The organism is Sphingomonas sp. CARO-RG-8B-R24-01 (assembly GCF_022662295.1).
GTDB lineage: Bacteria > Pseudomonadota > Alphaproteobacteria > Sphingomonadales > Sphingomonadaceae > Sphingomonas.
Window position 1 is genome coordinate 452,959 of sequence record NZ_JAKNQI010000001.1, and the last position, 57,671, is coordinate 510,629.

General features: G+C 66.3%; 52 protein-coding genes and 1 tRNA gene (2 of these 53 only partly in view). 21 read left to right on the top strand and 32 right to left on the bottom strand.

Translation table 11 applies throughout. The features are described 5' to 3' along the window. The 3 genes in view from L8G49_RS02115 to L8G49_RS02125 are tightly spaced (at most 7 nt apart) and all read right to left on the bottom strand, a layout consistent with a single transcriptional unit that may run on beyond the window. Nucleotides 1-1,044, bottom strand: partial view of an SPOR domain-containing protein gene (locus tag L8G49_RS02115; RefSeq protein ID WP_242182161.1) — the 5' portion only. Its footprint begins 276 nt before the window's first position; the window shows 1,044 of its 1,320 coding nt (coding positions 1-1,044); the start codon lies at nt 1,042-1,044; its stop codon lies beyond the left edge, outside the window. A 7-nt stretch (nt 1,045-1,051) separates the two neighbouring features. After that, nucleotides 1,052-1,642, bottom strand: a complete 591-nt coding sequence (locus L8G49_RS02120) for a hypothetical protein (protein WP_242137312.1) — start codon at nt 1,640-1,642, stop codon at nt 1,052-1,054. A gap of 1 nt (nt 1,643) precedes the next feature. After that, nucleotides 1,644-2,360: a ParA family protein gene (locus L8G49_RS02125; RefSeq protein WP_242137313.1), complete on the bottom strand. Its 717-nt coding sequence runs from the start codon at nt 2,358-2,360 to the stop codon at nt 1,644-1,646. A gap of 214 nt (nt 2,361-2,574) precedes the next feature. On the opposite strand from L8G49_RS02125, the gene L8G49_RS02130 reads away from it, so the two are divergent. Continuing rightward, on the top strand, nt 2,575-3,468 hold the full coding sequence (locus L8G49_RS02130) for an SPOR domain-containing protein (RefSeq protein ID WP_347272033.1): 894 nt from the start codon (nt 2,575-2,577) through the stop codon (nt 3,466-3,468). Here the strand turns inward: L8G49_RS02130 and serB are convergent, their stop codons facing one another. Beyond that, entirely contained in the window at nt 3,469-4,350 is an 882-nt protein-coding gene (gene serB, locus L8G49_RS02135) for a phosphoserine phosphatase SerB (RefSeq protein ID WP_242182163.1), read from the bottom strand. Here serB and miaA point away from each other — a divergent pair. The 5 genes from miaA (at nt 4,343) to L8G49_RS02160 (ending at nt 9,841) form a co-directional block, all read left to right on the top strand. Continuing rightward, entirely contained in the window at nt 4,343-5,272 is a 930-nt protein-coding gene (gene miaA / locus L8G49_RS02140) for a tRNA (adenosine(37)-N6)-dimethylallyltransferase MiaA (RefSeq protein WP_242182165.1), read from the top strand. The two genes, serB and miaA, sit on opposite strands and share 8 nt — an antisense overlap. Nucleotides 5,273-5,346: 74 nt before the next feature. Next, entirely contained in the window at nt 5,347-7,098 is a 1,752-nt protein-coding gene (locus L8G49_RS02145; RefSeq protein ID WP_242182167.1) for an acetolactate synthase 3 large subunit, read from the top strand. Nucleotides 7,099-7,315: 217 nt separating this feature from the next. After that, a complete protein-coding gene (gene ilvN / locus L8G49_RS02150; RefSeq protein WP_242182169.1) occupies nt 7,316-7,831 on the top strand; it encodes an acetolactate synthase small subunit in 516 nt (171 codons plus the stop codon). A 127-nt stretch (nt 7,832-7,958) separates the two neighbouring features. Then, nucleotides 7,959-8,978 (top strand): ketol-acid reductoisomerase, encoded by a 1,020-nt coding sequence (gene ilvC, locus L8G49_RS02155; RefSeq protein ID WP_242182171.1) that lies wholly within the window; start codon nt 7,959-7,961, stop codon nt 8,976-8,978. Nucleotides 8,979-9,220: 242 nt separating this feature from the next. Further along, on the top strand, nt 9,221-9,841 hold the full coding sequence (locus L8G49_RS02160; RefSeq protein ID WP_242182173.1) for a YceI family protein: 621 nt from the start codon (nt 9,221-9,223) through the stop codon (nt 9,839-9,841). Nucleotides 9,842-9,883: 42 nt separating this feature from the next. On the opposite strand, the gene L8G49_RS02165 is transcribed toward L8G49_RS02160, so the two are convergent. Continuing rightward, nucleotides 9,884-10,276, bottom strand: a complete 393-nt coding sequence (locus L8G49_RS02165) for a BLUF domain-containing protein (protein WP_242182175.1) — start codon at nt 10,274-10,276, stop codon at nt 9,884-9,886. A gap of 232 nt (nt 10,277-10,508) precedes the next feature. Here L8G49_RS02165 and leuA point away from each other — a divergent pair, with 232 nt between their 5' ends. Next, nucleotides 10,509-12,167: a 2-isopropylmalate synthase gene (leuA, locus tag L8G49_RS02170; RefSeq protein ID WP_242182177.1), complete on the top strand. Its 1,659-nt coding sequence runs from the start codon at nt 10,509-10,511 to the stop codon at nt 12,165-12,167. Nucleotides 12,168-12,299: 132 nt separating this feature from the next. On the opposite strand, the gene L8G49_RS02175 is transcribed toward leuA, so the two are convergent. From L8G49_RS02175 to folE, 3 genes are read right to left on the bottom strand one after another with little or no spacing between them, the layout of a single operon-like run. Then, nucleotides 12,300-12,677, bottom strand: coding sequence for a dihydroneopterin aldolase (locus L8G49_RS02175; protein WP_242182179.1), 378 nt, complete (start codon nt 12,675-12,677; stop codon nt 12,300-12,302). Further along, nucleotides 12,665-13,417 (bottom strand): SDR family oxidoreductase, encoded by a 753-nt coding sequence (locus L8G49_RS02180; protein WP_242137323.1) that lies wholly within the window; start codon nt 13,415-13,417, stop codon nt 12,665-12,667. The genes L8G49_RS02175 and L8G49_RS02180 overlap by 13 nt, the downstream gene beginning before the upstream one ends. Next, a complete protein-coding gene (folE, locus tag L8G49_RS02185; protein ID WP_242182181.1) occupies nt 13,417-14,037 on the bottom strand; it encodes a GTP cyclohydrolase I FolE in 621 nt (206 codons plus the stop codon). The genes L8G49_RS02180 and folE overlap by 1 nt, the downstream gene beginning before the upstream one ends. Before the next feature lie 249 nt (nt 14,038-14,286). Between folE and L8G49_RS02190 the strand changes: the two genes are divergently transcribed. From L8G49_RS02190 to L8G49_RS02205, 4 genes are all read left to right on the top strand, one after another. Then, the gene (locus tag L8G49_RS02190) at nt 14,287-16,869 is read left to right on the top strand and encodes a TonB-dependent receptor (RefSeq protein WP_242182182.1); all 2,583 of its coding nucleotides are present in this window, start codon (nt 14,287-14,289) and stop codon (nt 16,867-16,869) included. 123 nt (nt 16,870-16,992) lie between these two features. After that, nucleotides 16,993-17,196: a DUF2945 domain-containing protein gene (locus L8G49_RS02195; RefSeq protein ID WP_242137326.1), complete on the top strand. Its 204-nt coding sequence runs from the start codon at nt 16,993-16,995 to the stop codon at nt 17,194-17,196. 42 nt (nt 17,197-17,238) lie between these two features. After that, a complete protein-coding gene (locus tag L8G49_RS02200; protein ID WP_242137327.1) occupies nt 17,239-17,520 on the top strand; it encodes an SWIB/MDM2 domain-containing protein in 282 nt (93 codons plus the stop codon). Nucleotides 17,521-17,758: 238 nt separating this feature from the next. Next, a complete protein-coding gene (locus tag L8G49_RS02205) occupies nt 17,759-18,742 on the top strand; it encodes an aldo/keto reductase (protein ID WP_242182185.1) in 984 nt (327 codons plus the stop codon). A 75-nt stretch (nt 18,743-18,817) separates the two neighbouring features. Here the strand turns inward: L8G49_RS02205 and L8G49_RS02210 are convergent. From L8G49_RS02210 to L8G49_RS02230, 5 genes are all read right to left on the bottom strand, one after another. After that, a tRNA-Arg gene (locus tag L8G49_RS02210) sits at nt 18,818-18,894 on the bottom strand. Between the two features lie 113 nt (nt 18,895-19,007). Next, nucleotides 19,008-19,466, bottom strand: coding sequence for a DUF1178 family protein (locus L8G49_RS02215; RefSeq protein WP_242182187.1), 459 nt, complete (start codon nt 19,464-19,466; stop codon nt 19,008-19,010). Next, nucleotides 19,463-20,284: a carbon-nitrogen hydrolase family protein gene (locus L8G49_RS02220; protein WP_242137415.1), complete on the bottom strand. Its 822-nt coding sequence runs from the start codon at nt 20,282-20,284 to the stop codon at nt 19,463-19,465. Before L8G49_RS02220 ends, L8G49_RS02215 begins: the two co-directional genes overlap by 4 nt. Continuing rightward, the gene (grxC, locus tag L8G49_RS02225; protein ID WP_242137416.1) at nt 20,281-20,538 is read right to left on the bottom strand and encodes a glutaredoxin 3; all 258 of its coding nucleotides are present in this window, start codon (nt 20,536-20,538) and stop codon (nt 20,281-20,283) included. The genes L8G49_RS02220 and grxC overlap by 4 nt, the downstream gene beginning before the upstream one ends. Nucleotides 20,539-20,583: 45 nt before the next feature. Then, nucleotides 20,584-21,309 carry a ComF family protein gene (locus L8G49_RS02230; RefSeq protein ID WP_242182189.1) on the bottom strand — a complete coding sequence of 242 codons (726 nt, stop codon included), beginning with the start codon at nt 21,307-21,309 and terminating at the stop codon, nt 20,584-20,586. 44 nt (nt 21,310-21,353) lie between these two features. Between L8G49_RS02230 and L8G49_RS02235 the strand changes: the two genes are divergently transcribed. Beyond that, on the top strand, nt 21,354-22,205 hold the full coding sequence (locus L8G49_RS02235) for a methyltransferase domain-containing protein (RefSeq protein ID WP_242137417.1): 852 nt from the start codon (nt 21,354-21,356) through the stop codon (nt 22,203-22,205). Nucleotides 22,206-22,272: 67 nt separating this feature from the next. On the opposite strand, the gene L8G49_RS02240 is transcribed toward L8G49_RS02235, so the two are convergent. The 13 genes from L8G49_RS02240 to L8G49_RS02300 all read right to left on the bottom strand — a co-directional run bounded on the left by L8G49_RS02240 (nt 22,273) and on the right by L8G49_RS02300 (nt 44,070). Beyond that, the gene (locus L8G49_RS02240) at nt 22,273-22,662 is read right to left on the bottom strand and encodes a response regulator (RefSeq protein ID WP_242137418.1); all 390 of its coding nucleotides are present in this window, start codon (nt 22,660-22,662) and stop codon (nt 22,273-22,275) included. A 62-nt stretch (nt 22,663-22,724) separates the two neighbouring features. Next, nucleotides 22,725-25,172, bottom strand: a complete 2,448-nt coding sequence (locus L8G49_RS02245; protein ID WP_242137419.1) for an ATP-binding protein — start codon at nt 25,170-25,172, stop codon at nt 22,725-22,727. A 60-nt stretch (nt 25,173-25,232) separates the two neighbouring features. Further along, nucleotides 25,233-26,573, bottom strand: coding sequence for an EAL domain-containing protein (locus tag L8G49_RS02250; RefSeq protein WP_242182191.1), 1,341 nt, complete (start codon nt 26,571-26,573; stop codon nt 25,233-25,235). Nucleotides 26,574-27,007: 434 nt separating this feature from the next. Continuing rightward, nucleotides 27,008-28,177 (bottom strand): acetylornithine deacetylase, encoded by a 1,170-nt coding sequence (gene argE, locus L8G49_RS02255; RefSeq protein WP_242182193.1) that lies wholly within the window; start codon nt 28,175-28,177, stop codon nt 27,008-27,010. A 37-nt stretch (nt 28,178-28,214) separates the two neighbouring features. Beyond that, complete coding sequence (locus L8G49_RS02260) at nt 28,215-29,711, bottom strand: efflux transporter outer membrane subunit (protein WP_242182195.1); 1,497 nt, start codon at nt 29,709-29,711, stop codon at nt 28,215-28,217. Then, nucleotides 29,708-31,309, bottom strand: a complete 1,602-nt coding sequence (locus L8G49_RS02265) for a DHA2 family efflux MFS transporter permease subunit (RefSeq protein ID WP_242182197.1) — start codon at nt 31,307-31,309, stop codon at nt 29,708-29,710. Before L8G49_RS02265 ends, L8G49_RS02260 begins: the two co-directional genes overlap by 4 nt. Nucleotide 31,310: 1 nt before the next feature. Then, complete coding sequence (locus L8G49_RS02270; RefSeq protein WP_242182199.1) at nt 31,311-32,567, bottom strand: HlyD family secretion protein; 1,257 nt, start codon at nt 32,565-32,567, stop codon at nt 31,311-31,313. Next, entirely contained in the window at nt 32,564-33,202 is a 639-nt protein-coding gene (locus tag L8G49_RS02275; RefSeq protein WP_242182201.1) for a CerR family C-terminal domain-containing protein, read from the bottom strand. The genes L8G49_RS02270 and L8G49_RS02275 overlap by 4 nt, the downstream gene beginning before the upstream one ends. 240 nt (nt 33,203-33,442) lie before the next feature. Then, entirely contained in the window at nt 33,443-34,945 is a 1,503-nt protein-coding gene (locus tag L8G49_RS02280) for an NAD(P)/FAD-dependent oxidoreductase (RefSeq protein ID WP_242182202.1), read from the bottom strand. Between the two features lie 62 nt (nt 34,946-35,007). Continuing rightward, nucleotides 35,008-39,255: a translocation/assembly module TamB domain-containing protein gene (locus L8G49_RS02285; RefSeq protein ID WP_242182204.1), complete on the bottom strand. Its 4,248-nt coding sequence runs from the start codon at nt 39,253-39,255 to the stop codon at nt 35,008-35,010. Further along, on the bottom strand, nt 39,255-41,369 hold the full coding sequence (locus L8G49_RS02290) for a BamA/TamA family outer membrane protein (RefSeq protein WP_242182821.1): 2,115 nt from the start codon (nt 41,367-41,369) through the stop codon (nt 39,255-39,257). The genes L8G49_RS02285 and L8G49_RS02290 overlap by 1 nt, the downstream gene beginning before the upstream one ends. Before the next feature lie 104 nt (nt 41,370-41,473). Further along, a complete protein-coding gene (locus L8G49_RS02295) occupies nt 41,474-43,543 on the bottom strand; it encodes a malate synthase G (protein WP_242182206.1) in 2,070 nt (689 codons plus the stop codon). 74 nt (nt 43,544-43,617) lie between these two features. Next, nucleotides 43,618-44,070: a MarR family transcriptional regulator gene (locus tag L8G49_RS02300; protein WP_242182208.1), complete on the bottom strand. Its 453-nt coding sequence runs from the start codon at nt 44,068-44,070 to the stop codon at nt 43,618-43,620. Nucleotides 44,071-44,151: 81 nt separating this feature from the next. On the opposite strand from L8G49_RS02300, the gene hppD reads away from it, so the two are divergent. The 4 genes from hppD to L8G49_RS02320 all read left to right on the top strand — a co-directional run bounded on the left by hppD (nt 44,152) and on the right by L8G49_RS02320 (nt 48,267). Continuing rightward, nucleotides 44,152-45,216 (top strand): 4-hydroxyphenylpyruvate dioxygenase, encoded by a 1,065-nt coding sequence (hppD, locus tag L8G49_RS02305; RefSeq protein WP_242182210.1) that lies wholly within the window; start codon nt 44,152-44,154, stop codon nt 45,214-45,216. A gap of 416 nt (nt 45,217-45,632) precedes the next feature. Next, the gene (gene hmgA / locus L8G49_RS02310; protein ID WP_242182211.1) at nt 45,633-46,919 is read left to right on the top strand and encodes a homogentisate 1,2-dioxygenase; all 1,287 of its coding nucleotides are present in this window, start codon (nt 45,633-45,635) and stop codon (nt 46,917-46,919) included. 56 nt (nt 46,920-46,975) lie between these two features. After that, nucleotides 46,976-47,683, top strand: coding sequence for a guanitoxin biosynthesis heme-dependent pre-guanitoxin N-hydroxylase GntA (gene gntA, locus L8G49_RS02315; RefSeq protein WP_242137431.1), 708 nt, complete (start codon nt 46,976-46,978; stop codon nt 47,681-47,683). Continuing rightward, on the top strand, nt 47,680-48,267 hold the full coding sequence (locus L8G49_RS02320; protein ID WP_242182214.1) for an urea carboxylase-associated family protein: 588 nt from the start codon (nt 47,680-47,682) through the stop codon (nt 48,265-48,267). Before gntA ends, L8G49_RS02320 begins: the two co-directional genes overlap by 4 nt. Before the next feature lie 202 nt (nt 48,268-48,469). Here L8G49_RS02320 and L8G49_RS02325 read toward each other — a convergent pair whose 3' ends face one another. From L8G49_RS02325 to L8G49_RS02340, 4 genes are read right to left on the bottom strand one after another with little or no spacing between them, the layout of a single operon-like run. After that, on the bottom strand, nt 48,470-49,342 hold the full coding sequence (locus L8G49_RS02325; RefSeq protein WP_242182823.1) for an ATP-grasp fold amidoligase family protein: 873 nt from the start codon (nt 49,340-49,342) through the stop codon (nt 48,470-48,472). A gap of 34 nt (nt 49,343-49,376) precedes the next feature. Then, on the bottom strand, nt 49,377-50,792 hold the full coding sequence (locus L8G49_RS02330; protein ID WP_242182215.1) for a coniferyl aldehyde dehydrogenase: 1,416 nt from the start codon (nt 50,790-50,792) through the stop codon (nt 49,377-49,379). A gap of 10 nt (nt 50,793-50,802) precedes the next feature. Further along, nucleotides 50,803-51,252, bottom strand: coding sequence for a hypothetical protein (locus L8G49_RS02335; RefSeq protein WP_242137435.1), 450 nt, complete (start codon nt 51,250-51,252; stop codon nt 50,803-50,805). Beyond that, nucleotides 51,249-52,001: an A24 family peptidase gene (locus L8G49_RS02340; protein WP_242182217.1), complete on the bottom strand. Its 753-nt coding sequence runs from the start codon at nt 51,999-52,001 to the stop codon at nt 51,249-51,251. Before L8G49_RS02340 ends, L8G49_RS02335 begins: the two co-directional genes overlap by 4 nt. 120 nt (nt 52,002-52,121) lie before the next feature. Here L8G49_RS02340 and L8G49_RS02345 point away from each other — a divergent pair, with 120 nt between their 5' ends. From L8G49_RS02345 to L8G49_RS02360, 4 genes are all read left to right on the top strand, one after another. Then, nucleotides 52,122-53,309, top strand: coding sequence for an acetyl-CoA C-acyltransferase (locus tag L8G49_RS02345; RefSeq protein WP_242182219.1), 1,188 nt, complete (start codon nt 52,122-52,124; stop codon nt 53,307-53,309). 41 nt (nt 53,310-53,350) lie between these two features. Further along, nucleotides 53,351-54,319: an alpha/beta hydrolase gene (locus L8G49_RS02350; RefSeq protein WP_242182221.1), complete on the top strand. Its 969-nt coding sequence runs from the start codon at nt 53,351-53,353 to the stop codon at nt 54,317-54,319. 309 nt (nt 54,320-54,628) lie between these two features. After that, complete coding sequence (locus L8G49_RS02355; protein ID WP_242182223.1) at nt 54,629-55,570, top strand: hypothetical protein; 942 nt, start codon at nt 54,629-54,631, stop codon at nt 55,568-55,570. Continuing rightward, a complete protein-coding gene (locus L8G49_RS02360) occupies nt 55,570-55,854 on the top strand; it encodes a hypothetical protein (RefSeq protein WP_242182225.1) in 285 nt (94 codons plus the stop codon). The genes L8G49_RS02355 and L8G49_RS02360 overlap by 1 nt, the downstream gene beginning before the upstream one ends. Before the next feature lie 364 nt (nt 55,855-56,218). On the opposite strand, the gene L8G49_RS02365 is transcribed toward L8G49_RS02360, so the two are convergent. Together L8G49_RS02365 and L8G49_RS02370 are read right to left on the bottom strand one after the other, a co-directional pair. Beyond that, nucleotides 56,219-56,686: a GNAT family N-acetyltransferase gene (locus L8G49_RS02365; protein WP_242182227.1), complete on the bottom strand. Its 468-nt coding sequence runs from the start codon at nt 56,684-56,686 to the stop codon at nt 56,219-56,221. Further along, nucleotides 56,683-57,207 carry an SH3 domain-containing protein gene (locus tag L8G49_RS02370; protein WP_242182229.1) on the bottom strand — a complete coding sequence of 175 codons (525 nt, stop codon included), beginning with the start codon at nt 57,205-57,207 and terminating at the stop codon, nt 56,683-56,685. The genes L8G49_RS02365 and L8G49_RS02370 overlap by 4 nt, the downstream gene beginning before the upstream one ends. 76 nt (nt 57,208-57,283) lie before the next feature. On the opposite strand from L8G49_RS02370, the gene L8G49_RS02375 reads away from it, so the two are divergent. Beyond that, nucleotides 57,284-57,671, top strand: partial view of a D-glycerate dehydrogenase gene (locus L8G49_RS02375; RefSeq protein WP_242182230.1) — the 5' portion only. Its footprint extends 611 nt past the window's final position; the window shows 388 of its 999 coding nt (coding positions 1-388); its start codon is at nt 57,284-57,286; its stop codon lies off the right edge, out of view.

Here is a 57,671-nt window from a genome sequence, read left to right on the forward strand (position 1 = left end):
CACATAGAAATTCCCCCGCGCAGCGGCGCGCGCCGGCATTGCGGGCGGCATCTGCCGGCTGGCCTCCATGCGCGCCATGTCGCGCCGCGGCTTCGCGGCGGCGAGCAGAGGCGCGGGCAAGGCCTGCACCACTTCACGACGCGGCGCAAAGACCACGCCTGCGATCGCGGGACCGACTGCGGCATCGTTCGTCGCCACGGACGGGACAACCGCGGTCGGAGCCGCCACGCGCGCGTCGACCGCCGTCGCGTCGACCGCCGTGGCCGCCATGGTCGGCGCAATCCCGCTGCGATTGAGGGCCAGGCGCTGCGGTTGACCCGAGTCCACGACCGGAATGACCCCGAGCAGGCTGGAAATCTGGTCCGATGCAGACGTCGGACGCGAAAACGTCGACCATTCGAGCAATCGGCGCGCGACGTCGGTGGGAGCGAGATCGATCGCAACGACACTCTGCGCCTCGCGCCAGCGTCCCGCGAGGGCGAGGCTCAACGCAAGGTTCTGGCGGACCTTGGCATCGGCGTCGGGGGACCGTGCCGCCGGGCCGAGCAGCTCGACCGCCGCCACCGGATCCCCCGCCAGTGCCATGGCGAGCCCCCGGTCGCTGATCGGAATCACGCTGGCATGGGCGTCCAGCGTGGTTCGCGCGCCTGCCCAGTCCCCCGTCCCGATCTGCATCAGGGCCAGGTGCAGCGCCGCCTTCCCGTTCGTCGGTTCCAGTGCGAGCGCGTCCGCAAAGGCATCCCGCGCCGAAACGAAACGCCCTGCCTTGAGATAGCTCTGCCCCAACGTCAGCCGATACTCGACCGCGTCCGGCTGATCGGCCACCGCCATCTCCGCGTGCGCGATCGCCGCGATGACGTTCTTCCGCGACAGCGCCGTGCGAGCCTTGGCGATTTCCCGGCGAGCGTGCCGTTCGGCCTTCGATTGATCGCGAGCACTCGCCCCGGCAATCGAAGACGTCACGGTCGCGGCTACGCCGCTCAGCAACAGCACGGACAGACCCAGCGTGACAGGGCCGACGGATAAGGCGGACCGAACGGTCATAACGTCTCTAGCGCTTGGCCGAGGTCGGCAGCTGGCTGACCAGCGCATCGACTTCGGGCAGGGTTTGCAGGAATTGGTCGAGCGCGGCCGTTACCAGCAATTGCGCCGAGGCATTCTGGAGCGCACTGGCAAGCCGCAGGCGCAAATGGCGATCCTGGTCCAGCCGGAGCGTAAACGCGGTGCGGGCCTGCCCGGCCGCCCCGGTTTTCGGGCCGGAGCGCTTTGCCCCCTCGGCCTTCGCGCTGTGTTTCTGATGCGTCTCCCGACCGATTCGCGTGGCGGTGGCAACCGAGACGGGCTTCATCGTGATCGTGCGCGGCGCGGCTGGCGACGGGATTATCGCCGCCGCGACGTCTTCGCGGAGGACCTCGCGCTGCGCGAGCACCGGCGGTATGGATGGCGCAGGTGCTGGCGGATTTGGCGCGGGCGGCGCTTCGGTGCCCCCCATGTCATTCCAGCCGAGATCGTCCTGCCCCCCCGCCATCGCGCCGAAGCCGCCAAAACCCTGCGGGCGCATCGCCGGCTTTGCCTGACCCTTGCGCGCCAACAGCGTCGACGACAGCGAGGCGAGCGGTTTGGATTGGCCAAACGCATTCATGTCAGCTCACCACCCGTCTACCGAACCCGCCCGCTGCGGGGCGCTGGGCGGCATAGGCGTTCACGCCCGTCGGCACTGCGAACACCGTCCGACGGAAGTTCTTTTCGAGCCGATCAGAGATATAGGTCCAGAGATCACGGACCTCCTGCGCGGACCGGCTTTTCGCATCCACTTCCATCACCGTGCGCCCGTCAATCATCGAGGCGGCGAAATCGGTGCGATGGTGGATCGTGATCGGCGCGACCGTTCCGTGTTGCGACAAGGCGACCGCGGCTTCGGCCGTGATCCGCGCCTTGGGGGTCGCACCATTCACGACAAACAGCAGCGGCTTGCCGGCGCGTTCGCACAGATCGACCGTTGCCCCGACCGCACGCAGATCGTGCGGGCTGGGGCGGGTCGGAATGACGATCAGCTCGGCCACCGCGATCACACTCTGGATCGCCATCGTAATGGCAGGCGGCGTATCGATCATTGCGAGCCGGAACCCCTGCTGACGCAGCGTTTCCAGGTCTGCGGCAAGCCGCGCGACCGTGGTCTGCGCAAAAGCTGGGTACTCGCTGGTCCGCTCGTTCCACCAATCCGACAGCGATCCCTGCGGATCGATGTCGATCAGGACGACCGGGCCTGCGCCTGCAAGCTGGGCCTGAACGGCGAGATGCCCGGACAAGGTGGTCTTGCCGGATCCGCCTTTTTGAGATGCCATCGCTAGGACGCGCATGAGCCCCTTTCACTCCTGCCTGTTCGAGCAAGTGAAGTGGCACCCGAGGCTTCAACAATCGGTTAATTCCGAAGGTCGGCGTCGTACTTTTAGCCGAGGGTGGATAACGATTTGTTTGCCATGCCGCGCGTAGGGGAGTTGCATGAGCTTGCGAAGCAGAACCAGGACGCCGCGATCGGCATGCAGGAAGGCGTTACGCGCCGCGGTCGCGCTCGTGCTGCTGTTTCCGATGTTCTGCCCGGCGGGTGCGGACGTCCGGGACGGGGTCGATGCGTGGGGTCGCGGCGATTATGGTCGCGCGGTCGAATCCTGGCGGCCTGCGGCCGCTGCCGGCGATGCCGACGCGCAGTTCAATCTGGCGCAGGCGTATGTGCTCGGGCGCGGCGTGAAGCCGGACCGGGCAGCCGCTACGGAATGGTTTCGCAAGGCGGCGATGCAGGACCACGCAGCGGCAGAGGCGAAATACGGTCTGCTGCTGTTCGACCAGGGGAAACGGACCGAAGCCACGCCGTGGCTCGAAAAGGCGGTTGCCCAGCATGAGCCGCATGCGCAGCTCGTCCTCGGCACGATGCTGTTCAACGGGGACGGGGTCGCGAAGGACTGGCGACGCGCCTATGCGTTGCTCGTGCGCGCGGCGGCGGCGGACGTGCCCCACGCCTCGCAAGTGCAGGCGCAGATGGACAAGGTCATTCCGGTCGATCTCCGCCAGCAGGGGTTGGCGCTAGCGCAGGTCGATGAAGCCGCAGCGCAACGTCCGCAACTGCTCCCTGCACTCGCCCCCGCCCCTACCTCTGCCGCGCCCCCGCGAGTCGCCAGCGTATCGGTCCCGAAGATCGAACCCGGCAAATCTGCCCGGATCGCGGCGTCCAACGCGAACGCGCCGGCGATGATCGATCGCGGGGGGTGGCACGTCCAGCTGGGGGCCTTCGGCGATCCTGCCAATGCGCACCGGTTGTGGACCCAGATCGGTCCGAAATTCCCCGGCGCTCGCGTTCGCTTCGTCAAGGCCGGGGCCATGACCCGAGTCCTGGTCGGCCCCTATGGCTCGAGCGCTACCGCCGCGCGAGCCTGCGCCGCCGTCAAACCATGCGTACCGGTCGGGTCGTGATCACCCCGTGACCCATTCGCGCCGGGCAATCCCCTGCGCGTACAATAGCGCGGTCAGGTCGCCATGGTCGATCCGCGCGCTCGCTGCCGCGGCGACGATCGGCTTGGCCTTGAACGCCACGCCCAGTCCCGCCGCATCGATCATCTTGAGGTCATTCGCACCGTCGCCGATCGCGAGCGTCGCCTCGGGCGGCAGCCCGAGATCCGCCGCCGCCGCGCGCAACGTCTCGAGCTTGGTGTGCGCGCCGACGATCGGCCGCTCGACTCGCCCGGTGAGCGCGCCGTCGGCGATCTCGAGCCGGTTGGCGATCGCGTAATGGAAGCCGATCCGCTCCGCCACCGGCTCGGCGAAGCGCGTGAAGCCGCCGGACACCAGGATCGCGGTCGCCCCCCGCGCGCGCATCGTCCGGACCAGCGTCGCGGCCCCCGGCGTATCGACCACCCGGTCGGCAAGGCATTGCGCGATCACGCGCTCGTCCAGCCCGGCGAGCAACGCGACCCGCGCATCGAGCGCCGCCTCGAAATCGAGTTCGCCGCGCATCGCCGCTTCGGTGATCTCCGCAATCTGCGGCTTGATGCCCGCGTAATCGGCGAGTTCGTCGATGCACTCGACCGTGATCATCGTCGAATCCATGTCCGCGATCAGCAGCCGCTTCTCGCGGCCCTCGCTCTGCTGGACGACGACGTCGACCCCGCGGAACGCCCCCTCGAGCGCCAGCCGCGCCGCATCGGGCGCGGAGGCGAACATCACGTCCGCCGCCTCCCCCGGCTCGATCCAGCCATCCGCGACCGCGGAACAGCCCGCCGCGTCGAGCCGGTCGCGCGCGGTCGAAATATCGGCAGCGCTGAGCTGTCCGGATGCTATCAGCGTGGCAATGAACACAGTCGATCTCCCGAAGCTCGCGCTCATCGCAGGGCCGACCGCTAGCGGCAAGTCCGCGCTCGCGATCGCGGTCGCCGAACGCCACGACGGGATCGTCATCAACGCCGATTCGGCACAAGTCTATCGCGACTTGCGGATCCTGACCGCGCGTCCCTCCCCCGCCGACGAGGCGCGGGTGCCGCATCGGCTGTTCGGCTATATCGACGGGGCGGAGGCCTGTTCCGCCGCGCGCTGGGCGGACGCGGCGCGTGCGGAGGTGGCCGCGGCGCAGGCGGCGGGAAAGCTGCCGGTGCTGGTCGGCGGGACCGGGCTGTATCTCCGGACGCTGCTCGACGGGATCGCGCCGGTGCCCGAGATCGACCCCGCGATCCGCGCCGCGGTGCGCGCGATGCCGGTGGCCAAAGCCCATGCCGCGCTCACGCAGGCCGACCCGGCGGCGGCGGCGCGGCTGGCGGCGGCGGACACCACGCGAGTGGCACGCGCGCTCGAGGTGGTGCGCTCGACCGGGCGGCCGCTCGCGGCGTGGCAGGCGGAGCGAAGCGGCGGGATCGCAGCGAAGGTTGCACAGAGCGCGGTCGTGTTGCTGCCCGAGCGGGACTGGCTGTTCGAACGTTGCGATGCGCGCGCCGCCGCGATGTTTGACGACGGCGCGGCCGAGGAGGTCCGTATCCTTCTGCAAAGAAACGATATTCCTGACGACGCCCCGATCCGCCGGGCGATCGGCGTGCCCGCGCTGGCCGCTTTCGTGGCGGGCGCCCAGTCTCGCGAACAGACGCTGGAAGCGTTGCGGCTGGCCACGCGGCAATATGCCAAGCGGCAATATACCTGGTTCCGCAACCAGCCTCCGCCAAGCTGGGCCAAGATAACCGAGTCACAAAGTTCCGACAGAATGCTTATATTCGACAGATTGTTTCAGCTATAAAGGTTGACACGCATGTTTCATACCTATAGCCGCGCTTTTCCCGTTGCTGCCGTGCAGCAACGCCGACGAGGAGAATGACCGTGACCGAGAAGAGTGGAGCCGACATCCTGATCGAGGCGCTGTGCGATCTCGGCGTGGAAGTCGTGTTCGGCTACCCCGGTGGTGCGGTGTTGCCGATCTACGACGCGCTGTTCCGCTCGGGCCGGATCAAGCACATTCTCGTGCGGCACGAACAGGCTGCGACGCACGCCGCCGAGGGCTATGCGCGCTCGACCGGCAAGCCCGGCGTGGTGCTCGTGACCTCGGGCCCCGGCGCGACCAATGCCGTGACCGGCATCACCGATGCGCTGATGGATTCGATCCCGATGGTGGTCATCACCGGGCAGGTGCCGACCGCGCTGATCGGCACGGATGCGTTCCAGGAAGCCGACACGGTGGGCATCACGCGCCACTGTTCGAAGCATAACTATCTGGTGAAGGACCCCGCCAAGCTCGGCGCGACCGTGCACGAGGCGTTCTATATCGCGACCTCGGGTCGTCCCGGTCCCGTCGTGATCGACATCCCCAAGGACGTGCAGGTCGCGACCGCGCGCTACGCCAAGCCCGGCCCGATCCGGCACAAGACCTATCGCCCGCAGGTCAAGGCCGACCAGCCTAGCATCGAAGCGGCAATGGACATGCTCGCCGCGGCGGAACGCCCGGTGCTGTATACCGGCGGCGGGATCATCAACGCGGGGCCCGCGGCCAGCCAGTTGCTGTGCGAACTCGCGCGGATCAGCGGTGCGCCGGTTACCTCGACGCTGATGGGTCTGGGTGCTTATCCGGCGACCGGCTCGCAGTGGCTCGGGATGCTCGGGATGCACGGCACCTATGAAGCCAATATGGCGATGAACAAGGCGGACCTCGTCGTCTGCCTCGGCGCGCGGTTCGATGACCGCGTGACCGGGCGGCTCGATGCGTTCAGTCCCCATTCGCGCAAGATTCACGTCGATATCGACCGGTCCTCGATCAACAAGAACGTGCGTGTCGACTTGCCGATCGTCGCCGACGTCGGCCATGCGCTCGAGGACATGGTCCGCGTGTTCAAGGCGCGCCGTCATCCCAAGCCCGATCTGACCGAATGGTGGCAGATGATCGAGGAATGGCGCGACAGGCAGAGTCTCGCCTTCACCGATCTGGAAAGCGACATCATGCCGCAGCGCGCGATCCGCGCGCTCTGGCAGGCGACGCACAAGCGCAATCCGATCATCACGACCGAGGTCGGCCAGCATCAGATGTGGGCGGCGCAGCATTTCGGGTTCGAAGCGCCGAACAAATGGTTGACCTCGGGCGGTCTCGGCACGATGGGCTATGGTCTGCCCGCCGCGATCGGCGCGCAGATCGGCAACCCCAAGGCGCTGGTGATCGACATCGCGGGCGAAGCGTCGATCCAGATGAACATCCAAGAGCTGGGGACTGCCTCGCAATATCGCCTGCCGGTCAAGATCTTCATCCTCAACAACGAATATATGGGGATGGTCCGCCAGTGGCAGGAGCTGACCTATTCGAGCCGCTATTCGGAAAGCTACAGCGACGCGCTGCCGGACTTCGTGAAGCTCGGCGAAGCCTATGGCTGGAAGGGTATTCGCATCCAGACGATGGGCGAACTCGATGACGGGATCGCGGCGATGCTCGATCATGACGGGCCGGTGATCGTCGATTGCCGGGTCGCGAAGCTGGCGAACTGCTTCCCGATGATTCCGAGCGGAGCGGCGCATACCGAGATGCTGTTGCAGGCGAGCGAAGTCTCGGGCGAGATGGACGACGAAGCGAAGGCGCTGGTGTGATGGACAGTCTTCTGCCTCCCCTCAGTGGAAGGGCGGGGAGAAGGACGCGCGTTCTTCTTCCTCCCCTCCCTGGAAGGGAGGGGACCGAGGGGTGGGTCCGCCCGCAATCGCGCCGTTCGGCCCGCCCCATAGCGACCCACCCCCAACCCCTCCCTTCCAGGGAGGGGAGGAAGCTACCGTTTGCCACTGCCCCCTCAGGGAGGGGAGGAAAGTAATCATGCACATCACCCAGCAAAAAGAGTCCCGCCACACGCTCGCCGTAATGGTCGACAACGAGCCCGGCATCCTCGCGCGGATCGCGGGGCTGTTCACCGCGCGCGGCTATAATATCGAGAGCCTGACCGTGTCCGACGTTACCGCCGACAAGGCGGTCAGCCGGATCACGATCGTCACCTCGGCGAGCGATGCGACGATGGAGCAGATCCTCGCGCAGCTCGACCGGCTGATCCCGGTGCATTCGGTGACCGACCTCACCGCGCTCGGGCCGCACGTCGAGCGCGAGCTGGCGTTGCTCAAGGTGTCGGGGGTCGGCGATCACCGGATCGAGGCGCTTCGCCTTGCCGACGTCTACCGCGCGCGCGTGGTCGATGCGACCACCACCAGCTTCGTGTTCGAAGTGACCGGCGGGCGCGAGAAGATCGACACGTTCGTCACGCTGATGCGCGAAGTCGGGCTGTGCGAAGTCGCGCGGACCGGGATCGTCGCGATGGCCCGCGGGCCGAAGGCGGTTTAAGCCAATATCCGTCACCCCGGCGGAGGCCGGGGCCGCAGGATCGGGCGCGCAACGCCTGCCGCCTGCGACAACCATGCCGCCCCGGCCTGCGCCGGGGTGACGGGCAGTTTTCTGGAAGGGACTATTTATGCGCGTTTATTATGATGCCGATGCCGATCTGAACCTGATCGCCGACAAGAAGATCGCGATCGTCGGCTATGGCAGCCAGGGCCATGCCCACGCGCAGAACCTGCGCGATTCCGGCGTCAAGGAGGTCGCGATTGCGCTCCGTCCCGGCTCCGCCACCGCCAAGAAGGCGACCGACGCTGGCTTCAAGGTGATGACCAACGCCGAAGCCGCCGCCTGGGCCGACATCACGATGATCCTCGCCCCCGACGAGCATCAGGCGGCGATCTATGCCGACGATCTTCACGCCAACCTGAAGCAGGGCGCCGCGATCGCGTTCGCGCACGGCCTCAACATCCACTTCGGCCTCATCGAGCCGCGCGCCGATCTCGACGTGATCATGATCGCGCCCAAGGGCCCCGGCCACACCGTGCGTAGCGAATATGTCAAGGGCGGCGGCGTGCCGTGCCTGATCGCGATCCACCAGGACAAGAGTGGCAACGCGCATGACATCGGGCTCGCCTATGCGTCGGGCGTCGGTGGTGGCCGTTCGGGGATCATCGAGACCAACTTCAAGGAAGAGTGCGAGACCGACCTGTTCGGCGAGCAGGCGGTGCTGTGCGGCGGGATCACGCATCTGATCCAGGCCGGGTTCGAGACGTTGGTCGAGGCGGGCTATGCGCCCGAGATGGCGTATTTCGAATGCCTGCATGAGACTAAGCTGATCGTCGATCTGCTGTATGAGGGCGGGATCGCCAACATGCGCTATTCGATCAGCAACACCGCGGAATATGGCGACATCACCACGGGGCCGCGGATCATCACGGACGAGACCAAGGCGGAGATGAAGCGCGTTCTCGCGGACATCCAGGGCGGGCGGTTCGTCAAGAACTTCGTGCTCGATAATCGCGCGGGGCAGCCCGAGCTGAAGGCGGCGCGCAAGGCGGCGGCGGCGCATCCGATCGAGAAGGTTGGCGCGGAGCTGCGTGCGATGATGCCGTGGATCGGGGCGAACAAGCTGGTGGACAAGGACAAGAACTGAGGGATTTGGCGGGGGGGTGGTGTTCTCTGCGAGGCACTGCCCCACCCCAACCCCTCCCCTGAAGGGGAGGGGCTTTTAGGGTACGCTTCTTCTTAGCCCCTCCCCCTCAGGGGAGGGGTTGGGGTGGGGCCGTCCAGCAACGCAACGCCCCCCGTATCCCCAAGAAACCGTCCGTTGCCAAAACGTTGCTTGTTCCACCTCCGCCCAGTGCGCCAAGGCGATCCTCCAACAGGAGTATTCCCATGCAGCGCACCCCCCTCGTCCTCGCCGCCATCGCGGCCCTCGCGGCCGCCCCGCTCGTCGCGCAGATGCCGACCACCCCGCCAGGCACGCGCACCCTCTCCAAGGTCGCCGCCGGGACGTACAAGGTCGATCCCGCGCACACGCAGGTCGTGTTCACGCTCAACCACCTCGGCTTCAGCGAATATAGCGGTCAGTTCACGCAGCCAACCGGTACGCTGACGGTCGATCCGCGCAACGCCGCCAAGGACCGCGTCGAGATCGTCTTCCCGATCGACAAGGTCTCGACCACGGTCGCCGCGCTCGACGCGCATCTCAAGACCGCGGACTTCTTCGATGCCGCGAAGTTCCCCGAGGGGCGTTTCGTCTCGACCAAGGTCACCGTCACCGGCATGACCGCGACGATCGCGGGTAATCTCACGATCCACGGCGTGACCAAGCCGGTCGTGCTCAACGCCAAGTTCGTCGGCGCGGGCCCGTCGCTGTTCGGCGCGCACAAGACCGTCGTCGGCTTCTCTGCGACGACGTCGATCAAGCGCAGCGACTTCGGCGTGAACGGCTATCTGCCGCTCGTGTCCGACAAGGTCGATCTGACGATCAACGCCGCGTTTGAAGCCCAATAAAGCGTCGCCGGCGTCCCGCGGTCAGCGCGGGGCGCCGTTCGATCAGGCGTCGACCAACGCCCTGAAATACTCGGCCGTCTCCGGCGATACGCCCATCAGCAGGCGCCGCAGACGTCGGTCGAAATCGTCCACCGTCTCGCGGCGTTCGCGATGGACCATCATCCAGTCGCCGAACTCGCGCTCCTCGACCGTACGATCGAGCAGGATCTTGATGTCGCGGTGGCGCGGATCGGCGCGCAGGCTCGCCAACAGGTCCGCCACGCTTTCCTCCGGCCCCTCGATCGTCTGCAGGTAGCCATCCTGTTCGGTATACAGCAGGCCGGTGATGCCATCGAGGCCATTGCGCGCCGACGCGATCCGCAGGATTGCCGGCAAGTCATCCGATGCACGACCGCTCTCGGCGGTCGTGATACTCGTATAGATAATCTGACGCATTGCGGTCACCCTAACATGCGATCGACAAAGCGGCGTTGATATGGATCAGTGCCGGTTCGCGCTGGACACGAGGCTGAGCGGCGCGCTATCGTTTCCGCGACATGGCGATCGTGCGCGACCTCCCCCTGCTTCGACTTACGCGCCCTTAGGCGCGGACTTCTCCGTGCGCGCTGCGCACGACGCGCCTGAGGGCCTGATCCAATCCCGTCCCCCTTCGTTGACGAGACCCATCATGCTGCGCGACCCATCGACCAAATACCGACCTTTCGCCCCGATCCCCCTGCCCGACCGGCAATGGCCGTCGCGGATCATCGACACCGCGCCGCGCTGGCTGTCGACCGACCTGCGCGACGGCAACCAGGCGCTGATCGACCCGATGGATGCCGAGAAGAAGACCCGGATGTTCGACCTGATCGTCAAGGTCGGGATCAAGGAGATCGAGGTCGGCTTCCCCGCCGCGGGGGCGACCGAGTTCGACTTCATCTCCGGACTGGTGCAATCGGGCCGGATCCCCGACGACACGCTGATCCAGGTGCTGACGCAATCGCGGCGCGATCTGATCGAGCGGAGTTTCGAATCGCTGCGCGGCGCACCGCGCGCGATCGTCCATCTGTACAATGCGGTGAGCCCGGCGTGGCGCAAGATCGTGTTCGGCATGACCCGCGACGAGGTCAAGACAATCGCGATCGACGGCGCGATGATTCTGCGCGATCAGGCCGCCGCGCAGCCCGACACCGACTGGTATTTCGAATATAGCCCCGAGACCTTCTCGACCGCCGAACTCGATTTCTCGCTCGAGGTGTGCGAGGCGGTGATGGACGTGCTGCGGCCGACGCCCGACCACAAGCTGATCCTCAACCTGCCCGCAACGGTCGAATGCGCGACGCCCAACGTCTATGCCGACCAGATCGAATGGTTCGGCCGCCACATCCGCAACCGGGATAGTGTCGCGCTGAGCCTCCACCCGCACAACGACCGCGGCACCGGCGTCGCCGCCGCCGAGCTCGGCCTGATGGCGGGCGCGGACCGGGTCGAGGGCTGCCTGCTGGGGAATGGCGAGCGCACCGGCAATTGCGATCTCGTGACGGTCGCGCTCAACATGTACACGCAAGGCGTCGATCCGGGGCTCGACTTCTCGAACATCGATGCGATCGTCAACACCGTCACCTATTGCACACAGCTGCCCGTGCATCCGCGCACGCCTTATGCTGGCGACCTGGTCTTCACCGCCTTCTCGGGAAGCCATCAGGACGCGATCAAGAAGGGCTTCGCGGCACAGGACACGAAGAACGATCCGCTGTGGGAAGTCCCCTATCTGCCGATCGACCCGGCCGACCTGGGGCGCAGCTATGAGGCGGTGATCCGCGTCAATTCGCAGAGCGGCAAGGGCGGGGTCGCCTGGGTGATCGAGCAGGACAAGGGGCTCAAGCTGCCGAAGCGGCTCCAGGCGGACTTCAGCCGCCACGTCCAGCGGCTGGCCGACGAGACCAGCCGCGAATTGAACGCCGCCGATATCTGGGGGCAGTTCGCCGCCACCTATCTGGCGCGGGATGCGGACCGCTTCCGCCTGGTCGATTATCAGGAGAGCGGGAGCGTCGGGGACCGGTTGTTCGTCGGGCATGTCGCGGTGGACGGGACCGAGCAGTCGATCTCGGGCCGGGGCAACGGGTTGATTTCGGGCGTGATCGCGGCACTGGAGGGCTCGACCGGGCCGACGCTCGACGTGGTGGACTATAACGAGCACGCGATCGGCCACGGCGCGAATGCGCAAGCGGCAGCCTATGTCGAATGCCGTACGCCGGACGGGCGGACGGTGTTCGGCGTCGGGATCGACGCCGACGTTGCCACCGCGAGCGTCCGCGCGGTGTTGAGCGCGGCGAACCGGGCTTAGCCAGCACTTCTTCCCCGGCGAAGGCCGGGGCCCAGTAGCGATGGCAGTGGTAACTGGCGACGAGGCGCGGTTACGATCTGTCTCGCTACTGGGCCCCGGCCTGCGCCGGGGAAGCGGAAGCGCTGGGGAGTGCTACGCCGGCCGTTCCCGCTCGATCTCGCACCCGACCGCGGCGTCGGGATAGATATCCGGCTTGCTCGTCCGTACCGTCACCCGTTCGACGCGCGCGTCGGCAAGGCACAGCGCCGCGATCGCCTCGCACAGCGTCTCCTGCAAGTCGAAGTGCCGACCCGCGACCAGCGCCTGGATCCCGCTGCGCACGAAATCATAGTCGAGCACCTGGTCGATCCGGTCGTCGGCGGGCGGCGCGGGATAGACGACCTGCATCCGCACCGAGACGATCACACGCTGCGGTGCGGCACGTTCGACCGGGTGGATGCCCAGCCCCATCACCAGCTCCAGCCCCTCCAGGATCGTCGTGAAACGCACCGGCTCGATCATACCCGACATTCGAACATTACATCCCGCTGGCTTGGAAGGAAATGCTGCCCGCAGTCGACGAAAAGATTCTGGCCTTCGATCCCGCGCGCCGCGAGCAGGAAGGCCACCGCCCGGGCAATGTCCTGCGGATCGACCGGCCGGCGCAACGCATTGCGCGACGCGACCGCAGCAAATTCCGCGTCCGTCTGGTCCGCACTGGGCAAGGTCAGCCCCGGCGAGACCGCGTTGATCCGGACCCGCGGACCCAGCGCCTGCGCCAGCATCGTCGTCGCCCCCGCCAGCGCGATCTTGGCGCAGCTATAGGCGAAGAAATCCGGGTTGAGATTGGCGACCTTCTGGTCGAGCACATCGACCACCGCGCCCGACGCGAGATCGTCCTGCCGGGCCAGCGCGCAGGCAAGCAGGACCGGCGCCTGCAGGTTGACGCGCGCATGAAGTGCCAGCGCGCCGGCCGATACGTCGGGCGGGGTATCGTAATCGAACAACGACGCGCTGTTGACGACCGCCATCAACGGCCGCCCGAAGGCCGCCCGTGCCGCCGCGATCAGCGCGTCCGGCGTATCCGGCTCGGCCAGATCCCCGGTGACGACGGTCGAGCCGGGCAGATCCCGGGACAATGCCTCGGCCGCCCCGGCCGAATGCAGGTGGTGGATCGCGACCCGCCACCCTTCCGCAGCGAGATGCCGCGCGATCGTCGCGCCCAGCCGCCGCGCGGCGCCGGTCACGAGCACCGTCCGCTCGTCGCGCATCAGCAGCCCATCAGCGCCAGGATTTCCTTCCGGCTGCGCTCGTCGTCGCGGAACACGCCCATCATCCGGCTGGTGACCATGGTGACGCCCGGCGTACGCACGCCGCGCGCGGTCATGCAGGCGTGGCTCGCCTCGATCACCACGGCGACCCCGAGCGGCTTCAGATTGTCCCAGATGCAATTGGCGACCTCCGCCGTCAGCCGCTCCTGCACCTGCAACCGCCGCGCATAGGCGTGGAGGACACGCGCCAGCTTGGAAATGCCGACCACCCAGTTGGACGGGAGATAGGCGATATGCGCCTTGCCGATGATCTGTGCCATGTGATGCTCGCAATGCGACTGGAACGGAATGTCCTTGAGCAGGACGATCTCGTCATACCCGCCGACCTCCTCGAACACGCGCGCCAAATGCACCGCCGGATCGTCCTGATACCCCGCGCAATATTCCTTCCACGCGCGTGCGACTCGCTGGGGCGTCTCGATCAGGCCCTCGCGCTCGGGGTTGTCGCCGGCCCAGCGGATCAGCGTGCGCACCGCCTCGGCCACGTCCTCGGGCACGGCGAGCTTGGCCGGTGCGGCCATCAGATCGGCGTTACTGCGCACGTGGGTATCGTCGTCCATGTTTCGTCTTCCAGTTCTTGGTCCCGTATGACGCTACGGCAACCGTCATGTCCTGCAGCAGGATTCCAAGGACCCGAATTGGTCCTGCTTTGCAACTGTCTCCTTTCGGCAACGATCCGGAGACCCTGCGCAATACGTACGATTATGCCATTGACGGCAGATTCAACGACACGCTATTTCACAAACCCTAAGTTCGAAAAATGCAGATCCGGCGTCAGATCGGGGACTGCGGCAGCGAGAGGATGACCTATGAGAAAGTCGGACCTGCTTGGCGCGTCGGCAATTGCCTTGCTGTACGCCGTTCCCGCCGTTGCACAGGATACGCCGCCGACGACCCAGGCGCAGGGGGCGCCCGCGGCAACCTCCTCCGCCCCGCGGGTCGATCGCAGCGCGACCGATACCGACGACATCATCGTGACCGCGACCAAGCGCGAACAGACGTTGCAGGACGTTCCCGTGTCGGTCGCGGTGACCAGCGACGACACGATCAAGAAGGCGAAGATCCACGATCTCATCGACTTGCAGGCGACCGTTCCCTCGCTCAAGGTCACGCAGTTCCAGAGTGCGGGCCAGACCAACTTTACGATCCGCGGGTTCGGCAACGGCAACGGCAACATCGGCATCGAGAGCTCGGTCGGCGTGTTCATCGACGGCGTCTACCGTTCGCGCTCGGCATCCTCGATTTCCGACCTTCCCGAACTCGAGCGCATCGAGGTCCTGCGCGGACCGCAATCGACGTTGTTCGGCAAGAACGTGTCGGCAGGCGCGATCTCGATCATCACCAAGCGACCACAATTCACCTGGGGCGGGACCGCGGAGGCGACCACCGGCAACTTCGGCAACATCGAGGCGCGCGCCTCGATCACCGGGCCGATCACCGATACGCTGGCCTTCCGCCTGTACGGCAGCGTCAACCAGCGCGACGGTTATTATTCCAATGCGGTCAACGGCGTGAAAGTGAACGGCCGGGATCGCCAGTCGCTGCGCGCCGACGTGCTGTTCGAACCGTCTTCGAATTTTTCGGTGCGGATCATCGGCGACCTGAACAATATCAACGAAGTCTGTTGTGGCGCGGTGACCGTCACCAACGGTCCGTTGACCCAGCTGATCGGCCTGCCACGGGCGTTCGGCGGCGTGGGCGGCGTAATCGGCAATCCGGCGACCCCGTTCAACCGCCAGGTCGTCTACAACACCGCGCCCAACAACAAGCTCAACGGCAAGGGCATTTCCGGGCAGGTCGACTGGAACCTGGGGTTCGCCAAGCTGACCTCGATCACCGCCTACCGCCGCCAGACCAACGACACCACGCTCGACGTCGATTTCACCGGGGCGGACGTGTCGAACCAGACCACCGCCGATACGATCAAGACGTTCAGCCAGGAGCTGCGGCTGGCATCGGACTCGACCGGCCCGTTCAACTGGCTCGTCGGTGGCTTCTATTCGGATGAACGGATCAAGACCGGCCGCAACATCCTGTACGGTACCGACGCCCGGCGCTTCGTCGACGCGGCCGCGCTTGCCGCTACCGGTGCGTCGCTGCTCGGCACGTCGCCGATCACGACCCTCGAGGCGCTCCAGCGCGCCGCCGGCAACACGACGGTCGTACCGGGCCAGACGTACTTCGCCTCCGGCACGGGGATCTTCGACAATTACCGGCTGACCGACCTGTCCTATTCGATCTTCGGGCAGGCTGACTACAAACTGTTCGAGAAGCTGACGCTGACGGTCGGCGGGGCGTATCTGCACGATCGCAAGGCGGCCGTCTCGAACGTGGTGCTGACCGATCGCTTCTCGCAGCTGAACCTGCAGAACGTCCCCGAACTCGGCTTCCTGCCGGCGCGGATCATCAATCCGGCCGCCCCGGCCGCGGCGCGCATTCCGACCAACCTGTTTGCCGGCCTGAACGCCCTGCAGTTCTTCTACCCCGATACCGCCAACCACGGTCCGGTCAATTTCCCCAACGCCAGCGAAGACGGCATCCTGAAAGGCAGCAAGTTCACCTATCTCGGCCGTGTAAAATATGATTTCTCCCGCAACATCAACGTCTATGCGAGCTATTCGACGGGCTGGAAGGCTGGCGCGTACAATCTCTCGTCGGACAGCCGCCCCCCCAACAACGGCGTTGGCCGCACGGCCGACCCCGAAGACGTCCGCGTCTTCGAGATCGGTGCCAAGTCGCGCTTTGCCGGGGGGTATCTGAACATCGCGCTGTTCGACGAGAAGATCAAAGGCTTCCAGTCGAACGGCTTCACCGGCACCGGCTTCGCGCTGGTGAACGCCGGCAGCCAGTCGGTCCGCGGGGTCGAGGTCGAGGCGTCGTACAAGCCGTTCCGGGCGCTGTTGCTCAACGCATCGGGTACATATCTTGACGCGAAATACGACAGCTTCACCAAGGCGCCCTGCTTCGCCTTCGATCCGCGCTGCCAGGTCGCCCCGGGCTCGGCGGCAGGCACGCTCGCGCCGCAGTTCCGCGACCTGACCGGCGCGCGGCCCGGCGGCGTCCCGGAATTCTCCGCCAACGTCAATGCCACCTACACCCAGCAGATTACCGACCGGGTGAGCGGGTTCGTGCGCGGGGAGTTCGTCTATCAGAGCAACACGGCGCTGACCGACACCGTGCCGGCCTCGGTGGCCAGTTCCAAGGTCCAGACCGTCAACGCCAGCATCGGGCTCGACCTCCCGGACCAGTTCCAGATCCAGGGCTGGGTCCGCAATCTCGGCAACGACAATTACTATCTCGGTGCCTTCAACACGGTCATCCAGTCGGGCAGCTACAGTGCCTATATCAACGAACCCCGCACCTACGGCGTGACGTTACGCAAGAGCTTCTGACCATTACTGCCTGAAAATCGATGAACGGCTCGCTTTTCCTGTCGGAATGGCGGGCCGTTTGTCGTCGGATGCAACCGAAAGCATGGTTCGCGCGCTGATGCGCGCAACCGACGGAGACGAGCGATGGACGACTTGCACAAGGGCGACGCTGTTACGTGGAAATCGCATGGCGGGACCGCGCATGGCGTCGTCGAGAAGAAACAGACCAGCGCGACCCATATCAAAGGCCACAAGGTCGCGGCCACGCCGGACGACCCCCAGTACATCGTAAAGAGTGACAATGGCGGCAAGGCAGCGCACAAGAGCGCAGCGCTGCACAAGGCGTGAAACCGATGTCGGTTGTAACGGCACACCAGGAAGGACCAAAAAATGGCCAAGACCCCAACCGCGAAGAGCGACGCCCCCAAGACCGGCGGTATTTTCGCGCCTATCCAGCCATCGGCCGAACTCGGCGCGATCGTCGGCAACGACAAGCTGCCGCGCAGCGAAGTGATCAGCAAGGTGTGGGAATACATCAAGGCAAACAACCTGCAGAACCCTGAGAACAAGCGCGAAATCGTCGCGGACGAAAAGCTCAAGAAGGTATTTGGCAAGGACCGCGTGACCATGTTCGAGATGAACAAGCATCTCGCTGGTCACATGAAGGCCTAAGCTGATCGAACATGGCTGCGGCCGCGATACCCCCCGGTGTCGCGGCCGTAATGGTGTCCGCGGTACGGCGCGCTGGTAGACCGGCCGATGAAGGCATCGCGGTCGATCCGGTCGTCTCGCCGCACTGATCTACCCCGTTCCTGAGAGGTTGCCGACATCCCGTGGTTATCCCGGGGGAAGCGACGCCCTATCTCGAGAACGGGTCCGCTGCTCGGCGGGCGAACCAAGGACATTCTCGATGCAAGACCGTACTCTCGGGCAAGGATTGAACGTTTCGGCGATCGGCTTCGGCTGCATGGGGCTCAATTTCGGCTATGCGACGACGATGACCCGGCCGGAAGGGGTCGCGCTGATCCGCCAGGCGGTCGAGCGCGGCGTGACCTTCTTCGATACGGCGGAAGTCTACGGCCCCTATACCAATGAGGAGATGGTCGGCGAGGCGCTCGGCGCGGTGCGCGACCAGGTCGTGATCGCGACCAAGTTCGGGTTCGACATCGGCAAGGGCATGGGGGCGCTCGACAGCCGACCCGCACAGATCCGGCGCGTTGCCGACGCTGCGCTGAGCCGTCTCGGCGTCGAGCAGATCGACCTGTTCTACCAGCATCGCGTCGACCCTGCCGTACCGATCGAGGACGTCGCGGGTACGGTCAGGGATCTGATCGCGTCTGGCAAGGTCAAGCACTTCGGTCTCTCCGAACCCGGGATCGAAACCGTTCGCCGAGCCCATGCCGTCCAACCGGTGACGGCTATCCAAAGCGAATATTCGCTCTGGACGCGGGGGCCGGAAAGCAACGGGACCCTGGCGCTATGCGCGGAGCTCGGGATCGGCTTCGTGCCCTACAGCCCGCTCGGCCGGGGTTTCCTGACCGGCGCGATCACGGCGGACACGAAGATCGCCGCCGGCGATTTCCGGGCCTCGCTGCCGCGCTTCACGCCGGAGGCCATTGCGACGAACGAAGCGCTGGTCGATCTGCTCAAGCGCATCGCTACCAGCAAGGGGGCGACGCCTGCGCAGATCGCCATTGCCTGGCTGCTGGCGCAGCGGCCGTGGATCGTCCCGATCCCCGGCACGACGAAGCTCCACCGGCTGGAGGAGAATCTTGGCGGTGCGGCAATCGTTCTGACCGGCGAAGACCTCGCGACGATCGACACGGCATCGCGCGGCATCGCGATCGCGGGCGAGCGCTACCCCGACCATTTGCTCGCGGTCACCGGCGGCTGACCATGCGACCCGGTCGCGCGCCGCGTGCGCGGCCAGGCGTGGCGCGATCGACTGGCTTTGCGCGCTGCTGCGGAATGGTGCCCCCGAGTGGATTCGAACCACCGGCCTGCGGTTTAGGAAACCGTCGCTCTATCCACCTGAGCTACGGGGGCACTGGCTGAACCAGTAATGGGTCCGCCAGAGGGGGTCAATCGACCTCGACGTGCCGACGACAGCGCATTGGATACCACCACGGCGGCCTTGCGGAACCGCGCACCATGCGGCGTCAGTTCACCGTTTCCGGCGGAAGCAACGGGAACGGCAGCGGCATGATCGGAACGCCGTCCTCATGCAGCGCCTTCGCCTCGGCCAGCGTGGCCGCGCCATGAATGGCGCTCTGTTCGACCACCCCGTCGTGCATGGCGCGTGCCTGGTCGGCAAAGCCCCGTCCGACCCAGGTCGACTGCCGCACCATGTGCGCCTGCGTCGCGGCGAGCGCCTTGAGCGCTGCCTTGATCTCGGCCGGTGGCGGCATCTTGGGCGTTGGGCTCGTGGACCGGCTATCCGCGCCGCGATTGCCTTTGACCCCGACGTTCGGCGCCATCACGGCCTTGATGACCCGCGCATCGCCGCATAACGGGCACGCGAGCAAGCCGCGCGCCTGCTGATCCTCGAATGCCGCGCCGGAGCCGAACCAGGCTTCGAACACATGGGCAGAGGCGCATTGCAGGTCGAAGACGATCATCCAAACCGGACCGGCGGTATCGGGCGACGATGCGACAGCACCGGGATACGCGCGCGCACATCCGCGATACGGGTCGGATCGATCTCGGCGAAGCCGACCCCCGCGGCTTCCGCCATGTCGAGTACCACCTGCCCCCAGGGATCGACCACGAGCGAATGCCCGTAGGTTGCGCGGCCATCCTCATGCTCGCCGGTCTGCGCAGCCGCCACGACATAAGCCGCCGCCTCGATCGCCCGGGCGCGCATCAGCACGTGCCAATGCGCGGCGCCGGTCGGGCGCGTAAAGGCGGCGGGGATCGCCAACACGTTCGCGCCGGCATTACTGAGCGTCCGGTACAGATCGGGGAACCGCAGATCATAGCAGATCGACAAGCCGAGGGTGCCGGCCGGCGTATCCACCACCACGGCATCCTGCCCCGGCACGTAGGAAGCCGATTCTCGCCAGCTTTCACCCGTCGGCAGGTCCACGTCGAACAGGTGGAGCTTGTCATAGCGTGCACGGATCTCGCCCGCGTCGTCGATCACGAAGGCACGGTTGGCCAGTCGCCCCTCCGCCGTCCGCACGGCCAGCGACCCGACGTGCACCCAGATGCCATGGGCCGCCGCCGCCTGGCGGACGGCGGCCAGCACCAGATCGTCCGCTTCGGCGCGCAGCACTGCCGCGGCCCGCTTGCGGTCTTGATCGATCAGACCCGACATTTCCGGCGTGAACAGCATCCCTGCCCCGCCTGCCGCCGCCTGCGCCACGGCATCGACCAGAGTGCCCGCGTTGCGCACCGGATCGATGCCGCTGGTCAACTGGGCGACCGCGATCTTCACAGGCCGAGCAGCGCGTCCAGCTTGCCGTCACGCTCCAGCGCGGCGAGGTCGTCCGAGCCGCCGACATGCTGGCCGTCGATGAACACCTGCGGGACGGTCGTCCGGCCATTGGCACGCTCGAGCATTTCGGTCCGCTTGGGACCGCCCATCGTGATGTCGAATTCCTCGGGCGTCACGCCCTTGGACGCGAGGAGCTTCATCGCCCGTGCACAATACGGGCAAAACGCTTTGGTATAGATTTCAATCTTGGACATGACGCAGAAATGTGGGGTGCCCCCCGCAATGTCAATCTTTTGGCATCAATCGTCCGCATCGAGCACACGCGCCCAGCACAGGATCGTGACGCGTCGTGCACCGCCATCGAGCAGGACTCCCACGCATCCATCGGTCGTCGCGCCGCTGGTGTGAATGTCGTCGATCAGCACGACCGCCTTGCCCCGGATGGTCGCCTTCGGGTCGACAACGCGAAACACCCCCCTGACGGTTCGTGCGCGCGCCTTGGGGCCCATTGCGCGCAACGGCGGGGTTGCTCGTGTGCGCTGCAGCAGCAGCGGATCGCTCGGCACCGCCGTTGCCCGCGCCAGCGCGGCCGCGATCAGCGCCGCCTGGTTGAACCCGCGCGACCACAACCGCCAGCGGTGGAGCGGCACCGGCACCAGCAGATCGGCGTCGTCCGGCATGATCCGAACCAGCTGCCGCGCGATCGTCTCGGCAAAGGCGATCCGCCCGCCATATTTGAAGCGCAGCGCCACCGTCCGCGCGACATCGCCATAGGCAACCGCCGCACGAACCCCAGCGTGTCGCGGCGGACGGGCGAGACACGCGTCGCAGCACGCCCCCGGCCCCTGATCGATCGCGAACGGACGATGACACGCCGCGCACCAGGGCGGCGCAAGGAAGCGCAACCCGCCCCAGCATGTCGCGCAGAAGCGATGATCGGCGCCGGTGACCGCACCACAGCCAGGACACCGCGGCGGCAGCGCAAAATCGGCGACGAGACGCAGCGGGGCGAGCCAGGCGGACACGTGCCCCCTTGTCGCGCACGGCCCCACACGGCACAAGCGGCGCCGTGAGCGCCCCAGACCTCTTCGACCGTACCGCCCGCCGTCTCCATCGCGATCGTGCCGCACCCGATTTCGCTGCGTATGATTTCCTGCGCGCCGTAATGGTCGAAGGGCTGGTGGATCGGCTCGCGACGGTGAAGCGCGCGTTCACCGACATGCTCGACCTCGGCTGTTTCGATGCCGGCTTTCCTGCCCCGCCGGGCGTGCACGTGACACGCTGCGACGCCGGCGCCGCCTTCGCGCAGGCGGCCGGCGGCGTCGAGGCGGACGAAGACCGATTGCCCTTCGCCTCGGAATCGTTCGATCTGATCGTGTCGGCGGGCGTCCTTGACAGCGTCAACGATCTGCCCGGTGCGCTGGCGCTCGCGCGGCGGATGCTGCGGCCGGATGGTTTGTTCCTCGCGGCCTTCTGTGGCGCCGGCACGCTATCGACGTTGCGCGCGAGTCTGCGGGAGGTCGAGCGGGAACGTCCTGCCGCGCGGATCCATCCGCAGGTCGATGTGCGATCGGCCGGGGACCTGCTGATGCGCGCCGGGTTCGCGCTGCCGGTCGCCGATATCGAGCCGTTGACGGTGCGCTATGCGACCATCGGCGGTTTGCTGCGCGACCTGCGGGGCATGGGCGCAACCAACATCCTGCGCGACCGCGTTCCGTTGCGCCGGGATACCCTCGCGCTGGCCGCCGAGACCTTTGCCGCGCGCGCCGATCCCGATGGCAAGACGGCCGAACGGTTCGACATCATCTACCTGACCGGCTGGGCCCCTGCGCCGAGCCAGCCGCAGCCCGCCCGGCGCGGAAGCGCTACCCAGTCGCTCAAGGCAGCGCTCACGCGCTTCCCGGCGCCCGCGCCGGAATAGACCCGCGCGCTACCGTCTCGCCGCCGCAACCCACGGGCGTTGCCGGCCGATGCAGGAGGCGTGGTGATCAGGTGATCATGCCGTCGCCGGCGCCCTTGGCCAGCGTGCGTCCGATCGCGTCGAACAGCGAATCCATCGCAACCGGCTTGAACAGGATATCGTCCGCGCCATCCGCCAGACAGCGTTCACGCAAATCCACCGCGGTATCGGCGGTCAGAATGATGACCGGGAGATTGGCCTTGGCATCGCCGCGCGCCCGGATCCGCCGCAACGCTTCGAACCCGTCCATACCCGGCATGCGCAGATCGAGCAGGACCATCACGTAATCGTTCGCGTCGATCAGTTCGAGCCCCAGTTCGGCGCTCTCGGCGCCCGTCATCGTGGCCCCCGCCACGTCGAGCATGTCCTTCACGACACGCCGATTCATCGGGTCGTCTTCGATGAAAAGTATGTTCATCGGAACATCCCAAAATCCACGATCAAAAGCGATACTTCCGACTTCATCGCCCCTCTATCGGGTCATGCCGCTTGCGAGACAAGCCCGGAATTCAGGGATTTTTCGGACGTTTCGTTACCAAACACCCGGGCTCGCAACGCGGTTCCGGATACTGGCTTGGTTATGACCTGATCGATCCCGAATGATAAAAACCGGGCGAGTTCAGTATCATCGGGTGATGTCCAGAGGAGCGTGGACCGCACCTCCGCCGCCCCCAGCAGACGCAGCGCGGCCGCCTGGTCGGGCAAGGCGCGAATCGTTGCTTCATCGATCACCGCGCGGGAAACGCCACCTTTCGCGATCCGATCGAGCGCGTCCTCCACCGACGATGCGAACAGCACCGTCTCGCCATGCTGTTCCAGCACCGCGCGCAGCATGCTGCGCGTAATCGGATTGCGGTCGAGAATGACGAGCGCTTCCCCGACCCCGTCGGCCACGGCGACCGCCGTCTCCGGTCCGGTTGCCCGAACCAGCGGGATCCGTACCGTGAAGGTGGAGCCTTCCCCCGCGACACTCGCGACCGAAATTTCGCCGCCCATTGCCTGTGCCAGATTGCGGCAGATCGTCAGGCCAAGCCCAGTCCCCCCGAACTTGCGCGTGGTCCCCGCGTCGACCTGTCGGAAGGATTCGAAGATCAGGTCGATCTTGTCGGCCGGAATGCCGATCCCGCTATCCTCGACTGAAATGGCCAGCGTCTCGCCGTCCTCCGCGGCGCGCAGCGTGACCGACCCACGCTCGGTAAACTTCAGCGCATTGGACAGGAGGTTGAAGGCGATCTGCCGCAACCGTGCGGCGTCGCCGACGATGAAGGCGGGACAAGCGTCGAGGTCGAGCAGGAACGTCACGCCGCGCGCCCGCGCCTGGTCCTCCCACAAGCGCGACACGTCCGTCAGCGTCCCGCGCAGATCGAACGAAATCGCCTCCATGGTGAGGTTGCCCGTCTCCATCTTGGCGACGTCGAGGATATCGTCGACCAGCGCGCGCATCGTGATCCCGGCGCCGTGCACCACGCCGATGCGATCCCGTACCGCCGGATCGATCCCGGGATCGGCCAGCATCACCTGCGTCATGCCGAGGATGCCGTTCAGCGGCGTGCGGATCTCGTGGCTGGTCGTCGCGAGAAATTCGGTCTTGGCGGCGAGCGCCCGGCCCAGGGCAACGTTGGTCTCGGCCAGATCGACGTTGGCGGCGCGAACCTCGTTGCGGCTGCGCCGGATCGTGACGAGGCCGAAGACGAGCATGCCGACGATGATCCCCGTCGCGATCGCGAGCCCACCGAAGATGGTCTGCTGCGTCTGCGCGCGCAGCTTCGTATCGTCGATGTCGCGCTGCAATTGAGCCCGGCGCAGCTTTTCGATCTTGAGTGCCTGGTTGGCGAAGTCGAAGCGGGCCGCCGCCAAAGCGGTGTTGGCGGACGCGGCGAGCTTCGATGTCTGGTCGTCGAGTTTCTTCAACGCTTCCAGATGGATCAGCGCTTGCTGGTCGTCGCCCAGATCCTTGTAGATATCATAGGCGGTTTGATGCCCTTCGCGCAGATCGAGCGTCGACGTCTCCTGATCCACGGTGGCGAATGCCCGCTCGATCAACCGCCTGGCCGTATCGAGGCGCCCATGAAGCCGCGCGGACCAGGCCGACAGCACGAGGAAATGGTCGCTGGCGGAATCAGGTTCGTCGTTACGCGCGGAAGCCAGGCCCTGCGCAATCGAGCGGTCCGCAGCCTGGATTTGTCCTTCGGCCAACTGTGTCCGTGCCATGTTCCGATAGGTACGCGCCTGCTGGAACGGACTTTTCAGAGCGGTTGCAATTTCAAGTGCTTTTTCAAACTCAGACAGCGATTCACGGAAGCGACCCAACTCATTTAGGGAAACGCCCTTATTATTATGCACCGCGAACAATATCTGGGGGTCTCCTGTATAGATCTCCAGACTTTCCTTGAGATATTTAAGCGCGGAATCGTAGTCCTTGGCTTCCTGATACAGGAGCGCGATCGTGACCATCGCAATGGCCCTGCTGCGCACGTCGCCCGTCTTGCGAAAGACTTCGTAAGCCGCCTGATAGGATCTCAAAGCTCCAGCTACATCGGCATTGGCAGTCCGAAGTCCACCAAGCGACAATAGGATATCGCCGGACAGCTTGCTCGGGCGCTGCCTTGCGACGAGCGATATGGCCTTGGACAGCAAGGGCGCGGCTTCGGCGGTCTTACCGATCCGGAGATCCGCCTCGGCTTCGAGCCAAAAGGACGTCGCCATATCGGTATCCCGCGTCCCGGGCGGCGATTTGGCCGCGAGCACCCGTGCTTCCCGTGCCCACTGCGCCGCCTTGGCCGCGTCGATCAGCATCGATGCCTTGGCATTGGCGACCAAACCCTCGAACGTATTGCCCGCCTGATTGGCTTCCCGCCCTGCCGCAGGCAGGACGGCGCAAAGGAGCAGCCCGATCCCCAGGACGATACCGCGCGACCATTGCTTCATCCACGTCCTCATCCGGCTGGCATACCTGTCACGATGGAGCGCGCTGTTGATCAAGGCCGTTCAGGCACTTTTCCACAAGGATGCGGGTCGGCTGAACATAGCTTCGCGAACCTGATCCCCCGGGCTGCCGACTTCATCCTGCAGGAAGACCCGCAGCGCATCGATCGAAATGGGGCGGCTGATCAGATATCCCTGGATCATGTCGCAGCCCATCACCGTCAACAGCGCCATCGCGGCTCGCGTTTCTACACCCTCCGCCGTAACTTCCATGTCGAGCGCGTGTGCCAAGTCGATGGTCGATCGCACGATCAACGGGTCGCGGTTGCTGCTCGTCAATTGCGACACGAACAGCTTGTCGATCTTCAGCTCGCGTGCCGGCAACTGCTTGAGGTACGCCAGGGACGACAAGCCTGCGCCATAGTCATCGATCGCAATGCTGATCCCGACGCCGGCCAACGTCTGGAGATTGGCGATCGCACATTCGGGATCGCGGATGACGGCGGTTTCGGTGATCTCGAACCCGATCTTGGCACCGCTGCCCTGGATCTTGGCGCAAGCCTCGGCAACGAACGCCGCGTCGCCCAGCAGCTTGCCCGATATGTTGATGAAGAGCGTGAGGTCGCGCCCGTCGGCAACGAGTATCTTCTGATCGGAGATCACCCGATCGAGCGTCCACAAGGTCAGCGGTGCGATCTGGTTGGCCTCTTCCGCGACCGTGATGAAATCCCCCGGCAGGATCAAACCGCGTTCGGGATGTTGCCAGCGTACCAGTGCTTCCGCGCTGTTGATCGCCATTTTGCGAACATGCACCTTGGGCTGATACTGCAGGAACATCTCGCCCTTCGCGATCGCGCTTGGCAATTCCCGCGTCAGCGTCAGACGATCGAACGCGGCGGTTCCCGCGGAGAGGTCGCGCAGCACGCTATGCTGTTCGCGCCGGGCCTCGTCGAGCGCGAATTCCGCCTCCTCGACCAATCGTACGTCTTCCGTCGTATGGAGCGGCGCTGTCGCGGCACCGATGACAATCTCGAGCCGGTGCGATTCATTGTCGAGATCGAACGGCGCGACGAACATCGCATCCAGTTCCGCGATCGTGAGCAACACGTCGGCGTAGCTTTCCCGATCCAGCCAGAATTCGAGGGCCTCGCGGCCGGCCACCGTCGTTTCCAGATCGGCGCAGTGCTGTGCCAATCTGGTACGCACGTCGTCGCGCAGACGATCCGCCCGAACACGACCGAGCAAACGCCGCATGGCGAGGAAGTTCACGATCTCGACGATGCACACGCAATGCCACCGCCCGTCCGCGGCGACCGCCATCGTGGCGCGGCCTTCGGCCGTGCGCGTGTTCCGTACGCCGCCACTTTCCGCCGACGGGATCACGGCATGATCCGGGCTCGGCATCGGACGCTGGTCAGGCAAATTTCGCACCATTCCTCACTGCTAGACGCCATCCGTGAAAGAACTGTTAACCGCATCCGGCGCTGCGTCGCCACCTCAATAGCAGATTGCGTTAGTCTTAAGATTCAATTAACAAAATTGGACGTTCAACTGAACGTACAAGGGAGAAAAGTCATGATCCGCTTCATCATCTCGCTCGTCTATGGCGAAGGCGTTCGTCCCTGGTAATCAGGGCTCGGCCCGATGCAGCGCCGGATAGTGACCAATCGCTATCGCGCGGTGTCGGGCCGAAATTCTAAATGGTTTTGACCGCCTCTCGTGTCTTTTTACTGAAACAATTGCCTAACGATGCGATCTGATTTGGCACCACGATGCAGATTTACTGCAACCGTCTGCCACAAGCGGTAAAATTCTGATGCAGGTCAGTAATTTACTGCTCATTCCATAGCCTCCCCCAGCCGCGCCATAAACGCCGCACCGCGCCGGAATTGGGCCAGGTCGATATATTCGTCGGCCTGATGCGCCTGCTCGATCGAGCCCGGGCCGCAGATGATCGTCGAAAACCCCGCCCCCTGGAATTGCCCGGCCTCGGCCGCATAGGCCGCCGCGCGCGTCGGGCCGTTGTCGCCCGCCAGCCGCCGCGCGAGCAGTTCGGCCGCGCCATCGGGCTCGGGGGCGAAGGATGGCGTCGCGGATCGCCGAATCACCGCCACGCCTGCATCCGCAAAACGTTCCTGCGCCATGCGATGAGCCGTGGCGCAGGCGTCCAGAAATGGGACAATGATCCGGTCCGGATCCTGGCCCGGGGGCGTGCGCAAATCGAACGTGAAGGAGCATTCGCGCGCCAGGATATTGACCGCCGTTCCCCCCTGGATCAGCCCGATCGTCAAGGTCGCGTGCGGCGGATGATAGGGAGAGTCCGGGTCGCCATGCCGCGCCAGCTCGTCCGCGATCTGGCGAATCTGCTCCATCAACCCGACCGCGATCATGTTCGCCGACAGGCCGAGGTGAGTCAGGCTCGAATGCGCCTCATGCCCGGTCACCGTCACGCGCCAGGTCGAGATCCCCTTGTGCCCGCTGACCACCTCCATGCTCGTCGGCTCGCCCACGATCACGGCGAGCGGCGCGGGGAGATCCTTGACGAGCTCGCGGATCATCGACGGTGCCCCGAGGCAGCCGACTTCCTCGTCGTAGGAGAAGGCCAGGTGAATCGGCCGTGCGGTCTCCCCGCGCGCGAACCCCGGCACCGCGGCAAGCGCCAGCGCCAGGAAGCCCTTCATATCGCACGTCCCACGGCCGAACAGCCGATCGCCGCGCCGGGTCAGCACGAACGGGTCGCTGCTCCACGCCTGCCCGTCGACCGGCACCACGTCGGTATGCCCCGACAGCACGACTCCACCCGGCACCACCGGACCAACGGTCGCATAGAGGTTCGCCTTGGTCCCCTCGGGATTGGCGACGCGGTGGCTCGCCACGCCGTGCGCCCGGAGGAACGCCTCGACATATGCGATCAGCCGCAGGTTGGAATCGCGCGAGGTGGTGTCGAAACCGATCAACGCCTCGAGATGCGTCAGCGCGGCGGCGTAAAGCTGTTCGGGTGTGTCCATGCCCTTGGTTCTAGGCATGGATTAACCAACTTGCCAATCACCCCGTGGTCGCCCGCGCAGGTTCTTCCCAGCCGCCCCCGATCGCCTTGAACAGCGCGGCGGTGTCCTGCCGCAACTGCGCGTTGCTCGCCGCCAGCTGCTCGCGCGCGCTCAGCACGTTGACCTGCGCGTCGAGCAGCGAGGTCTGCGTCACAAACCCGGTGCGATATTGCGCCTCGACCGAGCGCGCGGTGGTCTGCGCATCGGCGACTGCGCGTTGCAGCGCGGCGTTGCGCGCCCGCTCGGCATCCAGCCGCGCGAGCGGATCCTCGACGTCGCGCAAGGCGCCGAGCACGGTGGTGCGGTATCGCAGATAGGCCTGTTCGCGGTCTTCCTTGCGGATGCCGATCGTGGCCTTGCGCCGTCCCCAGTCGAGCAAAGGAAACTGCACCGCGCCCGTGCCCGTCAGCTGCAGGCTGTTGCCGGTGAACAGGTTGGCCAGCGAGGTCGACAGCAGTTGCGCCACGCCGGTCAGGTTGAACTTGGGGTAGAGGTCCGACACCGCGACGCCGATGTCCGCGGTCGATGCCGCGAGCTGCCGCTCCGCCGCCCGCACGTCGGGGCGCCGGCGGAGCAGGTCCGACGGCAGCCCGGCCGGAACCACCGGCAACGCCCCCAGCGGCACGCCCGGCCGCGCCAGTTCGGCATCAAGCGTCTCGGGCTCGACCCCCAGCAGGATCCCGAGCGCGTGGATCCGCACGCGCACGTCCGCGCGGATCGGCTCGAGCCGCGCCTGCGTGCCGGTGATCGATCCGCGCTGCCGCGTGACGTCGATCGAGGGGACGAGACCGACCCGCGCGATATGGCCGGCTATGTCGAGCGACCGCTGCTGCGAGACCAGTTCGTCCTGGATCACCGCGATCTGCTCCTGGTCGAGCCGGAGCGCAAAATAGGCCTGCGCGACCTCGGCGGCGAGCGTCACTGCGGCATCGCGCCGGGTCCATTCGGCCGCTTCGACGCGCGCGCCGGCGGCTTCCACGCCGCGCCGGCCACCGCCGAACAGGTCGAGCTCCCAGCTCGAATCGAACCCGACCGAAAAGGTCGTGATCCCGCTGCCGGGAAGCGCGAAGCCGCTGCTGCTGCCCGTTCCGCCCGATCCTCCGCCGCTACCGCCCGAGAAGGCCTGCGCGATCGAGGAGAGCCCGGCGTTCTTGCTGAACTCGATATGGCTGACGTTGCCCGTCGCATCGACCGTCGGCTTGCCGACGGCGCGCGCCGAAATTTCCTGCAACCGGGCCTGCCGCACGCGCGATGCCGCCATCGCTATGTCGGGGCTGCCCTTCAGGGCGCGTTCGACGAGCGAGTCGAGCCGCGGATCACCGAAGGCCGCCCACCAGCGCGCGGGATCGACCTGCGCACCCGGCGCGGGCGCGAGCTGGCGCTCGGCGAACGCCGGCGGGACGGGCATCGTCGGGGCGTGATAGTTCGGCCCTACGGTGCACCCGGCCAGCAGGGTGCTGCCAAGCAGGGCCAGAGAGAAGAACGAGCGGGTCAATGGGCCATGCCTCCACCACCACCACCGGACTTGCCGGAGCGCATCAGGAAAACGAGCGGTGCCACGACGAGCACCACGATCATCAGCGAACGAAACACATCGAGAAACGCGAGCATCGACGCCTGGCGTTGCACCGTCTGGTACAGCACCGCGAGCGACGTCGTTCCCGGGTCCCCCTGCCCGCCGAACGCGCCCTGCGCCTTCGACAGCCAGTCGGTATAATTGGGATCGATCGGGCTGAGCTTCTCGACCAGTTCGGACTGGTGACGCTGCTGCGCCGAGGCGAGCAAGGTCTGCGCGGTCGAGATGCCGATCGACCCGCCGAGGTTGCGCGCGACGTTGAGCAGGCTGGAGGCCTGCGCGGTCTTGTTCTGCGGCAGGCCAACATAGGCGACCGCGTTGATCGGCACGAACAGGAACGGCAGCGCCATCGCCTGCAACAATCGCGCGAACGCCGCATCCTGGAACGAGATGTCGGCGTTGAGATGCGTCATGTTCCACAGCGCGAACGCCTGCACCAGCAGCGCGGGAAACAGCAGCAGCCGGACGTCGACCACGCCCGACAGCCGCCCCGCAAACGGCACCGCGACCAGCGTCGCGATCCCGCCGAAGGTCAGCGCGAGCCCTGCCTGGAAGGAGGTATAGCCGAGGACCTGCTGCAACATTTGCGGGATCAGCTGCGTCGTGCCGAACAGGATCATGCCGGTGATCCCCATGATCAGCAGCGTCAGCGAGAAGTTACGGCTCTTGAGCAGTTTCAGGTCGACCACCGGTTCGGGGTGATTGGTTTCCCAGAAGGCGAGTGCGGTCAGCGCGATGAACGAGATGCTCGCGGTCATGATGATGAAGCTGCTGGAGAACCAGTCCTCGCGCTCGCCGCGATCGAGCGTCAGTTCGAAGAAGCCGAGCCCGAGGGCGATCAGGATGATGCCGATGTAATCGACCCGGATCCCGCGCTTGAGCAGCTTCTTCCGGTCGTTCTTGATCGCTTCGGGCTCATCGACGAACAGGTTGACGAGGAACACCGAGGCGATCCCGATCGGCACGTTGATCAGGAACACCCAGTGCCAGCTGCTGTTCTCGGTAATATAGCCGCCGAGCGTCGGCCCGAGGACCGGGCCGACCACGACCACGATCGCGAAGGCGGCAAACGCCATCCCGCGTTGCTTGGGCGGGAAGGTATCCGCGAGGATCGATTGCTCGACCGGCGCCAGCCCGCCGCCGCCGATGCCCTGCAACACGCGTGCGATGACGAGCGTCGACAGGTTGGGCGCAAGCCCGCACATCAACGAGGCGATCGTGAACAGGGCGATCGACAGCAGGAAATAGCGTTTGCGCCCGATCACGTCGGACAACCAGCCGCTGATCGGGATGACGATCGCGTTGGCGACGAGGTAGCTGGTCAGCACCCACGTCGCCTGGTCGTTCGAGACCGACAGGCCGCCGGCGATATGATCGAGCGCGACGTTGGCGATCGACGTGTCCAGCACCTCCATGAAGGTCGGGATGCTGATGATCGCGACGATCAGCCACGGGCTGTACGCGCCCGCGCCGGACCGGGACGGATCCCAACCGTCCTGCGCCTTGGCGCTCGCCACCTCAGCGGACCTTGACGGTGGGGACGACCGACATGCCGGGGCCGAGCGGATATTTGCGCGGATCCGGACCGTTCTTCGCGTCGAACTCGATCCGTACCGGAACGCGCTGGACGACCTTCACGTAATTGCCGGTCGCATTCTGCGGCGGGAGCAGTGCGAACGCCTGCCCTGCCCCGCGCTGGACCGAGTCGACATGGCCGAGGAACTTGATGTCGGGATAGGCATCGACCTTGATCGTCACGCTCTGGCCGATCTTCATGTCGCGCAGCTGGGTTTCCTTGAAGTTGGCGGTGATCCAGACGTGATCGGGCACGATCGCGAGCAGTTGCGTCCCCGGCCCGACATAGGAGCCGACATTGACCGAGCGGTTGACCACCTGACCCGACACCGGCGCGACGAGGCGGTTGTCGCCGAGCGTGATGCTCGCCTGCTGCACCGTCGCGCGGCGCGCATCGATCACCGCGCGGGCGGCGGTGACCTGCCGGCGGGCGACGAGGATGTTGGCGTCGGCGCTGTCGATCTGCTGACGTGCGGCCGCGGCATCGGCCGCGGTCGAGCGCGCGGTCGCGCGCGCGGCATCGAGCTGCTGCCCGGCGACGGCGGACGGATCGATCCGCAACAGCGCCTCGTAGCGCGCGAGATCCTGCCGTGCCTTGGCGGCGGTGGCGAGCGGGCTGCGCGCCTGCGCGACCGCCTGGTCGCGATTGGCCTGCGCCGCGGCGACCTGCGCGCGCGACTGCTCGAACTGCGCCTGCGCCTGCTTCACGTTCGCCTGCGCCTCGGCGACCTGCGCTTCCGGACCCGACGGCTCGATCACCGCGAGCAGGCGGCCCGCCTCGACATGGCGGTTGTCGATGTCCGCGACCGACTTGAGGGTGCCCGCGACCTTGGGCGCGAGCCGCACGATATGCGTGTCGACGAACGCGTCGTCGGTCGATTCATACTGGCGCGCGTCGAGATAATAGAGCGTTCCGCCGATCACGATCGCCGCGACGACGATGATGAGGATGATCCAGAACAGCGGCTTGGAGAAGATCGAGGGCTTCTTCGGTTTCGAATCCGCGTCGTCGCCGTCCGAATCGTCCCCGCCGGAATCGTCGCCGTCGGAATCGTCCCCGTCCGAATCGTCCTTCTTGGACGCGTCGTCCTGTTTCTTGCCGTCACCGCTTTTGCCGTGCGTGTCCTGCTCGGCAGACGAACGCTTCGCCTCTTCGGGCTTTGCGTCGTCCTGCTTGGCGGCGTTGGGGTCGTCGCTCATGGAAGCTCCTGTCGTTCGGCGATCATACGGTCGAGAATGGCGTCGGTGTTGGCGCCGATCCGCGCGGCGAGCGCAGACAGCGCCTCGGCATCGAGGTCCTTGCGGCGGAGCAGCTTGAGCACGGTCGCACGCGAGGCCCGCAGCGTGACGACCTGCCCCATCAACGTGACGACGGCGACCTCGCTCGCAAAGGCGTCACGGCGGCCGGTCGCGATGCAGACGAGCTGCACCATCGTCTCGAGCATCTTGCCCATCAGGCCGCCGTAGATGCGGTCGAACGCCTCGGTCGGCTCCATCTGCTCGCGCACGACGAACAGCGAGAAGGCGCTGCTCTTGTGGGTGCCCATCGTATCGATGAAGCGCGCGAGGATCTGGTGGATCGCTGCGCGTGCGTCGTCCGCGGTCATATCCGCGGTCACGCCACCGTCGCGCAGCGCGGGGGCCATATGGTCGCCGATCTGCCCGGCGATATGGTCCGCCGCCGCGAGATACAGGCCTTCCTTGCCACCGTAATGATAGGTGATCGACGACATCGCGGTCCCCGCCGCCTTGGCGATCCCGCGCGTGCTCGCGCCTTCGAGGCCCTTGGCCCCGAATTCGGCGATGGCGATGTCGAGGAGTCGTTGCTGCAGCACAGCGCGCCTTTAGTTCGTTCGAACGAACGCGACAAGGTGCAATCCAGCAATGGTTGGGAAACATTCGTAACGGGGGTGGGTTCCCGGGTGAGTGCCCCCCCGACCTCCTCTCTATCCCGCTTCCCCGGCGAAGGCCGGGGCCCAGTCGTGGGACCGGCGTTGTCGGTCACCGCCCGTTCTAAGGAGGCCTGTCCTCCTAGGCCCCGGCCTTCGCCGGGGAAGCAGCAGCGGACGGAGAAACTACGCCGCCACCACGTCCTTGCGCTTCGCCGTCACGCGCCCCGGTGCGGGATTCGAGAATTCCATCCCGTCATCCACCGAGCCATATTTCAGCGCGAGCAGGTCACGCGCGTAATTCTGGTGCACCCGCCATGGCGCCTTGTTCCCCTGCTTGGGGAATTTCGCCATCGCCCGCGTGACATACCCTGAAGTGAAGTCGAGGAACGGTGCGGGCGCGAGATCCGCCCCGCCGACGCGCGGGGTGGCCTGCCGCAGCCCGCGCTTCGTCATCGTGTTGAGCAAGCGACAGACATAGCCGCACGTCAGGTCCGCCTTCAGCGTCCACGACGCATTGGTGTACCCGAACGACGACGCCATGTTGGGGACGTCGCTATACATCATCCCCTTGTAGTTGAACGTATCGGTCAGATCGACCGGCACCCCGTCGACGCTGAACGCCACGTCGCTGAGCAACTGCAGCTCGAGCCCGGTCGCGGTCACCACGACATCGGCGGGAAGTTCATGCCCAGACTCCAGCAGCAGTCCGTCACGCGTGAAGCGCACGATCCGGTCGGTGACGACCGACGCACGGTGCGTCTTGATCGCCTCGAACAGGTCCGCATCCGGAACGAGGCACAACCGTTGGTCCCACGGATTGTATTTCGGCGTGAAATGCGTCGCGACGTCATAGTCCGGTCCGAGCTGGTCGCGCACCAGCCCGATCAGCCGTTCCTTAGTCTGCGCCGGACGTCCCCGCGCCATCTTGAAGAACAGCATCCCCAGCAGCACGTTGCGCCAGCGCACCAGCCCGTACGCCAGCTTCGCGGGCAGCTTGCGCCGCAGCCAGTTCGCCGCGGCATCCTCCGCCGGGCGCGACACGACATAGGTCGGCGAGCGCTGGAGCATCGTTACGTGCGCGGCGGTATCCGCCATCGCGGGCACGAGCGTCACCGCGGTCGCGCCGCTGCCGATGACGACGACTTCCTTCCCCGCATAGTCGAGATCGCCGGGCCAGAATTGCGGATGGACGATCCGCCCCGCGAAATCCTCGGTGCCCGGCCAGTCGGGCGTGTGCCCTTGCGCGTAATTGTAATAGCCGCTGCACATGAAGAGGAAGTTGCAGGTGAACACGACCGGCCCGTCGGGCCCGTCGGCTTCCACGCGCCAGCACGCATCGGGCGTCGACCACGCCGCGCGCTTCACGTGATGGCCGAAGCGGATGTTCCGGTCGATCCCGAAATCGCGCGCGGTCTCGGTCACATAGCGCAGGATCGACGGGCCATCCGCGATCGCCTTCGCCTCGGTCCACGGACGGAACGAATAACCGAGCGTGTACATGTCAGAATCGGACCGGATGCCGGGATAGCGGAACAGGTCCCACGTCCCGCCCAGCTGCGGTCGGCCCTCGAGGATGACGTAGGATCGATCCGGGCACTGCGTCTGCAGATGATAGCCCGCGCCGATACCGGATATTCCGGCACCGACCACGACCACGTCGAAATGCTCAGGTTCACGCTCTGACATCGCCACTCTCCGAGGATACCCGATATTCGATTTCGGGCGCCTCGGAAAGCGTTAGGTTGCGATCAGAAATCCTTTTTGTAGCGCACCGTGACATTCGACCCGCCGAACGACCCGGCTTGGGACAACACGCTCAACGCCTTGGTCAGCGACACCTCGAGCTGCGTCGCGGTGAACCCGCGCGCATCGGTGATGACTTCGACATAGATGTTGTTGGTGATGTACTTACCAGCGGCGAGCGACGTCCCCTGCCCGGTCGCATCGTTCGCACCGAGCACGCGCAGCCGGTCGATCCCCGTCGCCGAGCGCAGCTTGCCGAGCGGGTTGAGCCCGCCTCCAGACCCGCGCAGCGAATTGAGCGCGGACGCGAGCTGGATCGCCTGGATCGCCGACAGGTTGGTCACCGAGCTGCCGAACAACAGACGGCTGAGCACTTCGTCCTGCGGCAAGGCCGGGGTCGAGGTGAACGCGATCTGCGGCTTCTGCCCGGTGCCGGTCACGTTGATCGTGACGTCGACATCGCTCGTCGTGGTGGTCGCGCTGATGTTGATCTCGGGGTCCGACAAGGGTCCGCCATTGAAGCGGATGTCGCCCTTCGTCACCTCGAACCGCTTGCCCGAGAAGGAGTAGGTCCCGCGCACCAGTTGCAGCCGCCCGAGCACCAGCGGTGCCGCCGACGTGCCCGCGACGCGCATGTCCATCTCCCACTCCGACTCGAGCCCCATGCCCGAGACGAACAGCTGGTTATCCGCGCGGATCCGGATATCGAGCTTGAACAGCCCGCCCGGGGGTTCCGCCGGTGCCGTATTCGCCGCCTTGACCAGATCGCTCTTGCGGCGGACGCCGGTCAGTTCGGGCACCTCCGCCTGGCCCTGGCGAATGATCTCGTAGCGCGCATTCGGGATGCGGATATCGCCCTTGATCAGCCCGCCATTCGCCTTGGAGTTGGTGATCGCGATCGTCCCCGTCGCGGTCGCCCCCAAGGCATCGCTCCGCGCAAGCCGCGCATTGTTGAGCGTCGCCTGGATATTGATCGGGAAGCCCGAGGCGGCCGCGAAGCCGACCGACCCCTGCGCCTGGACCGTCCCCTCGCCCGCGCGCGCCGACAGCTGCGTGATCTCGAGCCGGTCGTTGGTGAACCGTCCCGCGATCTTCATCTGGCTGAGGCGCGTGCCATAGACTTCATTGTCATAGGTCAGCGAGTCCGCGCGGATGACGCCGTTGAGCTGCGGCGCATCGACGCGACCACCGAAGTCGGCAGCGATCGCGATTGGGCCCGACAATTGCTGGCGGCTTAGCCCGGCAAGCGAGAACAGCACGCCCGACGGGCCGTTATAGCGGATCCCGCCCGACAAGGGCGCAGCCATCAAACGGGTCGTCCAGTTCGCCCCAGCCCCCAGTGGGCGCAACGTCGCGACCATCCGCCCGACGGTCGTCCCGCCGCGCTGGACCAGCGCACGTGCTTCGCCGCCCGCGTCGGTCAGCCCGATCTGGCCGACGACGTCGACCGGATCGGAGACGCTGGCAAGGCTCGACCGCGTGAAGTTGGCGATGCGGAACTGGCCCGCGATCTTCGGCACCGAGGCCCCGCGCGGTTGCGCATAGTCGATCGACCCCGTCGCCGCGCCACCCAGCCCGAGGTTGGGCACCAGCGCATTCGCGACCGACAGGTCGAGCTTGTCGAGCCGCAGCTGCGCCGAAAGCCCCGAGCCATAGACCGCCGCGACCCGCGCCGAGCCATTGTCGAAGTCGATCCGCGTCGGCTGGAGGCGAAAGGTCGACCCGTCGATATCGATCCGCGCCGGGTTGGCGGTGCGGAAGCCGATGCCATTGGCCTGCCCCTGCAGCGCCGCCAGCCACTGCTTCGGGCTGAGGCGTGCATTGGCCGCCAATCGGAACGGGACGCCGTTCGAGCCGGTAGCGAGCAATTGCGCGGTGCCCGAACCCCCGACGTAATTCACCTTGGCGCGGGCCGCAGAAATCACCGTCGGGCCATAGCGCAAGTCGGCGACCTGCGCGTCCGCGACGACTTGCGGCGTCGGGGTCAGGATCGCGCGGGCGTTGACCAGCGCGCGACCGATCGTGAAGTCGACCAGCCCCGGAATCTTGGCGTTGCTCGCACGCGCGGCGACATCGACCCGCTGGAACTTGCCTTGCGCGCCGAGCAAGGCGGCGCCGCTGATGCCCGAACCCGCGAAGGTGACACGGCCACCGAACGGACCCGCGGCGAGCTGCTGGACGCGACCCTTGAAGTCGATCCCGGCAAAGCGCGCGTTGCGAATGTCGACCGTCAGCGGTGCCGCCGGCACGACGTTGAGATCGGCGGTGAACGGCCCGTAATTGGTCCCGCCCTTGGCGAGGATCGCATAGGACGTCCCCGTCCCGCGCACGCGTGCCTCGAGATTGACGAGGCCGATGCCGACGCCCGGACGCGGCGCGCGGAGCAGCACGACCGGCTTGGTCGCAGTGCCGGTGACGCGCGCGAACAGCGGGCCATATTGCGTGGAGTATGCATCCGCATCGACCGCGAGCGGCCCCTTCGGATCATAGCGCCCCTGCCCGCGCGTCACGCGGAACTGAGGTGCGTTCATTCGCAGGTTGCGGAAGGTAATGATCCCGTTCGGATCATAGCCGACGTCCGCGGTTACCGCAGCGTTGCCGCCGAGGAAGTTGCGCGCGCCTTCGTTGAAGATCTGCGAGGTCCGCGCCGCGACGTGCGCGGTGATGCCGAACCCGCCGGGCATGGTGACGAGCTTGGCGTCGGTCTTGACGCTGACGATTCCGAAGCTCTCGACGCGGTAATCGTTGACCCGGCCGTTGAGCGCAGCGCGATACGTGCCCTTGGCGAGATCGGCGACGATCAGCGCGGTCGCGTCGATCTTGCGCGAACGGATCTTGAGATTGTCCGACAATACCTTGCCGTTGACGATCGCGAAGCTGCCATTGATCGCGACATTGTCGAGCAGGCCACCCGCCGCCGCATTGAGCCCGGTGACTCGCGCGGCCCGCGCCGCGACCGGGATCACGATGTGATCCGCGTTCACGCGCGCAAGACCCGAGGCGTAGAGCTGCTGGACGCGAGTCTCGCCGAAACCGAGCACGCCTGCGCTGACGACGTAGTTGACCGTCGGCGTCGCGAACTTGCCGTCGAGCACGACGCGCGCGGTAACGTCGCGGCCGTTGAGGTTGGGGAGGATCGCGCCGGGCGTCAGCAACTTCGCGTCGACCGCGAACTGGCTGAAGGCGCTCTGTGCGAGATCGATCAGGCCCTTGGCGTTGATTGCCATCGCATCCGACTTGAGCGCGATGACCGTATCGACCTTGCGTTCGTTGAGCCGCGCGTCGATCGACACGTCGAGCGAGGGCGCGGTGAGGCGCGCGATCGGGTTGGTCGGGGTCGCCTTGTCCTTGGGCGCGCCACCGGGATAAAGCCCCGGGTTGGTCTTGCCGCGGATCTGGAAGAAGCCGTTGTGCGCCTGCAAGTCGAGGTCGGCGAACTGCGCGCCGCCGAGCGACCCGCTCGCCTTGCCGGTCCAGGCCTTCCAGCCGCCCTTGCCGCCGATCGTGAAGTCGAGCGGTGCCTTGAGCCCGCTCATCTCCGCGACCACGCCGCGTGCTGGCGCGGTAATCCGCGCATCGATCCCGAGCCGGTCCGAATCGGGCACCGCATCGAGCCGCAGCCGCAGCTTGTCGCCCCCCGCAATGCCGGGGCCGGTCAGCGCATCAACATCCGCGGTGATCTGCGCGCGCTTGTCCGCGATGTGCGTCGCGCCGTCGATCCTGATGATATGCGGCGAGCCCATCACCGCCTTGCCCAGCACCATCCGGTCCACAGTCAGGCGACCGATATCGATGTCGAGATCGGGGAGGATCGGTGCGTTGGGATCGGTCGGGGTCGGCTTGAACGCGGGCGAGCGCGTCATCGTGATGAGGTTCGCCTGCGCCGACAGGACGTTGATATGGTTGCGGACGTAGTCGAACGGCTTCCAGTCGACCGCGATCCGTGGCGACGACAGGAACACGCCCTGCGGATCGCTGACCCGCACGTCGCTCAGCACCATCTTGCCGTAGATCGAACCTTCGATCCGCCCGACGCGGATGTTGAGCCCGCCCGCGGTCTTATAGTCGCCGATGAAATTGGCGATCACGCGCCGCCCCGGCGCGGTATCGAGCCCGGCGACGATCCCCATCGCGAGCAGCCCGAGCACGCCGAGCGTGATCGAAACCCACTTGAAGATCCGTTGCCAGAGCGGGCGCCGCACGATGACGACGGTTTCCGGCGCCGCCGAAGGGCCGGTTTCTACTTCCGCCATCAGAAGGCCTGTCCGATCGAGATATAGAGCGCGACCTTGCCGTCGCCCTTACGGGGGTTGAGCGGGGTTGCGACGTCGACGCGCAACGGCCCGAAATTGGTATAGAAACGCCCGCCGATGCCAGCGCCGAAGCGCAGGTCGGAGCCCTTGGGGAGCACGCTGGTGTAAGCGTTGCCGCCGTCGATGAACGGCACGATCCCGTAGTTGCCGAAGCGATAGCGCGCCTCGAGCGCGAATTCGTTCAAGCTGCGCCCGCCGACCGGATTGCCCTGCGGATCGAGCGGCCCGAGCCGCTGATAGCCATAGCCGCGCACCGACCCGCCGCCGCCGCCATAATAGCGCCGCGAGGGGGCGAGGTCATCGCGCTCGATCCCGGCGATCGCGCCGGCACGGAGGCGACCCGCGATGACGAACTTCTCGCCGACCGGATAGTAGGCACTCGCCTCGATCAGCGTGCGCGCATAGGGGCTGATCGACCCGCGCACCGACGTCTCGGGGCTGACGCTCAGCTTGAGGCGATAGCCCTTGGTCGGGTTGAGCAGGCTGTCCGACCGGTCGAACTGGACCTGCCCCGGCAGCGCCGCGATGAAATAGGTCGCACGCCGCCGATCGCCGCGCGCGAAGTCATAGACGCTCTCGTTCGTGCCGACGACTTCGAAGCCGTAGGCGTAGGTGAACTTCTTCTGCCACAACGGCGTGGAGTCATAGGAAATCCGGCCCGACAGGGTCGCGGTGAAGGCGTTGAACGCGTCGTAATTGGTGTGGTCGACCGCCGCGGTCAGCGTGACCGTGCGATCGCGCTTGCCCGCGTTCGAGCGGCGGAAGGTGCCGCTCAGTCCCTGCTCCTGCGTGCCGCCGACCGCGGTCGCGATCAGCGCCCCCTCGGGCGACCACAGGTTGCGGTGCGTGAACGAACCTTCGACCCGCGCGCCCTGCCCGGTGCTGTACCCGCCGCTGACCGCGAGCGAGCGATATTTGCCGCGCTCCTGCTCGACCAGCAGGTTGACCTGCTCGGTCCCGTCGGGGTTGATGTTACCGGTCGGCTTGGGCTCGACCGACACGGTCGAGAACAGCCCCGTCGCGACCAGCGCCGCGCGCAGATCGTCCACCTTGCGGTTGTCGTACAGTTCGCCCGCCTTGAAGCGTTGCAACACGCGGACATGGTCGGCCCCGAACGCCAGCCGTCCCTCGGTCGTGACGGTCCCGAACGACGACCGCGCGCCAACCTCGACCGGCAACGTATAGTCCCCGGTGCCCGCCAGATCATCGAGCAGGATGTCGCGATCGCCGACCTTGGCGAAGGGGTATCCGTTCTGCGGCAGCGTCAGCGCGACGTTGGCTTCCGCGCCCTGGATGCGCACCGCCTCGATCGGCTCGCCGACCTTGAGCGGGAGCGCATCGCGGATCAGCGTCGGCGGAATCGTCGGGTTCGCCTTCACCACGATCGTGCCGAGCTTGTACTGCTTGCCCGGGGTCGCCGAGACGATCGCCTTCACGCGTGTCTTGTCGTTGGGAACGGTCTCGATCGTCGAGACCGCGGTCCCGTCATAATAGCCCAGGCTCTTCATCAGCCGGATCGCGAGCTGCTCGTCCTCGCGCCCGCGCGCCGCGATGACGGTGCCGTTGGGGGCCTTGCCCTTCCCGCCCTTTAGAGCGGACAGGCCGTTGAACTGCGCGGTCAGCTTGAGCGGATCGAGCCCGCGGATCACGGTCTCGTAGCGAATCGCCGGCGCCTTCTCGTCCTTGACCGCGACGTCGACCAGCGGGGCCGTGTCGAAACTCGCGAGCGGAGGAAGCGGCTGGTTGAGGTCGGCGGGAATCGTCGGCGCGGGCGTCGTGGCGACGGGGACGCCGGTCACCGCAGGCGTCGTCGGCTGCGGCGCGACCGGAACGCCGGTCGTCGTCACCGGCACCGGGATCATTGGTTCGAGCGGGGCCTTGATATCGTTGCTGAGCGGCGGAAGCGCCTTGTCGAACTCCGAATCGGAAACAATCGGCGGCTCGGCGGTTTGGCCGATACCCTGCGCAGCACCAGGCGCCGCGGGAACCACGACGGGGGGTGCCTGCTGGAGACTTGCAACCGCGATGGCGAGAAGCCCGCTCGAATACGCCAAAGAAATCAAGAGCTACGCTTCCCCGCTTCACACGGGGGCCGGTTTTTCGGTCCCCCGCTCAGCGTCCCTAACGCATGAGCGGGAAATGGTTTCCTAGATTCTGCTCATTCGGCTTTTACGCGTTGGCGATAGGCGTGCAGCAACGGTTCGGTATAGCCGTTCGGCTGATCGATCCCCTCGAACACGAGCGCGCGCGCCGCCTGCAGCGCGACGCTGTCGGGATTGCTCGCCATTGGCCGATAGAGCGGATCGCCGGCATTCTGCGCATCGACCTTCGCCGCCATCCGCTCGAACGCGGCATCGACCTCCGCGCGCGTGGCGACGCCGTGGAGCAGCCAGTTGGCGATATGCTGCGACGAAATCCGCAGGGTCGCACGGTCCTCCATCAGCCCGATATCGTGGATGTCGGGAACCTTGGAGCACCCAACCCCCTGATCGATCCAGCGCACGACATAGCCGAGGATGCCCTGCGCATTGTTGTCGAGTTCGGCGCGAATTTCCTCGGGCGTCCAGTTGCGCCCCTGTGCCGCGACCGGCACGCGCAGCAGCGACGCGAGCGGTGGCACGCTCTCACGCGCGATCGCCTTCTGCCGGGCGAACACGTCGACCTTGTGATAATGCATCGCATGCAGCGTCGCCGCGGTCGGCGACGGGACCCAGGCGGTGTTCGCGCCGGCGGTCGGGTGGCCGATCTTCTGCTCCATCATGTCCGCCATCCGGTCGGGCGCGGCCCACATCCCCTTGCCGATCTGCGCCCGGCCAGACAGCCCGGCGGCGAGGCCGATGCGGACGTTGCGATCCTCATAAGCCTTGATCCAGTCGCTCCCTTTCATCTCGGCCTTGGGGATCATCGGTCCGGCGTGCATCGCGGTGTGCATCTCGTCGCCGGTCCGATCGAGGAAGCCGGTGTTGATGAAGACGATTCGGTCCTTCACCGCCGCGATGCACGCGGCGAGATTGGCCGAGGTGCGGCGTTCCTCGTCCATCACGCCGACCTTGACCGTATGCCGCTCGAGCCCGAGCAGGTCCTCGACCGCATCGAACAGGCGATCGGTGAAAGCGCATTCCTCGGGACCGTGCATCTTGGGCTTCACGATATAAGCCGAGCCTGCCCGGCTGTTGCGATAGGTGCCCAGCCCGCGCAAATCGTACAGCGCGATCGTGCTGGTGACGATCGCATCGAGGATCCCCTCGGGTGCCTCGCTCCCGTCGGGCAGCGTGATCGCAGGCGTCGTCATCAGATGCCCGACGTTGCGGACGAACAACAGGCTCCGCCCCGGCAGCGTCAGCCCGTCGTCATAGACGCGGTCGGGGTTGAGCCGCCGCGTGATCGTCCTGCCGCCCTTGTCGAACGCCTCCTCCAGATCGCCACGCATCAGCCCGAGCCAATTGGCATAGGCCGCGACCTTGTCCTCGGCATCGACCGCCGCGACCGAATCCTCGAGGTCGCAGATCGTGGTCAGCGCGGATTCGAGGATCACGTCGGCGATCCCCGAGGGATCGTCGCGCCCGATCGGATGGTCGCGGTCGATCACCACCTCGATATGCAGGCCGTTGTTGACGAACAGCCACGAGGCACCCTTGCGCCCGACCAGTTGTTCGGGGTGGCGCAGGTCCGGTTCGTCGCCGCGGAGTTCGTCCCAGCAGCCGGTCGTCAGCGGGACCGCTTCGTCGAGGAACGCCTTCGCGGCCTCGACCACCTGCTTGCCGCGCACGGGATCGTAGCCCCCGGGGACCGCCATGCCCGGCAGCGCATCGGTGCCGTAATAGGCGTCGTACAGGCTCCCCCAGCGTGCGTTGGCGGCGTTGAGCAGAAAGCGCGCGTTGAGGATCGGGACGACGAGCTGCGGCCCCGCCATCGTCGCGACCTCGGCGTCGACGTTGGTCGTGCCGATCGTGAAGGGGGCGGGTTCTGGCACGAGATAGCCGATCTCGCGCAGGAACGGCTCGTCGACCGCTTCCCCGGAACCATAACGCGCGTCGATCCGGGCCTGAAGCGAGTCGCGCACCGCCAGAAGCGCGCGGTTCTCCGGCGCGAACCGGGCGTAGATGTCGGCGACGCCCTGCCACCAGCGCTCTGCCGCTACGTCGAGGCCGGGGAGCACGCGCGCCTCGATGAAGGCGGCGAGCGGGGCGGCGACCGACAGACCGGCGCGGTCGAGCATTTCAGGCATCAACATCCTCCTGGAACCAACAGCTGCCTGGGGAGGGCTTGGGCGACAGGCTTAGGCCAGGCTTGCGGTCCGCTTCAAGCGCGTTCGGGATCGAACGGCGCGGCCGATGTCTCGAGCCGGTCCAGCATCGCGCGGAAGCTCGCGATTTCGGCCTTGGTGAAGCCGGCGAAGACCTGCGCCTCGAGCTCGAGCGCCTTGGGCGCGACGTTTTCATAGAGGGTCCGCCCCGCTTCGGTCAGCGACAGCAGGTGCGAGCGCTGGTCGCTGGCGTTCGGGCGGCGCTCGACCAGTCCGCGCTCGACCAGCGTCGCGGCGGCGCGGCTGACCGTGACCTTGTCCATCCGCGTCGCCAGCCCCAGCGCCTGCTGCGTCGCGCCCTCGCTCTCGGCGATGATCGCGACCAGCCGCCATTCGGGAATCTTGAGCCCGAACAACGCCTGATAGGTGCTCGCCACCGCCGCCGAGACGCGGTTCGACACGATCGACAGGCGATAGGGGAGGAACTGATCGAGCTTCAACGTGGTCATCGTTGCACAGGGATAAGGGATGGACCCCGCTTGGCAAGGCCGCTATATGGTTACATCTGAAACCATCTCGGAGCCGATGCGATGACTGCCACCGAAAACCCGATGGGCCTTAACGGCTTCGAATTCGTCGAATTCACCTCGCCCGATCCCGAGGCGATGGCCGACCTGTTCGTCAAGATGGGCTTCACCCATGTCGGCAACCACAAGTCGAAGAACGTCCGCCGCTATGCGCAGGGCGACATCAACTTCCTGCTCAACATGGATGACGCGGGGCAAGTCGCCGGCTTCCGCGACACGCACGGCCCCTCGGCCAATGCGATGGCGTTCCGCGTGGCGGATGGCGAAGGCGCGCTGAAGATGGCGGTCGAGCGCGGCGCGGTCGCGGTCAAGGGCGCCGTCGGCCCGGACGAGCTCGACCTTCCCGCGATCGAAGGCATCGGCGGCGCGAACCTGTATTTGGTCGACGAGAAGTCGCGGATCTACGAGACCGACTTCACCCCGGTCGAGGGGGCTGGCGTCGACGACCACAGCGTCGGGCTCCACACGCTCGACCATCTCACGCACAATCTGCAGCGCGGGCGGATGGCGTATTGGGCGGACTATTACGAGCGGATCTTCAACTTCCGCCAGATCCGCTATTTCGACATCGAGGGCCAGTCGACCGGCCTGTTCTCCAAGGCGATGACCGCGCCCGACGACAAGATCCGGATTCCCTTGAACGAAAGCCAGGACGAGCATTCGCAGATCGAGGAGTTCATCAAGGACTATAAGGGCGAAGGCATCCAGCATCTCGCGCTTGCGACCGACGACATCTTCAAGACCGTGGATACGCTGCGGGCGAACGGCGTGCGGTTCCAGACGACCCCGCAGACCTATTTCGACCTGATCGACAAGCGGCTGCCCGGGCACAACCACGACGTCGAGGAAATGCGCAAGCGCGACATCCTGATCGACGGCGCGCCCGAGACGGGTGGCGGGCTGCTGCTGCAGATCTTCACCGAGAATATGGTCGGGCCGATCTTCTTCGAGATCATCCAGCGCAAGGGCAATGACGGCTTTGGCGAGGGGAATTTCAAGGCTTTGTTCGAGAGCATCGAGCTGGACCAGATCCGGCGGGGCGTGGTGCCGGGGGCGGTTGAGGCTTGAGGTTTTGGTGGGGGGCGGTGGTCTCTGCGAGGCGTCCCCCACCCCAACCCCTCCCCTGAAGGGGAGGGGCTAGAAGAAGAGGGCGAACCAAAAGCCCCTCCCCTTCAGGGGAGGGGTTGGGGGTGGGGCAGTAACAGGCGGCACCCTCTGCGAGGCCGCCCCCACCCCAACCCCTCCCCTGAAGGGGAGGGGCTAGAAGAAGAGCGCAACCTAAAAGCCCCTCCCCTTCAGGGGGAGGGGTTTGGGGTGGGGCAGAAACAGGCGCTACCCTCTGCGAGGCCGCCCCCACTCCAACCCCTCCCCTGAAGGGAAGGGCTAGAAGAAGAGGGCGGGCGCAACCTAAAAGCCCCTCCCCTTCAGGGGAGGGGTTGGGGTGGGGCCGTAACGGGCACCCAAGCCGATAGCTGGAGAGCGAAATGACCGACTATATGACCGGCTTCAACAACCACTTCGCCACCGAAGCCATCCCCGGCGCGCTCCCGATCGGCCGCAACTCCCCGCAGAAACCAGCGTTCGGCCTCTACGCCGAGCAGCTCAGCGGCAGCGCCTTCACCGCGCCGCGCCACGAGAACAGGCGCTCGTGGCTCTACCGCCTCCGCCCCTCCGCCGCGCACCCCGCCTTCACGCGCTACGCCGGTGCCCCCCTCTTCGCCCCCGGTACCGCGAACGAACCGCTCGCCCCCAACCGCCTCCGCTGGGGCCCGCTCGAGACGCAGGACGCCGACTGGCTAGACTCGCTCACCACGATGCTCGTCGCAGGCGAAGGCCCCAGGACGCAGACCGGCGTCGCGATCCACATCTACCGCGCGACCAGGGACATGGTGAACCGCGCGTTCGTCTCGGCCGACGGCGAGTTGCTGATCCTCCCGCAACAGGGCCGCCTCACCCTCCTCACCGAGCTCGGAAGGATCGACCTCACCCCGGGCGAAATCGCGATCATCCCGCGCGGCGTGCGCTTCCGCGTCACCCTCCCCGATGGCAGCGCGCGCGGCTATGTCGCGGAGAATCATGGCGCACCGTTCCGCCTCCCCGACCTCGGCCCGATCGGCGCGAACGGGCTCGCCAACCCGCGCGACTTCGAGACGCCCGTCGCGTGGTTCGAAGACGTCGAGGGCGAATACGAACTCGTCCAGAAATTCCTCGGCAGCCTGTGGACCACCGACCTCGGCCGCTCGCCGCTCGACGTCGTCGCGTGGCACGGCAATTATGCGCCGTGCAAATATGATCTCGCGCGGTTCAACACGATCGGCAGCATCAGCTTCGATCATCCCGACCCGTCGATCTTCACCGTCCTCACCTCGCCCAGCGACGTGCCCGGCACCGCCAACGTCGATTTCGTGATCTTCCCGCCGCGCTGGATGGTGGCGGAGGACACGTTCCGCCCGCCGTGGTTCCACCGCAACACGATGAGCGAGTGCATGGGCCTCCTCAAAGGCGAGTATGACGCCAAGGCCGATGGCTTCGTCCCCGGCGCGCTGTCGCTGCACAATCAGATGAGTGGCCACGGCCCCGACGTCGCGACCTGGGACGCCGCAAGCAACGCGCCGCTCGCCCCGCGCAAGATCGACGGCACGATGGCGTTCATGATCGAAAGCCGCTGGGTCTTCACCCCGACCCGATTCGCTGCAGAAACGAGCGCGCTCGACGAAGACTATGACGCCGCCTGGTCAGGTTTCCCGAAAGCGCAACTGCCGGATACTTAACTCTTATCAGCATGAATTCGCGGAACTGGCGTCTCGCGTGGGAGTCTTGTTGTTCTATGCCTACGCCCCAGACTCCCATGTTCCCGTGGAAACACCGTGCCCAGCACGACTTTCAGGCCCTGCTCGACGCGCATGTCGCGGAGGCGGACTTTCCGTGCGTCGGCGCCAAGGCGGCGTTGGCGAAGGGAACGCTGTCCGTGCTCGCCTGCGACCGGCTCGACAGCGCGTGGGACGATCTGCGCATCCACGACGGTCTGATGCATTTCGCCGCGGCCTATCGCGCGGAGCCGGGCCTGTTCCGCAGCTTCGCGGTGATCTTCGACGGGCCGGACGACCTGAGCGAGCAGGCGTTCGAGGCGGCCTTGTGGCAGCGTGTCCAGTCGATCTCGGACAAGGACGTGTGGCGCGGGCAAGGCTATGACACGGCCGTCAGCACCGACCCGGACAGCCCGCATTTTTCGCTGAGCTTCGGCGGCGAGGCGTTCTTCATCGTCGGGCTCCACCCCAATGCCAGCCGTCCCGCGCGCCGCTTCGCGCGGCCGACGATGGTGTTCAACCTGCACGACCAGTTCGAGACGCTGCGGGCGCAGGGCAAATATGAGGGCATGCGCGAAAAGATCCTGACGCGCGACGAGGTGCTGGCGGGCTCGCGCAACCCGATGCTCGCGCGCCACGGCGAAATGAGCGAGGCACGTCAGTATAGCGGCCGCGCCGTCGACGAGAGCTGGGCCTGTCCGTTTCGCTATGCCGGAGCCCCCGATTGAGCACGATCACCGAAATCCCGGAACGGAGCGGGGCGGCGTTTCGCCTTGCCGCCGGACAGACGCTCACCGTCATCGATCCGCGCGGGCGGCAAGTGTCCGATCTGCTTGCGTATAATGCGGAGGATCTCGACGAGGTGCTGTCGTCGGGACGGACGCTGGATTATGCCGAGACGATCTATCTGACGACCGGCAACCTGCTGTATTCCAACCGCTCGCAGCCGATGCTGGAGATCATCGAGGATACCGTCGGGCGGCACGACTTCCTGCTGACGCCATGCTCCTACGATACGTTCCATCATTTCTACCCCGACCTGCCACCGCATCGCGGATGCTTCGGCAATCTTGCGGAAGCGCTGGAACCGTTCGGGATCAAGCCCGACCAGATTCCCACCGCGTTCAACTGCTTCATGAACGTCACGGTCGATGGTGCGACCGGGAAGCTCGACGTGTTGCCGCCGATCAGCACGGCCGGCGACCGCATCGTGCTGCGCGCGGCGATGGACCTGATCGTGGGGCTGACCGCCTGTTCGGCGCCGGCGAGCAACGGCGGGAGCTTCAAGCCGATCCATTACCGGATCGACTAGAGCGGGAGTGAGGCGCGGGCGTGGCTGCTGCGCCGATGGGCAGCCGCTTCCCCGGCGCAGGCCGGGGCCCAGTCGAAGTGACTGCGGTACCGCCGCGCAGGCGCCGGCACTTCCCTGTTGCGCGCGTGAGCCCCAGCCTGTGCAGCGGACGGTATTGCGGGGAAGCTGCCTTCTTAGCTCCCATGGCGAGCGGCGGACCCGTTCACGCCGCGAGCGCTACTCCACCAAAGTCCTGCGACACACCAGCTACCCTACCCCGCGCCTGCATCCACAAGTCGCCCATCACCGCATCCAGATGCGGCGGGTCGAACGGATCGAGACCCGAGCCCGGGTAGAAGGTCATCTCGCCGAACAACGGCACATCGTCCGGCTGGTAGAAATCCACCCGCACGAAATCGAAGCCCTGCCCGAGGTTCTCGGCGGCGGCGATCATCGCACCGAGCGCGGAGGGACGCGGCGGCAGGTCCGCGCCGTCCCCCTCGCATCGCCAGTGGCGGTCGAACACGATCCAGCGATGCCGATGCTCCCGCTCGAGGTGCACCTGGATGAACGCGACCACGCCGCCGAAGACGTAGAATTTGTAGTCGATCGGCAACTGGCCATCGGTGCCGATAAAGGGCTCGATCAACACCCCGGGCGGAATTTCGCGGTACAGCCATTCGTCCAGCCAGCCGCCATACCGCTGGTCGACCCAGCGGGCGGCCTGCCGGCGGATCATCGGCCAGTCGCACGTGCCGTCGCGCACGAACACGCGCTGGTTGCAGCCATGCCGCGACTTGACGACGATCGGCCCGCCGTCCGGGCGTTCCGCCGGGAGAACGGCGCCGTCCCACAGCGTGGGGACGACCCAAGCGCGGCCCAACCGATCGGCCACCACCGCCTTGACCGCGACCTTGTCCGCCAGCAGCGGCAAGCGCGGGTCGCGATCATGCAGCTTGCGCCATTGCACGAGCTCGGTGAACAATCGCGGGGTCCGCAGGTCCGGCAGGCGCCCGTGCCGCCACGCATAGGTCAACCGGATGCGCGCATGCGCCCCGAGCTGGAGCGAGCGTGGGGGAAGAGCGACGGGAAGCACCTCTGCCAAAGCGCGGCGGGACGCGAAGGTTCCCTTACTTCATCTGCCGCCGCACGCTCGCCATCGTCGCCTTGCCATAGGGCGGCTTGAGCCCCGCGAGCTTCGCCACGTCGAGCTTCGCCTGCTTGAAAACCGCCTTGGCATGGCTGAACGTCTTGAACCCGTCGAACCCGTGGTACGATCCCATCCCCGACGGCCCGACCCCGCCGAACGGCAGGTCCTCCATCGAGACGTGGAACACCACGTCGTCGATCGTCACCCCGCCCGAGATCGTCCGATCTAGCACGCGGCGCCGCTCGGTCTCGTCCGGCCCGAAATAATAGAGGCCGAGCGGGCGGTCGCGACGGTTGACCGCGTCGATCGCGCTGTCGACGTCGCCCACATAGCTGCGCACCGGGAGGATCGGGCCGAAGATCTCTTCCTGCATCACGATCATGTCGTCGGTCGCATCGCGGACGATGTGGAGCGGCATTTTCCGCGCATTGGAGCCCGCGAAATCCTCCCCCCCGGGGTTGACCACCTCGACCGTCGCGCCCTTGGCGCGCGCGTCGGCGACCCAGTCGGCGAGGCGCTGGTGATGCCGGTCGTTGATGATCGCGGTATAGTCCGGGTTCGCCAGCAGCGTCGGATACATTGCCGAGACCGCCGCCTTGAGCCCGTCGACCACGGCCTGTTCCTGCGCTTGCGGCACGAGCATGTAATCGGGCGCGAGGCAGATTTGCCCGGCGTTGAGCATCTTGCCGATCGCGACCCGCTCGGTCGCGCGCGCGATGTCGGCGTCCTTGCCGATGATGACGGGCGACTTGCCCCCGAGCTCGAGCGTCACGGGGGTGAGATTGTCGGCGGCGGCGTGGAGGATGTGCCGGCCGATCCCGGTCGCGCCGGTAAAGATCAGGTGATCGAACGGCAGTTCGGAAAAGGCCTTGCCGACATCCGGCCCGCCGCTGAAGAAGGCGAGTTCCTCGGCCGCGAAATACTTCACGCAGACCGTTTCGAACAGCGCGGCGGTGCGCGGGGTGAATTCGCTGGTCTTGACCATCGCGCGGTTGCCCGCCGCGAAAATGCCGGCGATCGGCCCCATCACCAGGTTGACCGGGAAATTCCACGGCGCGATCACGCCGACCACGCCCTTCGGCTGATATTCCACCCACGCGCGCGCGCCGAGCAGCCCGAGCGGAAATTGCACCGCGCGCTTGTCGCGCTTCGTCCAGCCATCGAGCGCGCGCAGCGCATGTTTGATCGGCGCGATCGACGAGGCGATGTCGGTGAGCATCGACTGTTCGCGGCTGCGGTGTCCGAAATCCTCGCTCAGCGCGTCGCAAAAAGCGTCGGCATTGTCGGCGATCATCGCCGCCGCGCGCTTGAGCCGGTCCTTGCGGACCTCCAGGGTGACGGGCAATTCCGTATGGAACGCAGCCCGTTGAGCCAGAAGCGTCGCCTGCAAAGTCATGCCCGTCCCCTCAAGCGCAGCCGATCAATCCCGCGACCGGCACGACCACGCTGTCCTGCCCCGCCCGGTCGAGCTGGAGGATGCCGTCGGATACGACACCGCCACTCGTGATCGACTCCCGCGTTTCGATCTTCATCGTCAGCTTGGCACCGATTGCCGCGCTGCCATAGGTCGTACTTTCGGCGAACCCGAGCCCGGCCCCGCCGACCTGCCCGCTGCGCTCCAGATCGATGATCTTTCCGCCGACCGACAGCCGCAGCCGCGCCGGGTCCGCGCCCGCCATCGCGATCAGCGCGCGCGTTCCGCTCGCGGTCCACAGATAGGCGGCACAGCCCTGCCTGGGCAGCTCCTGCTTGGGCAGCACGCCGAGCGGCAAGCCGTCGACCGATCCCGCCGGCGCGGGCGTGGCCTGCGGGGCGACCGCCAGCAGCACCGGCGCGAGGAACAGGAGCGCGTTCATGACGCCATGCCTACCAGCATCAGCCACGCCGGGTAAGCCGCGATCGCCAGCAGCGCGCCGAACGGCATGCGGTCGGAAAGCGTCGTCGGCCGCCCCCGCAGCGCGCCCAGCACCGCGATGCCGAGCCCCGCCAGCGCCGCGAACAGCACCACCGTCGGCAACATCCGCCAGCCGAGCCACAAGCCGATCGCCCCGAGCAATTTCGGATCGCCGCCGCCCAGCCCGTCCCGGCCGCGCAGCAGCCGATACCCCGCGCCGACCGCCCATAGCGCGACGAACCCCGCGGCCCCGCCGATCACCCGGTTGAGCAGCACCGGCATCACCCCGAGCGCGCCGGTCGCCAGCCCGGCGAGCGCCAGCGTTCCGGTCAGCCCGTCGGGGAGCCAGAAAGCGACCAGGTCCAGCGCGCCGAGCGTGAGCAGCAGCCACCCGAACACCGCGCCCCCCGCCCCGGCGACGCCGGGCGCCACCAGCCCCGCCGCCACGCCGATCACCAGCGCGGTCAGCTCGATCTGCCAGTGCAGCGGATCGATCCGCGCGCCACACGTCCGGCACCGCCCCCGCGCGACGAGCCCGCTGAGCAGCGGGACGAGATCGCGCGCGCCGAGCGCCACCCCGCACCCGTCGCAGGCCGAGCGCCCGTGCACCACCGATCGCCCTTCGGGCCAGCGCACCACGATCGTCGCGATGAAGCTGCCGATGATCGCGCCGAAGCCCCCGAGCAGGATCGGCCAGATCCAGTCATCCATGCGCATTCCCTCGGTTTCTGGTGGCTTCTGCGGTCATGTCGAACCGCCCTATAGTTTGTAAATCGGCAAAGTCGGCCCTAGATCGCACGCATCCCGATCCCACCAGAGGTTTGCTCCATCATGGCCACCGATCCCGTCGTCATCGTCTCTTATGCCCGCACGCCGATGGGGTCGTTCCAGGGGGCGTTGACGGGCGCGAGCGCGACCGAGCTGGGCGCGACCGCGGTCGGCGGCGCGGTCGAGCGTGCGGGGCTTTCGGGCAGCGCGATCGAGCGGATCTACATGGGCTGCGTCCTGCCCGCCGGACTCGGCCAGGCACCCGCGCGCCAGGCCGCGCTCAAGGCTGGCCTGCCCGACCATATCGAGGCGACGACGATCAACAAGATGTGCGGATCGGGGATGCAGGCCGCGATCCTCGCGGCGGATGCGCTCGCCGCGGGGTCGGCCGACCTGCTGATCGCGGGCGGGATGGAGAGCATGACTAACGCGCCGTACCTCTCCATGCGCCACCGCGCCGGCGCGCGGATCGGGCATGATGTGCTGAAAGACCATATGTATCTCGACGGGCTCGAGGATGCGTATGAGCCCGGCAAGCTGATGGGCAATTTCGCCGAGGATACCGCCGCCGCCTATCAGTTCACGCGCCAGCAGATGGACGATTACGCGATCGAGTCGCTCCACCGCGCACAACGCGCACAGACCTCCGGCGCGTTCGACCGCGAGATCGTCCCCGTGGAGATCGCCGGGCGCAAGGGGCCGACCACCGTCAGCCTCGACGAGCAGCCCGCCAAGGGCGACGTCGCCAAGATCCCGACGCTCAAGCCCGCCTTCTCGAAGGAAGGCACGATCACCGCGGCCAACGCCTCGTCGATCTCGGACGGTGCCGCCGCGCTGGTAATGACACGCGCGTCGGTCGCGGAGAAGCTCGGCCTCACCCCGCTCGCGCGGATCGTCGCGCATGGCGCGCATGCCCATGCCCCGGCGCTGTTCACCACTGCACCGGTGTTCGCGATGCGCAAGACGGTCGAGAAGGCGGGGTGGTCGACCGGCGACATCGACCTGTTCGAGGTCAACGAGGCGTTCGCGGTCGTCGCGATGATCGCGATGCGCGACCTCGACATCGCGCACGACCGGATCAACGTGAACGGCGGCGCCTGTGCGCTCGGCCATCCGATCGGCGCGAGCGGCGCGCGGATCCTCGCGACGCTGCTGTCGGCGCTGGAGGCGCGCGGCGGCAAGCGCGGGCTGGCGTCGCTGTGCATCGGCGGCGGCGAGGCGACCGCGGTCGCGGTGGAGTTGATGGCGTAACCGAGGACACCCCCCACGGCGTCGCGCTCCCCGCGCGGATCGTGCCGTTCCCGCGGTCGATCTCGCACGAGGCCCGCGCGATGCTGATCCGCGCGGTGCGCGCCGACGGGGTGCCGCTCAATACGCTCCACGTCCTGCCCGACCCGGCGGACCATCCGGCGTGGGCGGACCTCAAGACCGCCGCCGACGCGGGCTATGCGGTCGCGATGGAGGGGATCGCCGGGAGCCTGCGCGCGACCGTCGAGACGATCACGGTCGGCGCGGCTCGGGTGCATGTCGCGACCCCCGAGGGCGTGTTCGACGCCAGGCGCGCCTATATCGACCTGCACGGCGGCGCGCTCGTCTTCGGCGGCGGCGGCGCGTGCCGTACCGGCGCGCGCATGCACGCCGACCAGCACCGGGTGCGCTGCTACGGCATCGACTATCGCACCCCGCCCGAGCACCCCTTCCCCGCCGCGCTCGACGATTGCATGGCGACCTACGCCCACGTCCTAGCGCACCACGCCCCCGCCGACGTCGTGATCGGCGGACGCTCGGCGGGCGGCAATCTCGCGGTCGCGATGCTGCTCCGCGCCCGCGCCGAGGGCCTGCCGATGCCCGCCGGGCTGGTGCTGCTGTCGCCCCAAGCGGACCTGACCGAATCCGGCGACAGTTTCGCGGTCAACCGGCTGGTCGACGTCGTGCTCCCCGGCTCGCTCGCGGCGACCAACCTGCTGTATGCGAACGGCGCGGACCTGCGCGACCCGTTGGTGTCACCGCTGTTCGGGGATCTTTCGGGGCTGCCGCCGACCTTCCTGCAATCGGGAACGCGGGACCTGTTCCTGTCGACCACGGTGCGCCTGCACCGCGCGCTGCGGCGTGCAGGCGTGGCGGCGGACCTGCACGTGTTCGAGGCGATGCCGCATGGCGGGTTCGGCGGCGGGACGCCGGAGGATGCGGAGTTGCGGGGGGAGGTTACGGCGTTTGTTGAGGGGGTGTGGGGAAGGTCAGGGGTTAAGATACAAACATAGGAAGCAATTGATCGCGCTTGCCGCAGCAACAGGTCATCGGTTTCGGTGATGAAATGCTGACATTCATGGTTGACGTAAGCGCGGCCAGCGGCGGGATGATTGATGCGCCTCCTTCCTCTTTCATTTACTGGGACAGCCCGTTAACATGACCACAAGTTAGCTGTGGGAAGCCACCGAACAAATTGGACAAGCAGCCAGGTGGCCGAGAAAGACACTGATCTCGAACTGAAATTCGACGGGGCACCCGTGCAGAGATTGCACGGCGCTCCGGCCGAGGCAGTGATCGCGTCTCTTAACGCGCTCCAGCGTATGATCTATATCATCGGTATGCGCGCAGAGGGTCGCGCTCTGAGCGAGCGGCTGAAGCCTACTAGCAAGGTAAAGCGCGAGTACGCAGTTGTGTGCCGCGCGCCTCGCAAAGGCAGCCATATTCAACCCTTTGCTGTCGCTTCACAGACCGGTGAAATGAGCGCTTCCTCCGCTGCCGCTCGCGAAAAACTTTTAGCGACATTGCGCGCACTCGATAGCGGCGAGGAGTTACGGCTTGAGGCAGTGGTCCCAAACGCTCGCGAGCGTTGGTTCTTAGCTAAGGCCGCGACCGGCTTGCTTCCGTCGGAAAGTAGCGGGCTTGAGGTAATGATCCGCGCCAGTTCGCGCGGCCCTTTCGCGTTTAAGGCGGATCGGGCGCGGGCCCTTTTGAGTGCGTATGACACTCCTCGGCCACCAGCCATCGATGAGGAGACGATCGCGGGTAAACTCCGGGCTATTGACTATCAACAGACTATTATGACGATTAAACCAGGGTCAGACCCCGCGCTTCGCATGGACTATCCTCTCCCGCTTGAAAACTGGCTCCAAACCAACGTTCGCAAACGGCTTAAAATCAGCGGGCGTCCAAAGATCAATGCTCGCGGCGACATAAGCTCGTTTGACGAAATCTATCAGGTCGTTGAACTTGAACCGCACCTGCAACCTATCGACCGCTTCACTTCAGGCGGAAAGATCTTTGCAACAAACCGTCCCATCAGCTTGCCTGTCACGGTACAGTGGGCGGATCGAATGTTCAGTTTCGCAGATCGTCGACTAGGCATTGATGTTGTCGTCGACAACGTGTCCGAGCTTCGTGATGGAGTTCTTTCGGAACTTGATCTAGTTTGGCGGCATTACGCTCAAGCAGATAACGATGAACTAGATGAGGAAGCGCTCGAGGTGAAACGGCATTTGCTTTCGCGCTTCGGGTCGCTCGCGTGATGGCGAGAGAGCGGAAGGAAATTGACGCATCCTTACAGCGCAAAGGCTTCAAGCGTGATGACGGCGATCACCACTACTATATATACTACAATCTTGCTGGTCTGAAGACGATCAAGAAGACTAAGATGAGTATGGGAACTTCGCACAAGACCATCGGGGATCCCTTACTCGGGCAGATGGCGCGACAGATCGGCGTGACCAAGCCAAGCTTCCTAGAGCTTGTGGACTGTACTCTGGATCAGGCTGGCTACGAAGCTCAAGCTTTCCCGCCGAGAGGGGACTAGCTCAACACCGGAGGGTTCGGCTCGGAAGCGGACTGACCGTTATCCAATCAGTTATTTGAGTTCGTTTTATACTCCGGTTCGTCCAGTGCGTCCTGTCGCAAGGGCGACCCGCTACAGCCTGTAAGGAAGCGCAATTCCCCGACGCCGGTGAGCTCGCGTGATCGGGCAAGCCCGCACCACTCGCCCGCGTGGGTATTTTACCGCCGCGACCGATCCGCTGTCCTACACCCCTGCCAAGGTGTAAGAGGAAAGGCGCGCTCTTTGACAGCATCGGCCCCTCCCCCTTCCCCGCGGCAGCGGCGCCGGGTGCAAAAAGATTCCGCCTAACTTTCGCCTAACCTTCCGCGCCCCGATCCTCCGCGGCCTACGCAAGATCCCTGGTAAAGTACTGAGAGAACTCGGTATCATGATAACCCCCGAACGGCGCACACGCCACGAACCCGGCACGCCGATACAGCGCGTGCGCGGCCACGAACGGGGCGTTCGACCCGGTCTCCAGGCTCAGCCGCCGATACCCCCGCTCCCGCGCCGCGGCGATCAGGTGGTCGAGCAGCACCCCCGCCACCCCGCCGCGCAGCTGCGCGGGCGCGGTGCGCATCGACTTCACCTCGCCCCATGCCGGATCGAGCTGCTTGAGCGCCGCCATTCCCAGCAAGACGTCGCGGTCCCACGCGGTCCACACCGTGACCATAGGATCGCGCAACCCGCTGACATCGAGCGCGAAGACGCTTCCCGGCGGGGAATTCTCCTGCGCCGCGCGCAGATGCAGATTGAGCAGCGCCAGCACGTCCGGATGCGTCAGATCATCGCGCCGGATCGTCCAGCCGTTCACGGCAGGGTTTCGCCCGCCTCGCTGCCCCACAGCCGCTGCTGTTCGACGAAGCCGCCGCGTCCGTGGACGTCGAAGTAGCACCAGCCCCCCGCGCACTTGCTCAATCGACCGACCACGCCCGGGGCCGCGCGCCAGACGATCCGGCCGCCCGCGTCGGGACTGGCGCGCAGTTCGGCGACCTGGCCCACGATCAGCGCCGTCCGGGTCTCGCTCAGCAGCCCGGCCATCAGCCAGCCTTGCGTGCCACTCGGATCCTCGACCTTATACCATTGGCCATGTTCGAACACGTTGATCACCCGCACCGGCAGGTCGGCGCGCTGATAGACCCAGGTCACCGGATAGGTCCGCCCCGGGCCGCTGCGCATCCGGGCCTTCTTTGCCGCGATCGAGGCGAGGAAGGGCGGCTTCCGGTTGGCCATCGCCGCGATCGCGGGGGAGATTGCCCCCACGCCACCGCTTACCGCCGCTATTGCCAGCGCCAGCCGGGCCCCGATCCGCATCGTCTGTCGCATCACCATCATGCCCCCGCTTATCGCGATTTGGCGCGGCGCTTCAACACCCGTTGACGCCGGGCGGGCCCTCCGCCAAGCCTGTCGCATGCCCGAGACGAGACGTGTCCCGAACCCGCGCGTAGCCGTGACCCGCGAACTGCCTGACGTGGTGATGCAGCGGATGGAGCAATTGTTCGACACCCGCATCCACCGCGGTGCCGCAGCGCTGACTCGCGACGAGCTTGCGGTTGCGATGGCGGATTGCGACGTTCTGGTCCCGACCGTGACCGACGAGATCGACGCCGGGCTGATCGAGGCGGCCGGCCCGCGACTGAAGTTGATCGCCAATTTTGGCGCTGGCGTGAACCATATCGCGCTCAAGGCGGCGCGCGCGCGCGGGATCCTCGTTACCAACACGCCGGGCGTGCTGACCGAGGATACCGCCGACCTGACGATGGCGCTGATCCTGTCGGTGCCGCGGCGGCTGGCGGAGG

Coding starts and splice junctions, on each gene's coding strand:
- L8G49_RS02330 (WP_242182215.1), bottom strand. CDS start 50,792: ATGACTTTGCAGGCGACGCTTCTGGCTCAACGGGCTGCGTTCCATACG.
- hppD (WP_242182210.1), top strand. CDS start 44,152: ATGACTGCCACCGAAAACCCGATGGGCCTTAACGGCTTCGAATTCGTC.
- L8G49_RS02240 (WP_242137418.1), bottom strand. CDS start 22,662: ATGAACATACTTTTCATCGAAGACGACCCGATGAATCGGCGTGTCGTG.
- L8G49_RS02200 (WP_242137327.1), top strand. CDS start 17,239: ATGGCCAAGACCCCAACCGCGAAGAGCGACGCCCCCAAGACCGGCGGT.
- L8G49_RS02245 (WP_242137419.1), bottom strand. CDS start 25,172: ATGAAGCAATGGTCGCGCGGTATCGTCCTGGGGATCGGGCTGCTCCTT.
- gntA (WP_242137431.1), top strand. CDS start 46,976: ATGCCTACGCCCCAGACTCCCATGTTCCCGTGGAAACACCGTGCCCAG.
- grxC (WP_242137416.1), bottom strand. CDS start 20,538: ATGTCCAAGATTGAAATCTATACCAAAGCGTTTTGCCCGTATTGTGCA.
- L8G49_RS02370 (WP_242182229.1), bottom strand. CDS start 57,207: ATGATGGTGATGCGACAGACGATGCGGATCGGGGCCCGGCTGGCGCTG.
- L8G49_RS02345 (WP_242182219.1), top strand. CDS start 52,122: ATGGCCACCGATCCCGTCGTCATCGTCTCTTATGCCCGCACGCCGATG.
- folE (WP_242182181.1), bottom strand. CDS start 14,037: ATGGACGACGATACCCACGTGCGCAGTAACGCCGATCTGATGGCCGCA.
- L8G49_RS02205 (WP_242182185.1), top strand. CDS start 17,759: ATGCAAGACCGTACTCTCGGGCAAGGATTGAACGTTTCGGCGATCGGC.
- ilvC (WP_242182171.1), top strand. CDS start 7,959: ATGCGCGTTTATTATGATGCCGATGCCGATCTGAACCTGATCGCCGAC.
- L8G49_RS02215 (WP_242182187.1), bottom strand. CDS start 19,466: ATGATCGTCTTCGACCTGCAATGCGCCTCTGCCCATGTGTTCGAAGCC.
- leuA (WP_242182177.1), top strand. CDS start 10,509: ATGCTGCGCGACCCATCGACCAAATACCGACCTTTCGCCCCGATCCCC.
- L8G49_RS02165 (WP_242182175.1), bottom strand. CDS start 10,276: ATGCGTCAGATTATCTATACGAGTATCACGACCGCCGAGAGCGGTCGT.
- L8G49_RS02295 (WP_242182206.1), bottom strand. CDS start 43,543: ATGCCTGAAATGCTCGACCGCGCCGGTCTGTCGGTCGCCGCCCCGCTC.
- hmgA (WP_242182211.1), top strand. CDS start 45,633: ATGACCGACTATATGACCGGCTTCAACAACCACTTCGCCACCGAAGCC.
- L8G49_RS02285 (WP_242182204.1), bottom strand. CDS start 39,255: ATGGCGGAAGTAGAAACCGGCCCTTCGGCGGCGCCGGAAACCGTCGTC.
- L8G49_RS02300 (WP_242182208.1), bottom strand. CDS start 44,070: ATGACCACGTTGAAGCTCGATCAGTTCCTCCCCTATCGCCTGTCGATC.
- ilvN (WP_242182169.1), top strand. CDS start 7,316: ATGCACATCACCCAGCAAAAAGAGTCCCGCCACACGCTCGCCGTAATG.
- L8G49_RS02180 (WP_242137323.1), bottom strand. CDS start 13,417: ATGCGCGACGAGCGGACGGTGCTCGTGACCGGCGCCGCGCGGCGGCTG.
- L8G49_RS02125 (WP_242137313.1), bottom strand. CDS start 2,360: ATGCGCGTCCTAGCGATGGCATCTCAAAAAGGCGGATCCGGCAAGACC.
- L8G49_RS02160 (WP_242182173.1), top strand. CDS start 9,221: ATGCAGCGCACCCCCCTCGTCCTCGCCGCCATCGCGGCCCTCGCGGCC.
- L8G49_RS02355 (WP_242182223.1), top strand. CDS start 54,629: ATGATCTATATCATCGGTATGCGCGCAGAGGGTCGCGCTCTGAGCGAG.
- L8G49_RS02340 (WP_242182217.1), bottom strand. CDS start 52,001: ATGGATGACTGGATCTGGCCGATCCTGCTCGGGGGCTTCGGCGCGATC.
- L8G49_RS02195 (WP_242137326.1), top strand. CDS start 16,993: ATGGACGACTTGCACAAGGGCGACGCTGTTACGTGGAAATCGCATGGC.
- L8G49_RS02190 (WP_242182182.1), top strand. CDS start 14,287: ATGAGAAAGTCGGACCTGCTTGGCGCGTCGGCAATTGCCTTGCTGTAC.
- L8G49_RS02270 (WP_242182199.1), bottom strand. CDS start 32,567: ATGAGCGACGACCCCAACGCCGCCAAGCAGGACGACGCAAAGCCCGAA.
- L8G49_RS02250 (WP_242182191.1), bottom strand. CDS start 26,573: ATGCCGAGCCCGGATCATGCCGTGATCCCGTCGGCGGAAAGTGGCGGC.
- L8G49_RS02145 (WP_242182167.1), top strand. CDS start 5,347: ATGACCGTGACCGAGAAGAGTGGAGCCGACATCCTGATCGAGGCGCTG.
- L8G49_RS02120 (WP_242137312.1), bottom strand. CDS start 1,642: ATGAATGCGTTTGGCCAATCCAAACCGCTCGCCTCGCTGTCGTCGACG.
- miaA (WP_242182165.1), top strand. CDS start 4,343: ATGAACACAGTCGATCTCCCGAAGCTCGCGCTCATCGCAGGGCCGACC.
- L8G49_RS02335 (WP_242137435.1), bottom strand. CDS start 51,252: ATGAACGCGCTCCTGTTCCTCGCGCCGGTGCTGCTGGCGGTCGCCCCG.
- argE (WP_242182193.1), bottom strand. CDS start 28,177: ATGGACACACCCGAACAGCTTTACGCCGCCGCGCTGACGCATCTCGAG.
- L8G49_RS02175 (WP_242182179.1), bottom strand. CDS start 12,677: ATGTCGGGTATGATCGAGCCGGTGCGTTTCACGACGATCCTGGAGGGG.
- L8G49_RS02280 (WP_242182202.1), bottom strand. CDS start 34,945: ATGTCAGAGCGTGAACCTGAGCATTTCGACGTGGTCGTGGTCGGTGCC.
- L8G49_RS02360 (WP_242182225.1), top strand. CDS start 55,570: ATGGCGAGAGAGCGGAAGGAAATTGACGCATCCTTACAGCGCAAAGGC.